This is a genomic window from Methermicoccus shengliensis DSM 18856, assembly GCF_000711905.1.
GTDB lineage: Archaea > Halobacteriota > Methanosarcinia > DSM-18856 > Methermicoccaceae > Methermicoccus > Methermicoccus shengliensis.
Genome location: NZ_JONQ01000012.1, coordinates 55,872 through 99,814 on the forward strand (window position 1 = coordinate 55,872; position 43,943 = coordinate 99,814).

General features: G+C 55.7%; 45 protein-coding genes, 2 tRNA genes and 1 pseudogene (1 of these 48 only partly in view). 16 read left to right on the forward strand and 32 right to left on the reverse strand.

The window, feature by feature from the left end; translation table 11 throughout:
• The 3 genes and pseudogenes from BP07_RS09145 to BP07_RS05020 all read left to right on the forward strand — a co-directional run.
• Positions 1 to 19: the end of an NTP transferase domain-containing protein gene (locus BP07_RS09145; RefSeq protein WP_042686504.1), read on the forward strand. The gene continues 1,322 nt to the left of window position 1, outside the view; 19 of the gene's 1,341 nt are visible here — the last part of the coding sequence; its start codon lies beyond the left edge, outside the window; it ends in the stop codon at positions 17 to 19.
• A 125-nt stretch (positions 20 to 144) separates the two neighbouring features.
• Positions 145 to 471 (forward strand): annotated as a pseudogene (locus BP07_RS05015) (IS607 family transposase); the annotation flags it as partial.
• Entirely contained in the window at positions 452 to 1,663 is a 1,212-nt protein-coding gene (locus tag BP07_RS05020) for an RNA-guided endonuclease InsQ/TnpB family protein (protein WP_211247057.1), read from the forward strand. The pseudogene BP07_RS05015 and the gene BP07_RS05020, both read left to right, overlap by 20 nt.
• Before the next feature lie 196 nt (positions 1,664 to 1,859).
• On the opposite strand, the gene BP07_RS05025 is transcribed toward BP07_RS05020, so the two are convergent.
• The 6 genes from BP07_RS05025 to BP07_RS05050 form a co-directional block, all read right to left on the reverse strand.
• Positions 1,860 to 1,944 (reverse strand) — tRNA-Leu (locus BP07_RS05025).
• 86 nt (positions 1,945 to 2,030) lie between these two features.
• Positions 2,031 to 2,807: a nickel pincer cofactor biosynthesis protein LarB gene (larB, locus tag BP07_RS05030; RefSeq protein WP_042686507.1), complete on the reverse strand. Its 777-nt coding sequence runs from the start codon at positions 2,805 to 2,807 to the stop codon at positions 2,031 to 2,033.
• Positions 2,808 to 2,924: 117 nt separating this feature from the next.
• Positions 2,925 to 3,009, reverse strand: a tRNA-Leu gene (locus tag BP07_RS05035).
• A gap of 194 nt (positions 3,010 to 3,203) precedes the next feature.
• On the reverse strand, positions 3,204 to 3,380 hold the full coding sequence (locus BP07_RS05040) for an MM0924 family protein (RefSeq protein WP_338045901.1): 177 nt from the start codon (positions 3,378 to 3,380) through the stop codon (positions 3,204 to 3,206).
• 151 nt (positions 3,381 to 3,531) lie between these two features.
• Positions 3,532 to 4,734, reverse strand: coding sequence for an Nre family DNA repair protein (locus BP07_RS05045; protein WP_042686512.1), 1,203 nt, complete (start codon positions 4,732 to 4,734; stop codon positions 3,532 to 3,534).
• Positions 4,735 to 4,752: 18 nt separating this feature from the next.
• Entirely contained in the window at positions 4,753 to 6,252 is a 1,500-nt protein-coding gene (locus tag BP07_RS05050) for an acetyl-CoA carboxylase biotin carboxylase subunit (protein ID WP_042686623.1), read from the reverse strand.
• Between the two features lie 239 nt (positions 6,253 to 6,491).
• On the opposite strand from BP07_RS05050, the gene BP07_RS05055 reads away from it, so the two are divergent.
• Complete coding sequence (locus BP07_RS05055; RefSeq protein ID WP_042686513.1) at positions 6,492 to 7,136, forward strand: endonuclease III domain-containing protein; 645 nt, start codon at positions 6,492 to 6,494, stop codon at positions 7,134 to 7,136.
• On the opposite strand, the gene BP07_RS05060 is transcribed toward BP07_RS05055, so the two are convergent.
• The 10 genes from BP07_RS05060 to nadA form a co-directional block, all read right to left on the reverse strand.
• The gene (locus tag BP07_RS05060) at positions 7,092 to 7,265 is read right to left on the reverse strand and encodes a preprotein translocase subunit Sec61beta (RefSeq protein ID WP_042686517.1); all 174 of its coding nucleotides are present in this window, start codon (positions 7,263 to 7,265) and stop codon (positions 7,092 to 7,094) included. The two genes, BP07_RS05055 and BP07_RS05060, sit on opposite strands and share 45 nt — an antisense overlap.
• 12 nt (positions 7,266 to 7,277) lie before the next feature.
• Positions 7,278 to 8,705 carry a CO dehydrogenase/CO-methylating acetyl-CoA synthase complex subunit beta gene (gene cdhC, locus BP07_RS05065; protein WP_042686519.1) on the reverse strand — a complete coding sequence of 476 codons (1,428 nt, stop codon included), beginning with the start codon at positions 8,703 to 8,705 and terminating at the stop codon, positions 7,278 to 7,280.
• Between the two features lie 32 nt (positions 8,706 to 8,737).
• Entirely contained in the window at positions 8,738 to 9,274 is a 537-nt protein-coding gene (gene cdhB / locus BP07_RS05070; RefSeq protein WP_042686521.1) for a CO dehydrogenase/acetyl-CoA synthase complex subunit epsilon, read from the reverse strand.
• 1 nt (position 9,275) lies between these two features.
• Positions 9,276 to 11,663 (reverse strand): CO dehydrogenase/acetyl-CoA synthase complex subunit alpha, encoded by a 2,388-nt coding sequence (gene cdhA, locus BP07_RS05075; RefSeq protein ID WP_042686524.1) that lies wholly within the window; start codon positions 11,661 to 11,663, stop codon positions 9,276 to 9,278.
• Between the two features lie 150 nt (positions 11,664 to 11,813).
• Positions 11,814 to 12,983, reverse strand: coding sequence for an aminotransferase class I/II-fold pyridoxal phosphate-dependent enzyme (locus BP07_RS05080; protein ID WP_042686527.1), 1,170 nt, complete (start codon positions 12,981 to 12,983; stop codon positions 11,814 to 11,816).
• Between the two features lie 7 nt (positions 12,984 to 12,990).
• Entirely contained in the window at positions 12,991 to 13,482 is a 492-nt protein-coding gene (locus tag BP07_RS05085; RefSeq protein WP_042686529.1) for an Lrp/AsnC family transcriptional regulator, read from the reverse strand.
• A 4-nt stretch (positions 13,483 to 13,486) separates the two neighbouring features.
• Positions 13,487 to 14,365 (reverse strand): coiled-coil protein, encoded by an 879-nt coding sequence (locus BP07_RS05090; RefSeq protein WP_245597054.1) that lies wholly within the window; start codon positions 14,363 to 14,365, stop codon positions 13,487 to 13,489.
• Positions 14,331 to 15,095, reverse strand: coding sequence for a phosphoserine phosphatase SerB (serB, locus tag BP07_RS05095; RefSeq protein WP_084174120.1), 765 nt, complete (start codon positions 15,093 to 15,095; stop codon positions 14,331 to 14,333). Before serB ends, BP07_RS05090 begins: the two co-directional genes overlap by 35 nt.
• Before the next feature lie 74 nt (positions 15,096 to 15,169).
• A complete protein-coding gene (locus BP07_RS05100) occupies positions 15,170 to 16,021 on the reverse strand; it encodes a geranylgeranylglycerol-phosphate geranylgeranyltransferase (protein ID WP_042686533.1) in 852 nt (283 codons plus the stop codon).
• Between the two features lie 10 nt (positions 16,022 to 16,031).
• Entirely contained in the window at positions 16,032 to 16,943 is a 912-nt protein-coding gene (gene nadA, locus BP07_RS05105; RefSeq protein WP_245597056.1) for a quinolinate synthase NadA, read from the reverse strand.
• 103 nt (positions 16,944 to 17,046) lie between these two features.
• Here nadA and BP07_RS05110 point away from each other — a divergent pair, with 103 nt between their 5' ends.
• Positions 17,047 to 19,269, forward strand: a complete 2,223-nt coding sequence (locus tag BP07_RS05110) for a CDC48 family AAA ATPase (protein ID WP_042686536.1) — start codon at positions 17,047 to 17,049, stop codon at positions 19,267 to 19,269.
• Between the two features lie 29 nt (positions 19,270 to 19,298).
• On the opposite strand, the gene BP07_RS05115 is transcribed toward BP07_RS05110, so the two are convergent.
• Genes BP07_RS05115 through BP07_RS05130 form a run of 4 tightly spaced genes read right to left on the reverse strand, consistent with a single transcriptional unit; the run spans position 19,299 to position 21,947 of the window.
• Positions 19,299 to 20,312, reverse strand: a complete 1,014-nt coding sequence (locus BP07_RS05115; RefSeq protein ID WP_042686538.1) for an S-methyl-5-thioribose-1-phosphate isomerase — start codon at positions 20,310 to 20,312, stop codon at positions 19,299 to 19,301.
• Entirely contained in the window at positions 20,309 to 21,226 is a 918-nt protein-coding gene (gene aglJ, locus BP07_RS05120; protein WP_042686540.1) for an S-layer glycoprotein N-glycosyltransferase AglJ, read from the reverse strand. Before aglJ ends, BP07_RS05115 begins: the two co-directional genes overlap by 4 nt.
• Before the next feature lie 6 nt (positions 21,227 to 21,232).
• The gene (locus BP07_RS08950) at positions 21,233 to 21,505 is read right to left on the reverse strand and encodes a PRC-barrel domain-containing protein (protein ID WP_042686544.1); all 273 of its coding nucleotides are present in this window, start codon (positions 21,503 to 21,505) and stop codon (positions 21,233 to 21,235) included.
• A 58-nt stretch (positions 21,506 to 21,563) separates the two neighbouring features.
• Positions 21,564 to 21,947 carry a carboxymuconolactone decarboxylase family protein gene (locus BP07_RS05130; RefSeq protein ID WP_245597057.1) on the reverse strand — a complete coding sequence of 128 codons (384 nt, stop codon included), beginning with the start codon at positions 21,945 to 21,947 and terminating at the stop codon, positions 21,564 to 21,566.
• A 95-nt stretch (positions 21,948 to 22,042) separates the two neighbouring features.
• Between BP07_RS05130 and BP07_RS05135 the strand changes: the two genes are divergently transcribed.
• Entirely contained in the window at positions 22,043 to 22,312 is a 270-nt protein-coding gene (locus BP07_RS05135) for a hypothetical protein (protein WP_157203094.1), read from the forward strand.
• A 3-nt stretch (positions 22,313 to 22,315) separates the two neighbouring features.
• Complete coding sequence (locus BP07_RS05140; protein WP_042686551.1) at positions 22,316 to 23,485, forward strand: TraB/GumN family protein; 1,170 nt, start codon at positions 22,316 to 22,318, stop codon at positions 23,483 to 23,485.
• Positions 23,486 to 23,507: 22 nt separating this feature from the next.
• Here BP07_RS05140 and serA read toward each other — a convergent pair whose 3' ends face one another.
• The 3 genes from serA to BP07_RS08805 form a co-directional block, all read right to left on the reverse strand.
• Positions 23,508 to 25,094, reverse strand: a complete 1,587-nt coding sequence (gene serA, locus BP07_RS05145) for a phosphoglycerate dehydrogenase (protein WP_042686555.1) — start codon at positions 25,092 to 25,094, stop codon at positions 23,508 to 23,510.
• Between the two features lie 2 nt (positions 25,095 to 25,096).
• Entirely contained in the window at positions 25,097 to 25,363 is a 267-nt protein-coding gene (locus tag BP07_RS05150) for a UPF0147 family protein (protein ID WP_042686558.1), read from the reverse strand.
• Positions 25,364 to 25,440: 77 nt separating this feature from the next.
• Positions 25,441 to 25,848 (reverse strand): Mov34/MPN/PAD-1 family protein, encoded by a 408-nt coding sequence (locus tag BP07_RS08805; protein ID WP_042686630.1) that lies wholly within the window; start codon positions 25,846 to 25,848, stop codon positions 25,441 to 25,443.
• Between the two features lie 52 nt (positions 25,849 to 25,900).
• Here BP07_RS08805 and mtxX point away from each other — a divergent pair, with 52 nt between their 5' ends.
• The gene (gene mtxX, locus BP07_RS05160; RefSeq protein ID WP_042686560.1) at positions 25,901 to 26,719 is read left to right on the forward strand and encodes a methanogenesis marker protein Mmp4/MtxX; all 819 of its coding nucleotides are present in this window, start codon (positions 25,901 to 25,903) and stop codon (positions 26,717 to 26,719) included.
• 44 nt (positions 26,720 to 26,763) lie between these two features.
• The gene (locus tag BP07_RS05165; protein WP_042686632.1) at positions 26,764 to 27,729 is read left to right on the forward strand and encodes a tyrosine--tRNA ligase; all 966 of its coding nucleotides are present in this window, start codon (positions 26,764 to 26,766) and stop codon (positions 27,727 to 27,729) included.
• A gap of 119 nt (positions 27,730 to 27,848) precedes the next feature.
• Here BP07_RS05165 and BP07_RS05170 read toward each other — a convergent pair whose 3' ends face one another.
• Both BP07_RS05170 and BP07_RS05175 read right to left on the reverse strand, forming a co-directional pair.
• Positions 27,849 to 28,211, reverse strand: coding sequence for a hypothetical protein (locus tag BP07_RS05170; protein ID WP_042686562.1), 363 nt, complete (start codon positions 28,209 to 28,211; stop codon positions 27,849 to 27,851).
• Entirely contained in the window at positions 28,211 to 29,128 is a 918-nt protein-coding gene (locus BP07_RS05175) for a ribonuclease Z (RefSeq protein WP_042686565.1), read from the reverse strand. Before BP07_RS05175 ends, BP07_RS05170 begins: the two co-directional genes overlap by 1 nt.
• A gap of 71 nt (positions 29,129 to 29,199) precedes the next feature.
• Here BP07_RS05175 and BP07_RS05180 point away from each other — a divergent pair, with 71 nt between their 5' ends.
• The 3 genes from BP07_RS05180 to BP07_RS05190 are packed head-to-tail and all read left to right on the forward strand — an operon-like array spanning position 29,200 to position 32,134.
• Entirely contained in the window at positions 29,200 to 29,718 is a 519-nt protein-coding gene (locus BP07_RS05180; RefSeq protein WP_042686567.1) for an ArsR family transcriptional regulator, read from the forward strand.
• A gap of 7 nt (positions 29,719 to 29,725) precedes the next feature.
• Positions 29,726 to 30,517, forward strand: coding sequence for a DUF7839 domain-containing protein (locus BP07_RS05185; RefSeq protein ID WP_042686570.1), 792 nt, complete (start codon positions 29,726 to 29,728; stop codon positions 30,515 to 30,517).
• Positions 30,518 to 30,562: 45 nt separating this feature from the next.
• On the forward strand, positions 30,563 to 32,134 hold the full coding sequence (locus tag BP07_RS05190) for a 2-isopropylmalate synthase (protein WP_428337355.1): 1,572 nt from the start codon (positions 30,563 to 30,565) through the stop codon (positions 32,132 to 32,134).
• Here BP07_RS05190 and BP07_RS05195 read toward each other — a convergent pair.
• Positions 32,131 to 32,862: a V4R domain-containing protein gene (locus BP07_RS05195; protein WP_169736247.1), complete on the reverse strand. Its 732-nt coding sequence runs from the start codon at positions 32,860 to 32,862 to the stop codon at positions 32,131 to 32,133. The two genes, BP07_RS05190 and BP07_RS05195, sit on opposite strands and share 4 nt — an antisense overlap.
• 132 nt (positions 32,863 to 32,994) lie before the next feature.
• On the opposite strand from BP07_RS05195, the gene BP07_RS05200 reads away from it, so the two are divergent.
• Together BP07_RS05200 and BP07_RS08385 are read left to right on the forward strand one after the other, a co-directional pair.
• Positions 32,995 to 33,657 (forward strand): nitrite/sulfite reductase domain-containing protein, encoded by a 663-nt coding sequence (locus BP07_RS05200; RefSeq protein ID WP_042686576.1) that lies wholly within the window; start codon positions 32,995 to 32,997, stop codon positions 33,655 to 33,657.
• 48 nt (positions 33,658 to 33,705) lie between these two features.
• Positions 33,706 to 34,587 carry a hypothetical protein gene (locus BP07_RS08385; RefSeq protein WP_157203096.1) on the forward strand — a complete coding sequence of 294 codons (882 nt, stop codon included), beginning with the start codon at positions 33,706 to 33,708 and terminating at the stop codon, positions 34,585 to 34,587.
• Here BP07_RS08385 and BP07_RS08390 read toward each other — a convergent pair.
• On the reverse strand, positions 34,563 to 35,894 hold the full coding sequence (locus BP07_RS08390; RefSeq protein WP_169736248.1) for a PGF-pre-PGF domain-containing protein: 1,332 nt from the start codon (positions 35,892 to 35,894) through the stop codon (positions 34,563 to 34,565). The genes BP07_RS08385 and BP07_RS08390 overlap by 25 nt on opposite strands.
• 80 nt (positions 35,895 to 35,974) lie before the next feature.
• On the opposite strand from BP07_RS08390, the gene mdh reads away from it, so the two are divergent.
• Positions 35,975 to 36,892: a malate dehydrogenase gene (mdh, locus tag BP07_RS05215; protein WP_157203097.1), complete on the forward strand. Its 918-nt coding sequence runs from the start codon at positions 35,975 to 35,977 to the stop codon at positions 36,890 to 36,892.
• Here mdh and BP07_RS05220 read toward each other — a convergent pair.
• The 5 genes from BP07_RS05220 to BP07_RS05240 form a co-directional block, all read right to left on the reverse strand.
• The gene (locus BP07_RS05220) at positions 36,878 to 37,771 is read right to left on the reverse strand and encodes an ADP-ribosylglycohydrolase family protein (protein WP_042686581.1); all 894 of its coding nucleotides are present in this window, start codon (positions 37,769 to 37,771) and stop codon (positions 36,878 to 36,880) included. The genes mdh and BP07_RS05220 overlap by 15 nt on opposite strands.
• Positions 37,772 to 37,847: 76 nt before the next feature.
• Positions 37,848 to 39,257, reverse strand: a complete 1,410-nt coding sequence (locus BP07_RS05225) for a DUF58 domain-containing protein (RefSeq protein ID WP_042686583.1) — start codon at positions 39,255 to 39,257, stop codon at positions 37,848 to 37,850.
• The gene (locus tag BP07_RS05230; RefSeq protein ID WP_052353270.1) at positions 39,248 to 40,225 is read right to left on the reverse strand and encodes an AAA family ATPase; all 978 of its coding nucleotides are present in this window, start codon (positions 40,223 to 40,225) and stop codon (positions 39,248 to 39,250) included. The genes BP07_RS05225 and BP07_RS05230 overlap by 10 nt, the downstream gene beginning before the upstream one ends.
• A gap of 12 nt (positions 40,226 to 40,237) precedes the next feature.
• Positions 40,238 to 41,125: a DUF4350 domain-containing protein gene (locus BP07_RS05235; protein WP_042686587.1), complete on the reverse strand. Its 888-nt coding sequence runs from the start codon at positions 41,123 to 41,125 to the stop codon at positions 40,238 to 40,240.
• The gene (locus BP07_RS05240) at positions 41,122 to 42,843 is read right to left on the reverse strand and encodes a DUF4129 domain-containing protein (RefSeq protein ID WP_084174123.1); all 1,722 of its coding nucleotides are present in this window, start codon (positions 42,841 to 42,843) and stop codon (positions 41,122 to 41,124) included. Before BP07_RS05240 ends, BP07_RS05235 begins: the two co-directional genes overlap by 4 nt.
• Before the next feature lie 255 nt (positions 42,844 to 43,098).
• Here BP07_RS05240 and BP07_RS05245 point away from each other — a divergent pair.
• Positions 43,099 to 43,943, forward strand: an 845-nt coding sequence (locus BP07_RS05245; RefSeq protein ID WP_211247058.1) for a cohesin domain-containing protein, incomplete at its 3' end; no start/stop codon positions are given.

Here is a 43,943-nt window from a genome sequence, read left to right on the forward strand (position 1 = left end):
GGGGCTGTTTCATAGATAGTTAAAATCGTAAAGTTTAGGTATTTTTGTTTCATAATTTGTTTTGGCGAAGTGTGGTATGCGGCTTTATCGTACAGGAGAAGCTTCACAACTCTTAGGCATCAGCAAACCCACACTCATAAGAACACGGACGTTTCTTCTGGCCTGAACGAGAACAGGAAAGGCTTAAAACAGCTTTTTAAACTCATCGAGAGCGGAGAGATAACCAAAGTTGTGATAACTTATCGAGACAGACTAACCTGCTTTGGCTTCCACTACCTCGAACAATACTTCAGCTCCCACAGCGTCGAGATTGAAGTTATCTTCGACGATGAAGAGAAAACGCCGGAAAAAGAACTTGTAGAAGACCTTTTAGCCATCGTAACTTCCTTCGCTGGAAAGCTCTACGGAATGCGTTCTCATAAGAAAAAACGCCTCATTGAGGCGATAAAGAATGCCCTCCGAGACGATTAAACTAACTGCAAAATTCAAACTGAAAAACCTCCCCGAAGGGTTAGATGAACTCTTCTCTACCTGCCGGGAGATTGTGAACTACCTCATAACTTACGCTTTCGAGAACAAGGTTACAAGCTTTTACCGGCTTAAAAAAGAGACTTACAAGAGCCTTAGAAGAGAATATCCAGAACTGCCGAGCCACTACGTTTACACTGCCTGCCAAATGGCTACGACCATTTTCAAGAGCTACCGCAAGAGAGAGCGGAAGGGAAAAGCCAGCGGTAAACCCGTTTTTAAGAAAGAAGTCATAATGCTGGATGACCACCTCTTCAGGCTCGACCTTGAGGCTGGAATGGTGAAACTCTCAACGCCAAAAGGCAGAATTGCGTTAGAATTCTACCCGGCGAAATACCACGAGCGGTTCAAGGACTGGAAGGTCGGCCAAGCGTGGTTAGTAAAAACATCAAAGGGAATTTTCATCAACGTTGTTTTCTCGAAAGAAATCGAGTTGAGAGAACCAAAAGCCTTCATCGGAGTGGACTTGAACGAGAACAACGTTACGCTAAGCCTTCTGAACGGTGAATTCGTGCAGATAATTACCCACGAGAAGGAGATTAGAACGGGCTACTTCGTGAAGAGGCGGAAGATTCAGAAAAAGCTCAAGGCTGGTAAAAAGAGGAAAAGACTGTTGGAAAAGTATGGCGAGCGGGAGAGGAATAAACTTAATGAGTTGTACCACAAGCTGGCTAACAAGATTGTTGAAATGGCGGAGAAGTATGGCGGTATCGCTCTGGAGGACTTGAGCGAGATTAGAAGCTCGATAAGGTACTCTGCTGAGATGAACGGCAGACTTCACCGGTGGAGTTTTATGAAGCTTCAGTCAATCATTGAATACAAGGCTAAGTTGAAGGGTGTTAGTGTCGTTTTCGTTAATCCTGCTTTCACTTCGTCCCTATGCCCGATATGTGGGGTGAAGTTAAGCCCGAATGGGCATAGGGTTTTGAAATGTGAGTGTGGTTTTGAGGCTGATAGGGACGTTATCGGCTCTTGGAATATTCGTTTGAGAGCCTTGAGCTGGAAGGTTAGTCGTAACGAGATTTACACCCTTTACAAAAGTTACGGACAACCAGAACGGTCTCTGCAATGTTGCATAGTAATCAACAGTAAGCAACACCTCCCACGCGTGATGAGTGTCATCCAGCTTAACTAAGCTGGCACGTGAGTGGATTATGGGGGATGGCTGTGCCATCCCCCTTAATGCGCTATTTTGCCGGCTTTTGTAAAAAGCCGACGTGAGTGGATTAATGGGGTGTGGCTAAGCCACACCCCTTAATGCGCTATTTTGCCGGCTTTACTAAGCCATTGTGAATCACCACATCGAGCATCCCTCTCCAATTCAACAATAATGCGGGGGGTGAGATTTGAACTCACGAACTCCTACGAGACAAGGCCCTCAACCTTGCGCCTTTGACCTGGCTGGGCAACCCCCGCACAACCGGACACCGCACAGCACAACCCATATCCTCAATGAATATAAGGATTCTCATGGCTCGTTTGTGTGGTATGTACTCACCCCATCAGTCATCGCTCTCATTGCGTCTCCTGTATGCCAGGCTGTTTATCATGTGGGCCATCACCCCAGCTCCAAAGCCGTTGTCTATGTTCACCACGCTCACTCCTGGCACACAGCAGTTGAGCATCGCCAGCAATGTGGAGAAGCCCCCAAGGTTTGCCCCGTAGCCCACGCTGGTGGGCACGGCAATCACGGGACACGATGTGAGGCCAGCCACCACTGTGACCAGCGCACCCTCCATGCCTGCAACCGCTATTATGACGTTGGAGCGCCCCAAAAGGTCGATGTGGGGTATCAGCCTGTGGAGCCCCGCAACGCCCACATCGTATACTCTCTCAACCCTGTTGCCCAGCAGCTCGGCAATCACTGCAGCCTCCTCTGCCACCCCGATGTCTGAGGTCCCACCTGTGACGATGGTTATGCCCTCTCTTCTCTCGGTGGCAACTCTTCTCACTGAAGCCGCTATTCTCGCCTGCTCGTAGTACTGGGCGTCGGGAAGCTCCTCTCTGATGACATCGAACAGCTCCCTTTCCACATGGGTGAACACGATGTTGCCCTCGGCATCAGATAGAGCCCTTGCGATGCCTCTTACCTGCTCTTTCGTCTTTCCCCTGCAGAATATTACCTCTTCCATCCCTCTCCTAAGGGACCTGTGGGTATCGAGCTTGGCGAACCCCAGGTCCAGATATGGAAGGTGCCTCAGCAGGTTCAGTACATCCTCGTCGGCGATCTCACCCCTCTTGAACATCCCAAGGATGCTCTTTAGCCTTGCCTCGTCCATGGGCACTACTCTCCACAGCTTCGTACCTCTCTTAACGCCTCCATGACTACTTAAGGAGGCATGTTGAGTTGCCCTTCTTGGTGTAGCCTTTCTCGCATCTCATTTGGATGTTGCGTATGCGGGGGGTGAGATTTGAACTCACGAACTCCTACGAGACAAGGCCCTCAACCTTGCGCCTTTGACCTGGCTGGGCAACCCCCGCACAAAAGGGAAACAGTGCGAATTCCCGTGGTCAACACATATAAGCTTTTTTGTGTGGTGCTTGTGTGGTGCTTGTGTGGTGCTTGTGTGGCGCACTCATTGGAGCACACCATCACCCAGCCAAGAATTGCTGGTGAAGTGAAGGGTCACCCATGGAAAATAATAAAAAAGGGCAATCACTTCTTAAGAGGGCAATCACTTCTCCCACATGGCTATTATCTTGTTAACCGCGACGTGGGTGTACTTTCCATCCTTTTCGAGGGTGAGCACACCGTCTGCACATGCAGCCACCTTGCCACTGAACACATCCTGTGTCCCGCAGTACACGTCCACTTCCTTCTGGTAGTAGTGCTTCACAATGAACGATTGCACATCTATCACCTCCAATCAGAAATGTGCCTCCATTATTTATAAACTTTTTTAAAAATCTTTATAATCTATCTAAACTAAACTTTAGTCAGAAATTAGATTATAGAGTAAGCTTGTTTTACTACAAATATTAAACTAAAAAAGCATGGGGTTGCTAATACTCGAAGACGCTTCTCTGGGTGAGGGTATTCATCACCCGCATATCTCTTCTGAGCCATCTCTCCCTTGGGGTTCTGAGCCTGCGTGCCATGCTGGCGATTGCCTCCTCGAAGCTCTCAAACCGCTCTGGGGGTCTTAGGAGTGCCTCACGTACTGTCTTCTTGATGACCCATGAGCCAAGAGGTGCCCAGTATGAGGGGTACACCTCCCTCACCACGAACACGGCAGCCTGCCTTTTCAGCTGGGAGAGGTGCTCGAGCACGCTGATGCGGGCTGCATAATATCCCCCTCCAAGCGGGGAGTATCCCCTCTTCTTTGTACCCTCTCCGTCCCAGATAATATCTCCCTCAGGCGACCACAGCGTGTTTTTCATCCATATCTCCACGAGCTCGTACATGTAGGGCTTGGGAAGCAGCAGCACTTCGAAGTGGTTGCCAAACCTCTCGGCGGAGTGCACCATGTACTCCTCCACGGGTGCATAGTACCGCACCCTCTGTATGAGTTCCTTTGCCAGCATGTCATCAGTGGCGGTGATTGCCCATCTGGTGGGCACGAGCCTTCTCTTCCTTCCCAGAAGCCCAGCGGAGAGTATGCGGGTGATGTACTCCTGAGGGATGCCTGCATCGAATAGCTCCATGGCGGCACAGGTGGCGGTGGCGTCCGTGTCCCCCACGAGCGCCTCCACCTTCGCGGGAACGTTGGGGTTGTCCACCACCTCCAGCCTAGTCAGGGTGCCCGATGGTCCCATGGGCATGAGCACGCTGTCAAACCTCAGCTCCACCCTTGGCGGCTTTTCGAGCTGGACCTCAGAGTCCACTGGCGTGCTTGAGAGGGCACACTCGCGGGCCGCATCCATCAGACGGGAGTGCCTGCCCTCCATCACATGGGTTCTTGTTCTGGAGCGCACCATGGACGCCCTGTAGCCCACCACCTCGTCCATTCCCATGCGCATCCACGCATCTGGGTCATCGTACAGGTGTGCTTCATCCCCATGCACATTTGGGGGCAGCAGGGGGCCTGCAAGCACCGTGGGATATCCCGTGTGTCCCACAAAGAAGGAGGGAGGTGTGGAACCGTACAGCGTTGAGGAGAGCCGCCCCTCTATTTTTTTGGCATGGGCAAATCTTGCGAGTATGGGGCACACTGCCCTGCCACATAGCCCCTTGCCCTTGCACTGAACACAGCGACTCACACCCATCAATCGAGTATATGGCTTTTATCGTTGTCCCCTGTTTTGCCGCTCACCTGCGATTAGGCTATGGGAGTAGGCGGCAACGGCAGTGGTGATGGCCGCGAGCTTCTTGTCCTCAAGCCCGAAGGCAGAGGCGAGACTGTCTCCCTTCTCCTTCTCGGCCCGTATGATCTCCTTCACCTCTGGGACGAAGTCCCACTGCTCTATGAAGTGGGTGTTGTAGTCGCCAGAGCGGAACCGCTCGTTCCTCATCACGGCCTTATGGAATGGGATGTTGGTGAGCACGCCCACGATGACATACTCGTACAGCGCCCTCTCCATTCGGCTGATTGCCTCCTCTCTCGTTCTGCCCCACACGCTGAGCTTGGATATCATGGAGTCGTAGTAGGGCGGTATCTCATAGCCCATGTGTACACCGCTCTCCACCCTCACCCCGGGACCTCCGGGCGAGCGGTACCTTCTGATCTTGGAGGGGGTGGGTCTAAAGTCGTTGAGCGGGTCCTCGGCGTTTATTCTGCACTCTATCGCATGTCCATGGATGTGCACGTCCTCCTGTGAGAAGCTGATGGGCTCACCCGCCGCTATTTTGAACTGCTCTTTTACTATGTCTATCCCCGTCGTCATCTCAGTGATGGGGTGCTCCACCTGTATGCGGGTGTTCATTTCGAGGAAGTAGAAGTTGCCCCGTGAGTATACGAACTCCACCGTTCCGGCGTTGTGGTAGTTTATTCTCCGTGCCACCTTCTTTGCCACCCTGCCCATCTCCTCCCTCAGCTCTGGGGTCATCAGGGGCGAGGGTGTCTCCTCGATGAGCTTCTGATGGCGCCTCTGGATGGAGCACTCTCTCTCGTTCAGGTGCACGATGTTGCCCTTGAGGTCGCCCAGCACCTGAAACTCTATGTGCCTTGGCTCGAGCAGATACTTCTCCATGAATATGGTGGCATCTCCAAATGCAGACATTGCCACGCTTTTTGCCCTCTCGAAGGCGCCCTCTATCTCGGATGAGTCCTTTACGATCTGCATTCCCATTCCCCCACCACCAGCGGACGCCTTGAGGATCACGGGATAACCTATCTCCTCTGCCACCTGCCTTGCGTGTTGTGCACTCTCGAGGGGCTCATCGAACCCGGGAATCACAGGTATCCCCGCTCGCTTCATGATGTTCTTTGAGCCAATCTTGCTGCCCATCTGCTCTATCGAGTGGCTCGATGGCCCTATGAAAACGATACCCTCCTGTTCACACGCCCTTGCGAATGCGGCGTTCTCTGCAAGAAACCCATATCCGGGATGTATTGCCTCACATTCGGCCTTTCTTGCCACATCGAGAATCCTCTCGATGTTCAGGTAGCTCTTGGTGGGCGGCGATTCGCCTATCGGATATGCCTCGTCGGCATACTTGGCAAACAGGGCGTTTCTGTCAGCATCGGAGTATACGGCTACAGACCGTACTCCGAGTTCCCTGCATGCCCTCATAATCCTTATGGCAATTTCTCCCCTGTTGGCAACGAGCACTTTGTTGAACATCATTCTGCTTTTAGTGCATGAGATTTTAAGCTTTTGTGGGCACTTGCCTTCACTCACAGGGCTCGAGCCCTCTGGCGTAGCAGGGTGGTGGAACGTGCTGTATCGTGAAGGCCAAGTGTGGCATGTGTCCGGAGAATAGTGCCTTCTGTGCCCAGTCCACCCATTATTGTCGATGCAGGGCTTCGACCTCCCATACACCTCACAACCCTTTTTAAGCTGGAACGTCTGAACGGCTCCCGATGAGCGTGTACTCCCTGTATGTGATGCTGGAGGAGATGTTTGGTCCCCAGGGATGGTGGCCAGCTGAGACGCCCTTCGAGGTAATGGTGGGAGCGGTTCTCACCCAGCAGACGAGATGGGAGAATGTGGAGAGGGCAATCGGGTGCTTAAAGGCGAGGGGGCTATTGAGCCCCGCTGCACTCTCAAATGCGGACGATGGGACGATAAGGGAGTGTATAAGGTGCACGGGCTTTTACAACCAGAAGACAAAGCGCCTTAAAGCCCTTGCCAAGTTCGTGGTTGACGTGGGTGAGCAGCGGCTGTATGCGATGTCAGGGGAGCAACTCAGGAATATGTTGCTCGGCGTGGAGGGCGTGGGGTACGAGACTGCGGACAGCATCGTGCTCTACGCAGCCGAAAAGCCCGTGTTCGTAATAGATGCATACACCAGGCGGATGCTCTCGTGCATGGGTGTGAGGGGCACCTACCATGAGCTACAGCGTCTGTTCGAGGCAAACCTTCCAAGAGATGTGGAGCTGTACAAGGAGTTTCATGCCCTCATCGTGGCATTCGGAAAGCAGTGGTGTAATAAAAAGAGGTGTGGGGAGTGCCCCATCCCCTCATGGCCAAAGCCCGAACTGAAAGTCGAGGGCGAGCACCCCTAACCCCGTGGCAATGCCGATTGCCAGCACAGTCTTGGGGTCTATCTTGAGCCTCGTCTCCTCTGCCTCCATATAGCGCATGAGGCCTGCAGAGGATATCAGCCCGGCACCGCTCTGCTTCTTTTTTGCCATTCGTATGCCTCCTCAATCTCTCTTTTTCTCCTCTTTTAGCTCCACCTTGCCTATCTTGATGACGGCGTTCTTGAAGGTTATCTTTATCCTCCCACCAGAGCTGCCCTGTGGCACCACGGGGGCAAAGCCCGAGGGAAGCTGCATTGGTGTCATTGACACCTGCATGCCTCCCTGTGGAGCTGGCTGCACTGCCTCCTCAGAGGGCCCCTCGGAGACCTCCTCCTCTGGCTTTTCCCACCTCTCAACAACGGGGTGGTTGTGCTCCATGAGGTATTGCTTTAGCGATTCGAGGTCTGAGACCTCCTCTTCCGTGGGTATGGCATCCCTGATGTCCTCCGGGATGTCATCGTACACCTTGTCCTTCAGTCTCTTGGTGAGCCACACGGTGCGCTTCCATCCTCCATCTGCCTGTATGAACTTGGGTGAGCGGAGGTAGTTGATGCCAATGCCGAGGAAGCCCACAACCTGCTTTCCACCGCCAGTCTGACCAGCCATCGTGGAGAAGGGCAGGCCATTGGGTGCAATGCCATCGAAGTCCCTGTCCACCCAGCCTATGCCATCCACCTCTGGCATGTAGAATCCCACCACCTCGAAGCATCCACAGGAGGTGTGGGGGTACTCGAAGAAGGAGTGCAGCTTTATGCGGCTGTACTCCCCCCCAGATAGCTCCACTGCCTTCTCGTTCACTCCCGTGTACTCTCCACCCACCTCGTCGATGCACTCTCCCTTGGGAATGGGGAACTGGGGACCCTCTGGGTCCACCTTGGCAGCAGCCCTGCCATCGAACCAGTTGATGGCGCCGCACAGCGATATCCTGTCGGGCGTGATCACACACACGTTGGTGGGGGCAAAGGACTGGCACAGGGTGCACCCATAGAACACGTCCACATCCTCGTCGTGCAGGTTGCGGGTGCGCTCGTCCCTTGCCTGATACACCTCCATCGCCCTGTCCAGCTCCTCCCTCACCTTTTCCTCGTCGGTGATGTAGATGGCTTCAATCTTCTCTATGAAGGGAAGCTCGCTCTTGAACAGCATCATGGTTGCCTTGGCAATCTGCTCCAGCGAGGAAAGCCCCCGCTTGATCATGTCCTTGTGGATGCGGACCCAGATGTCGTACCTCTGGTTGAGGTGCATGTAGCCCTGAATGTAGTTCTGGAAGTCGTGGTTTCGCCTCTCCACGATTGCCTCGAGGTCTGTCTCCACCTGCTCTCCCGCTATGCGGTATATCATTGCGTATGGATATCTTCCACCCTCCTCCATGTCCTTGATGTCTGGACCCACGAGGGTGAACTTGCCATCCTCGATTTCGTCCATCTGGGCTACACGCACCAGCTCAAAGCCTATGCTCTTTGGTCCCGCAAGCTCCACGAACATGTCGTCCTTGCGCACCCTCTCTCCCTCGAACATCGGGGAGATTTCGAACGGAAACTCGTCAGACATTGCAAACCCCTCCACACATACGTTGATAACTCTTACTCCATTGCCTCTATAACTGCATCCAGTGCTCTCTCGAAGTCCTCCTCGGACAGGTTGCCGAACGTGAGGTCCGCTGCTGGATAGTAGTATCTGTCAATGCACACCACCTTCACATCTGAGAAGTTGGCAAGCCCCCTGATGAGGGGCGAGGCGTGGTAGTAGATGTGCCCCACGAACACGCACACATCATATCTGCCGTTGCCATCGAGCCCACTCCATACCTCGTCCGTGAGGTAGCCACAGAGGGCGTGAAGGTTCACGTACGTGGCATTAACACCCCGCTCGAGCAGGGGTCTGAGAGAGCTGCCCGTGGCCGCCACCCCTGCCATCTTGGATGCAATCTTTGCCACCCTGTCATACTGGGCATCCGTCAGGTTGGAGCCCACCACCAGCAGGGGCCGAGCAGCCTTCGAGAGTGTCTTGGCAATTACCTGTGGGGGCACCGCCTTTGCGGCCTTCACAGTGCCCGTGTCGGCCTTGTCAAAGGGAACGGCACGCCTCGTGGTGTCCAATTTTGCCTTCGCCTCTGCCATCTCACTCACCTCTCTTGCTCTTTACCAGCCTTGGCACAATGGTGGGCTGGCACGACACGTCCATCTTCTTCGCGGGCCCCTCTATGATTTTCTTCTTCTCCCAGTCTATCCTCCATCCATGCTCCTCCTCGAGCACTTTGAGCAGCCTGTCCTTCATGGCGAGGGGAAGGTCTGCCTCGCTTCTGACAAAGAGGTGCCAGTCGTCTGGCAGCTTTCCCAGGTACTTCTCAGAGAGCTCGATGTAGTGGGTGAGCTTGATCATCCTTCCGAGGTTGTTGTCGGATGGTCGGATGCACAGCTTGGCAATGAGCGGCAGCATCTCCTCCTTGGTGTCGGCGGTGAGCATCAGGTGCTCTGGCGCTGGCTCACACCACAGGGCCTCTCCGTTTCTGGCATCGTATATCTGCCACTCCTCCTTTCTGTGGGGATGGCCTATGAAGGCACGGCGGTACTTCACCCCATGCGGACCCACAATAACGGGGATGCCCAGCCTCACGCACCCCAGCCCTATGGACTGAGCCTTCTGGGAGTATGCACCCCATGCCACGCCCACGGCTCCCACTCGGTTGAGGATGTAGTCCGCAATCTCCTCATAGTTGCCCCTCGCCTGCTTCTTCGCGAATATCGTGGCGACCTTCATCAGGGCGGCTGTGATTGAGGAGTTGGACACGCACGAGCCCGTGTTCAGCAGGTTGCCCTTGATGAAGCGGGCAGGGTACCGCTCGTAGAGGCTCTTGCCCTCATCGTCCTTGAATCTGGCAATCTCCATCGCGGAGCACCCACTCACAATCACGATGTACGAGCGCTGGAGAAGCTCCTCTGCCACCTCATACAACTCCCTTGCGCCCCTTGGGAAGTTGGGGCATCCCACAATGGCGACCGCCCCGGGCGTCACGCCGAGCACGAGGTTCCTTCCCTCCTCCCGAATCTCTGGGTCGCTTATCTGCCCCCTTCCAGCCCGCATCACGCTCTTGTCCTCGTAGATTTTCTTTCTGGCGGCCTTCTGAAGAACGTCCAGGATGCGTATGTCCTTGGGGCACTCGTGCTCGCATCTGCCACAGCCCACGCACTCGTCCCAGAGCTGCTCCAGCATGCTCAGGTCTCCATTCTTGGCGAGGGCGAATGCCTCTGGGAGGGAAAGCCCCTGCGGGCACTGTATCTGGCATGCCCCACAGCCCACGCACTCCTCCACCATGCACTTCAGCTCCTCGTCCGTTGGGATGGCGGTGTATCCCTTCTCCCTGCGGATGGGGGCAATCTCGAGGGCGGTCTTTGCAACCAGCTCTCCGAGCTTGTCGAAGTCCAGCATGATTACGCCCTTTTCCCTTCCAGACACGAGATCGTCCACGATGTCGTCCACTGGGTCATCCGTGCGGTTGGGAAGCCCGTAGAGCACCTTGGCGTTTGTGGAAATCACGGGGATGTGGAGCTTGCTCGCCTCGTCAACCATATCGGTTCTTATGCACTGCTCGTCCACCACAATCACGTCTGGTATGCCCGTTCGAATGTACTTGAGCTGCTGGGAGAGCGAGCCCACTATCTTGCGCTTTGGGTCACACCTCGTCATGTCGATGGCGGTGCAGCACACGCCCCCCATCTCCACCTTGTCGGTCAGGTCGTGAGAATCGAGGTAGTCCATGATGTGCCACACGCCAGCCACATTGTGCCCCACCACCATTATCACGGGCTTTGTCGTGTCTATCACGCCCATACCAATCTCCACGAGTGGGGCGTTCTCATCGGCCTTTGGCATGTTGAGGGCTGCAACCTGTGCCACGTCCGCGACCTCCATCCCCACGTGGTCGAGCATCCCGGCGTGCAGAGCCTTTGACTCGAAGTCGAGATACGAGCCCTCCTGTCCCGTGTGCACCGTGGCGAGAAGCTGGGTCAGCTGCTCCTCCACATAGTCCAGTGCCTCCTCGAGGTCTCCGAGCGTCCTTGGCTTGATGCCAAGCACCACGCTGATGTTTGGGGTCTTGAGCTCGCTTGGCCCCACCTCTATCTCGAAGTCCCTGCCGTAGCGCTCGATGAGGTAGTGCAGGATGTGGCGACCATGGGCAGCATGTGCGGCAGCGCCCATGAGGGCGGTGAACAGCAGCAGCCTTGCCTGCTGGGTTCGAAGGTCAATGCCGCATGCCCCCTCCTTCCCCTTAGAGAGGTCGCATGGGCCATATGTACAGAAAGAGCATGTCTCATCGGTCGGGCTGTACACTGGTTTGTATCTCTTGAGTAGCCTCATGTCCCACTCCCTGAGGTCTTGCACCTCTGGCTTCATGGTGGGACCTTCTGGCTCCCATTCTTCCTCCTCTCCCTCAGAGACGTCTCCGATGTCTCCGATGTATATCTTTACGTTTTCCAGCCCCTTTATCTCGAACACGCCTTCATCCATCGCAAATCACCTTTCCCTCTTCTCGGCTGCCCGCTGCCCACGACTTGTGGCGGACCATCACGATATATCATTATAGAAGAGGTGCATCTTGAGGGTGCCTTATTCTTAATAAACTTTTTTCTTCCCACAATGAATCGTCTAAAAATTTGCTCAATGCCTGCTGCACTCCTCCACGAACCGCTCCATTCTCTCGGCGGCCACCTTCAGATGCTCCAGAGAGGTGGCGTATGAGCACCTAACGTGCCCTCTTCCGCTTGGGCCAAACACGTCGCCGGGAACCACCACCACATGCTCCTGCTGGAGCAGACGCTCTGTGAATTCCTCTGCCGACAAGCCCGTGTTCTCAACAGAGGGGAACAGGTAGAACGCTCCCTTTGCCTCAAAGCACGGCAGTCCAATCTTGTTGAGCCTTGCGAGCATGAACCTTCTTCGCCTGTCGTACTCTCTTCTCATCGATGATACGGCATCCTGTCCATTCTCGATGGCCTCCATTGCCCCTATCTGAGCTGTGATGGGTGCGCACAGCATGGTGTACTGGTGCACGGTCATCATCGCCTCGATGATATCTGGGGGCGCAAGGGCATACCCTATCCGCAAACCCGTCATGGCATGGGACTTGGAAAAGCCGTTGAGCACAACGGTGCGCTCTCGCATCCCATCGAGCTGGGCTAAGCATGTGTGCGTCCCCTCATAGGTCAGCTCACAGTACACCTCGTCGGACACCACCAGCAGGTCGTGCTCTATCGCTGCGTCTGCCACCTCCTTAAGTGCCCTCTTGGTGAGCACGGCGCCCGTTGGGTTATTTGGGTAGTTTAACACCAGCAACTTGGTTTTCTGGGTTATCTTGGAGCAAATGTCCTCGTACGTGGGCACAAAGCCCCCTTCCTGCGAGGTGGACACGTACACGGGCACCCCCCCGGCAAAGCTGACGGTGGGCACGTACGACACGTAGCAGGGCTCTACAATGAGCACCTCATCCCCCGGGTCGATGAGAGAGCGCATGGCGATGTCGAGCCCCTCACTCACCCCCGTGGTTATGAGCACTTCCTTCTCGGGTGAGTAGTCGAGCCCGTATCTCGAGCGGTAGTGCTGGGATATGCGCTCCCTCAGCTCAAGAAGACCATAGTTGGATGTGTAGGAGGTGCGTCCAGTCTCGAGGGAGTATATGCACGCCTCTCTTATGTGCCACGGGGTGCAAAAGTCAGGCTCGCCCACTCCAAGGGATATTATGTCCTCAACCGAGCTTGCCAGATCGAAGAACCTGCGAATACCGCTTTTGGGAACTGCCCTCACTCTTTTTGAGATGCGAGATGCACTCATGCTCACCTCATAGCGAGAGCACGAGCCTTGAGCGCTCGGGCTCCTCGACCATGAGCACTCCATCCTCCTTGTAGCTCTTCAGCACGAAGTGGGTGGCAGTGCTCGTGATCTGGGGTAGAGTGGCTATCTTATCCGCGACGAAGAAGGCCACCTCCTTCATTGACTTTCCCCGCACGGTCAGCGAGAGGTCGTGGTCTCCCGAGACCAGCCTCACCGATGACACCTCATCGAAGTTTGCAAGCCGCTTGGCTATCTCATCATATCCCCTCTCCCTGTCGAGAACGACCTTCAGCTCGATGATGGCATACACGAACCCATTGTCCACCTTGCCCCAGTCGATGGCGGTCTTGTACCTGCGGATAACACCATCGGCCTCGAGCTTGGCAAGCATTGCCCTCACCTCATCAGGGCTCGCACCAGTGAGCTCTGAAAGCTCCTCTGGCGTGAGCTTGGAGTTGCGCTCGAGGGCTTCGAGCATGCTCAGTACCCATTCCTCCATTTCCTCACCTCTTGGAGAGCAGGCCAGACCTCTGGAGGATCATCAGCTTTTCGGTGTCCAGCTTCTCGCCAGCTATGAACTGCTTGTATATCTTTTCTGCCTCGTTCACGAGCTTTAAGTCGCGCCTTGCCCTTCTGCCACTCTTCCTTTCCAGCCCTATCATTCTATCGAGCTCTCTGAGCTCTTTCTGGATACGAATGCACAGCTCATGGGCTTTGTCTGCAGCCTCTTGGGCCTCCACGAACTTCTTGTGGGCCACATCGGACTGTTTTCTGACTTCGTCTGCCTGCTTGAACAGCGCAATCATCTTGTCGTGGTAGTCCTGTGCGAGGTCTGCCTGCTCGATGAGCAGCCTGTGGTAGTTCGAGGCCTCTTCCCTGAGGGCGTTTGCCTCTTCCATGAGGCTCTTGAGCTCTGGGTTCTCCTCCATCTCCCTCTTCTTCTTGGAGCACTCTTTTCTGAGGGCTTTAATCCTCTCCACCAGTTCTCTCTCCTTGGATATGGAGAGCACCTCTGTCTGCTGGCGAAACTCCAGAGCCTCTATCTCTTTCTTGAGTTCGGAAAGCGAGGGTCCCTCACTCAGGCGAAGCTTCTTTCGCATCTTCTCTACTCTTTTGAGCAGCTCGTTCGCCTTGGCATTGCATTTATCCCTCTTTGCCTTATACTCACTCACGAGGGCGTTGTGTTCGTCCCTCTTTGCCTTCAGGGCCTGTGCCTGCTCCACCAGCTCTCTCGTCTTCGCATTCAGCTCGTTCCTGCGTGCTGCAAGCTCACTGGCCAGTGCGTTCAGCTCGTTTCTCTTCTCACGGTATTCCTCCAGCTTAGTCTCGAGCTCAGCTCTTCTCTCCTCAATCTCCTTCAGCATTCCTTGGGATTCCTCCATCCCCAACCGTAGGTTGGCGGTTGATATTTGTGGGTGAGCCATCCTCGGCGCACAGCCTTGTGAGTATGGGTATCACCTTTCCAAGGTCCTTTCCCTCCACGACCGTGTGGGCATGCCTTTTGACCACTGGCTTGGCGTTGAATGCGATTGTATATCCAGCCTCTCTAAAGAGGCACAGGTCGTTTGCTCCATCCCCGATTACGATGCACTGCTTGAGAGATATCCCAAGCTCATCGCACAGCTCTCGCAACGCCTCCAGCTTTGCATCCTGCGTGGTCAGAGGCCCCCTAACCTCGCCGGTGAGCACGCCGTCTCTGACGACCAGCTCGTTGGAGATTATGTGGTCCATGTGCAGCATGGCACCTATCTCATTGGTGGCGAGTGTGAACCCACACGACACCATCGTGGTTATGAGCCCCAGCGACTTGGCATGGTGCACGAGCTCTCTTGCACCCTTCATGAACTCCATAGACCTCACAGCCTCGAGGGCGCTCTCGAGGGAGAGCCCCTTCAGCATGGACACTCTTCTCGTGAGAGCCTCGTGGTAGTCCATTTCCCCCCTCATTGCTCTCTCGGTGATCTGCTCCACGAGCTCTCCCACGCCAGCGGCCTTCGCCAGCTCGTTGATGGTCTCGGCATCGATGAGCGTTGAGTCCATATCGAATACTATCATGGCAAACTGTGATTGCCTTTGTGCTTGGGTGGGCTCGCAGGTGCGTGTTTCGGTCATGAAAATCACTTTTTCATCTCTAAAATGGGCTCAGCTCACACCTCCACCAACATGCACAAATAAAACCTTTTCGCCTACCCGATGGAGCCCGCCATGAACGCCACGAGGGCAAGCATCATCGAGAGCTTCACGCCCTTCGAAGCACTCGATGGCTTGCCCCTGATGAGGTGCAGGGCGGATACCAAAAATCCAGCATCTGCGCCAGCGACCACCCACAGGTACCTCTCCCCCAGCCCCCCAAATCCCTCGAGCATGGGAAGGGGCGAGAGGGCAACTCCCAGCACGATGCACGCGAGTGCGATGCCCACTGCCCACTTTTTTCCCACAAGGATGGGAAGTGTGCTGGCACCGAGCGCCTCGTCTCCTTGTATATCTTCAACGTCCTTTATCAGCTCTCTGGCGAGTGTGGCCAAGAACGCCAGCAGCACGAGCACGACCACATCTCCCAATGTACTCTGCCCCAGCATTGCGGCACCATAGAGGAATGTGGAGGCGGTGAGGTATGCAACGGTGAGGTTGCCATACAGTGCTGTGCGCTTCAGCCTCCTTGCATACTCCACGAGCAGCACCGAGTTAAAAAGGGCGAGCGCAAAGCATCCCAAAAACCCCACCTCCACTGAGATGTACAGGCTTGCCGCAATCCCCATGAGGAACAGTGTAAGTGAGGTCAGAATGGCTCCTCTCATGGCAATCTTCCCCGAGGGCAAGGGTCTTGTGGGCCTGTTGATTTTGTCTATCTCAACGTCATACACATCGTTGATGGCATTTCCAGCTCCAGTGATGAGGAACACGGCTCCCATGCCAGAGAGCACCAAGTGAGGCGCTGGCCACCACCCGCTCGGCAGTGCCACCAGCACCCCTATCAGGCTGGCAAGTGCTGCCATTGCGCAGTTGTGTACCCGCAAAAGCTCGATATATGCCCTCATGGCTCACGGCTCACAGCTCGAGCATCCTCTCAAGGGCGCGCCTCGCGCCCTTTTGCACACTCTTTTCCACCTTTATTCTGTGCTCTCCCGACTCGAGTGCCCTTATTATGGACTCGAGGGTTGTCATCTTCATGTTCGGGCACACGGCGTACTCACTTGCGGGATAGAAGCGCTTTTGGGGACATCTTTTCTTTAGCCCATGGAGCAGCCCAACCTCAGTGCCCACGATGAACTCACGAGCCTCGGACTGCTCTGCATACCTTATCATCCCGCTGGTGGACGTGACCACGTCTGCCACATCGCACACCTCTGGTCTGCACTCTGGGTGCACCATCACGAGGGCATCGGGATGCTCTTGCTTGGCAAAAAGCACATCTGCCAGCATGATTTGGTGGTGAGTGGGGCAATAGCCATTCCACGGGATTATGTGCTTTTTGGTGTGCCGCTGTGTCCACAGTGCCAGATTTCTGTCTGGCACGAACAGCACCTCGTCATGGTCGAGGCTGTTCACAACTTGAATCGAGTTGGCGGATGTGCAGCATATGTCTGCCTCTGCCTTCACCTCGGCAAGGGTGTTCACGTATGCCACCACTGCACAGTCTTCGAGCTTTTGCTTCGCGGCCCTCACCTGCTCGGCGGTCGCCATCATGGCCATTGGACATTCAGCGTCCCTCTCTGGAAGCACCACCACCTTGTCTGGATTGAGCACTGCGGCACTCTCTGCCATGAAGTCCACACCACAGAACACAATCCACTCACACTCCAGCTCTGTGGCAGTGCGTGCAAGCCCGAGGGAGTCGCCCACGTAGTCGGCTATGTCCTGCACCTCTCCCCTCTGGTAGTTGTGGGCGAGTATTACTGCATCCCTCGCCTTTTTCAGGCTCTCTATCTTTTCTGTCAGTTTGGTCATGGGCTCTGACATGCTATACATCCTCGCCAGCTCGTGAATGTAATAAGCAGAACAGCTATATATGTAGATTGTGAAAATGAGTGTGAATGGGAAGCGAAGAAAAAAGAGGTGGCATATGTCTGAGATAACACTAAAGGTCGCCAAGGCATATCCGGCAGATACTGGCAGGGGGATAGCCAGACTGGACCCCTCGAGTCTGCTCAAGCTGCAGATATCACCTGGCGACGTGATACAGATTACAGGCAAAAAAACAACGGTGGCCAAAGTGTGGAGGGCAGACAGGCAGGACTGGGGACAGGACATCATTCGAATCGATGGGTTCACCCGACAGAATGCGGGCGCTGGCATAGGTGAGCGGGTCAAGGTAGTGCCAATCGAGCCGAGGATTGCCAACACAGTGATGCTCGCTCCCGTGGAGGTAATGGACACCTCGCCCTCTGAGATGCCCGAGACGTTCATCAAGAGGCAGCTTCTGAAAAGGCCAGTGATGACTGGTGATGTGGTTCCAATCATCAGCGGAGCCCGCCCCTTCATGGGCAGACAGTCCACCAGCCAGATGCTACCACTGGTGGTGGTGGACACTGACCCTGCTGGACCTGTGATGGTGGACGAGTTCACGAAAATCGTGGTGAGGGACAAGCCAGCCACAGGCATGGAAGCTCTGAAGGGCACTGGCATCACGTATGAGGACATCGGTGGGCTAAAGGAGGAGGTGCAGCGAGTAAGGGAGATGATAGAGCTCCCGCTCAAGCACCCAGAGCTGTTCGAGCGGCTCGGCATAGAGCCTCCAAAGGGCGTGCTGCTGTACGGTCCCTCTGGCACCGGCAAGACCCTGATAGCCAAGGCGGTCGCCAACGAGGCGGGTGCCAGCTTCTTCTCCATCGCAGGCCCTGAGATTATGAGCAAGTACTATGGCGAGAGCGAGCAGAGGCTCAGGGACATCTTCGAGGAGGCTGAGGAGAACGCTCCCTCCATTATCTTCATCGATGAGCTGGACTCCATCGCCCCAAAGCGTGAGGAGGTCACGGGCGAGGTGGAGCGGCGCGTGGTGGCGCAGCTGCTCACCGAAATGGACGGGCTCGAGGAGAGGGGTCAGGTGGTGGTCATAGGAGCCACGAACCGCATCGATGCGATAGACCCTGCCCTGAGAAGGGGTGGTAGGTTCGACAGAGAGATTGAGATTGGCGTGCCAGATGCCGATGCTCGCTTCGAGATATTCCAGATTCACACGAGGGGGATGCCCCTCGAGGAGGATGTGGACCTAAGAAAGCTTGCAGACCGCACCCATGGGTTTGTGGGGGCGGACATCGCTGCCCTGTGCAGGGAGTCGGCTATGAAGGCACTTCGAAGATACCTTCCTGACATAAACCTCGATGAGCCCATTCCAGAGGAGCTTCTCGAGAGCATGAGAATCACGAAGGATGACTTCGAGGCTGCCCTGCGGGAGATTGAACCCTCTGCGATGAGGGAGGTGTTCCTCGAGGTGCCCAAGGTGACGTGGGACATGGTGGGTGCGCTCGAGAGGGCCAAGCAGGATATTCGTGAGGCGGTGGAGTGGCCTCTGAAGTACCCAGAGAAGTTCAAGGAGAGGGGACTCACACCACCGAGGGGAATACTGCTGTATGGCCCGCCGGGCACCGGAAAGACGCTGCTCGCCAAGGCGGTGGCAACTGAGAGCGAGAGCAACTTCATATGTGTTCGAGGACCAGAGTTGCTCTCCAAGTGGGTGGGGGAGAGTGAGAAAGCCATTCGGGAGATATTCAAGAAGGCGCGGCAGGTTGCCCCTTCCATCGTGTTCTTCGATGAGCTGGACGCCATCGCGCCCATGAGGGGTGCGGACTTTGGGGACTCTCACGTGACCGAGAGGGTGATTTCCCAGCTGCTCACAGAGCTCGATGGCCTGGAGGGCCTCAAGGGCGTCGTGGTCATCGGAGCCACCAACCGTCCAGACATCATCGACCCAGCCCTCGTGAGGTCTGGAAGATTTGACAGGCTCGTGTTCGTGGGACCGCCAGATAGGAGGGGCAGAAAAGAGATATTCCAGATTCACACGAGGGGAATGCCCCTCGCCGAGGATGTGGACTTCGACCACCTCGCAGACCTCACCGAAGGGTATGTGGGGTCTGACATCGAGCTGGTGTGCCGTGAGGCGGCCATGGAGTCCCTGAGGGAGGACTTCGACGATGGGAAGGTGAGGCTGGCTCACTTTCTGGAGGCGCTCAAGAGGGTGAGGCCCACCATAGACGAGTCCCTCATGGATTACTATGCGAGGGTGGCCGAGCGGTTCAAAGGCGGGATGAAAAAGGAGGAGCCAAGGTCGTACATTGGCTACAGGTGAGCCCACACCATCTACACCGCCCACACCATCTACACCACGTCCTCCATCCTCAGGGGAGGATGGAGGACCCCCCTCTCTGTGATGATCGCCGAGACGTTCTCCATGGGGGTAGCGTCAAATGCGGGATTGTACACCTTTGCCCCTTGGGGAGCGAGCATCTTTTTCCCACAGTAGATAATCTCCTCGGCACCCCTTAGCTCCACCTCAATGTCCTGCTCTCCCGACTCCCAGTCGAATGTGGAGAGCGGGGCTGCGACATAAAAGGGAATGTTGTGCGCCTTGGCACACACCGAGTGCATGTATGTGCCAATCTTGTTGAACACGGCATCCTTCGTGATTCTGTCCGCGCCCACCAGCACCTTGGTGATTCTGCCACTTCTCATCAGGGAGCATGCAGCGCTATCGCATATCAGCATCACCTCGATGCCATCTCTCATGAGCTCCCATGTGGTGAGCCTGCTGCCCTGGTGCAGTGGACGGGTCTCGCATGCCACCACCTGTACAGCCTTCCCCTGCTCCCTCACCGCCCACCTGATTATACCCAGAGCAGTGCCCCAGTCCACACATGCCAGCGCCCCAGCATTGCAGTGGGTGAGCACCACATCTCCATCCTCGAGAAGCTCGGCACCATTCCTTCCGATACGGCGGTTTATCTCCACATCCTCCTCTGCAATTGCCTCTGCCTCGCACACCGCCGCCGTCCTCATATCCTCCACATTCGATGCCCTGCTGATCTTCTCGAGCATCCGGTCTATCGCCCAGAAGAGGTTCTTTGCCGTGGGTCTCGTGCGTTTTAGCTGCTGTGCAGCCCCCTGCACATCATCGAGCATTTCCTCGGTACTCTTGGCACGGGAGGATGTGCATGCCAGTGCTATTCCGTATGCACCAGCAGCTCCAAGAGCTGGTGCTCCCCTCACCCGCAGCATTCGGATAGCCTCACAAAGCTCTGGGAGCGTGGAAATCCTCTTTATCTCGAGCTTTTCTGGCAGTAGCGTCTGGTCAATCAGAGCGATGTGCCCATCTTCCCACCAGATTGTTCTCATGAACCCCTCCTCTGGCGCTTAAATTCTGATATGAGCTCTCGGTGGAGCACCACCATGAGGTTTCCCAGCAGTCCAAAGATGAGCACCTGTACTCCAGCCAGGATGAACATCACTGTGAGGATTGTGAGGGGCACGTGCTCTATGCCGCGCACCCAATCGTACACCACATATATCCCGAGCCCAAACCCCACGAGCATCAGCACGAACCCCATGAGCCCAAAGTAAAACATGGGGTTGTGACCTATCGCAAGCCTGTACATTGTCATCGCAATCCTCGAGCCATCTCGAAGTGGGTTGAGTTTGGTGTGGGATTTGGCGGGTCTTGGTCGGTAGGTGATGGGTACCACCACCATCTTCTGTCCTTTCTTTACACATTCCACAGCCATCTCGGCCTCTATCCCAAACCCATACTCTCCGAGCCTAAGCTCCAAGATGGAGGATGTGGTAAACGCCCTGTACCCACTGAGGATGTCCACGAGGTCTTCTCCATACATGGCTGCAAACAGCCGGTTGAGCAGCAGATTACCAATGCGGTTCAGTCTCGTGAACGCTCCTTTCTGTGCCAGCGTGAATCTCTCACCTATCACATGGTCATAGCCCCTCTCGAGGGGGTCGAGCAGCCTGTTCACCTCAGCGGGGTCATACGTGCCATCACCATCGATGAGCACAATATAGCGTTGGGTTATGTGCTCAAAGGCATAGCGCAAAGCATCGCCCTTGCCCTTGCCAGGCTGCACGACCACCTTGGCTCCAGCCTGCTGGGCAAGCTCGACAGTGCGGTCGGTGCTGTGCCCATCCACCACCATAATGTGGGAAAACCCCTGGGCTCTGAAGCTCTGGACGACATCTCCTATCGTGTGCTCCTCGTTTAGTGAGGGGATGAGAATGCACACCTCGTCCTTGGGTATGCTCATGCCAGCCTAAATCTCCTCCACCACCGAGGAGCCCCGTATCCTCTGCTTGTCCACCACTATGTAGTCCCTTATTGACCTCACAGCAGAGGCTGGCACCACGAGGTACTCCCCGTCCTTCTTCACTCCCTGCAGCTCAATACTGGGGTCCGGCTTTACCAAGAACTCTGTGAGCACACCGGTCCTCTTGTCTATCATCACATTGATGAGCTTACCCAGCACCGAGCCGTCCACCCCCATCACAGTCTTACCAGGAAGCGTTGAACCAAACACCTTCACCATAGATGACCCCTCTTTTTGCGCTGCTGCACTGTGTTGACCATATATTCCAAGGGCAGCTTTATTCCTCGTACTCGCTGAAGAGTTTGGCAATGCCGTTCTTGGCAATGGAGAACGTGGGCACTCCGCCAGTGACCATGCACACCTCAAGGGTCTCGAGAATCTCCTCCTTGGTGGCGCCATAGTTCATGGCTACCTTTGCCTGAGGGTATATGCACTCCTCACACATTCTCGTGGCCACACATGCCAGTGCTATCAGTCGCTTGGTCTTCTTGTCCAGTGCCCCGTCCTCAAGCAGCACCCTGTCCATGCGCTCTATAAGCTCCAGCATCTCTGGATTGTGTTCATATATTGCCTTGAGAGTGTGTGGAATGTAGTCGCCCATCTTTTTTCCCATCCTCTCTAATGCTTCCCTGTGCTCATCGCCCATTGTATCACCATTCACAGGTGAGGGCTTATGATATTTTAAAATATGGTTGCTCCCATGATGTGGTTGCTCCCATGAACCATGGAGAGGCATTAATATGAGGAGGCTCGCACGTGGTAGGTGAAGGAGTGCTTACCGTGAAGTGCAGAGTGGTTAGCGTTCATGAGCGCAGAGAGTGGCAGGGGGTGGTGATGGAGGAACTGCAGACCAGGAGCAGGGTGTACTTTCCACGGGTGCCCAAGGAGTACTCACTCGAGGTGGGGGATGTGCTCAGGGTCAGGATGGAGAAGTTGCCACCAGAACTGCTCGATATGGGAGAGAGGACGATGAAGGTGGTGCTTCTCGATGATGAGGACAACGTGCTCGACTGGACGATGCTATAGGGGATGTCTGAGTTGCCCACGAGGCTGTTAGTCTCTGGCTCTGAAATCGTGATAGTGGGCACTGCCCACATCAGAGAAAAGAGCGTGGAGGAAGTTAGGAACGTAATAGACAGCGAATGTCCCGACGTGGTGGCATTGGAGCTTGACCCCCAGAGGCTGGAGGCGCTTCTGGGAGGGGAGAGGGACATTCCATTGAGAGAAGTGCTGAGGAAGGGCAATGTCATGCTCGTGCTCGTGGAACTCGTGCTCGCTCACTTTCAGCGCAGGCTGGGCGAGCAGCTTGGCGTGAAGCCGGGCTCAGAGATGCTCGAAGCATACCATGCCTCACGCGAGAGGGGGGCAAGGGTGGTGCTGATTGATAGGGATGTGGGCATCACCCTGAGAAGGTTTTTGGACAGACTATCGCTGCTCGAGAAGGTGAAGATTCTCGCATCCCTTGTGCTCTCCTTTGCGCACAGAGAGGAGATAGACATAGAGAGCATCACAGAGAGGGACATGGTGGACTACCTGATGCGCGAGCTAAAGGCCATCTCTCCATCTGCATACGAGGTGTTCGTGGCAGAGAGGGACGCCCTCATGGCACACGCACTGCTCTCGCTTGCACACTCTGGGCACACCAAAGTGGTGGCGGTGGTGGGAGCTGGACACGTGGAGGGGATATGTCGCTATATTGCCCATCCCGAGACCCTTCCAGAGGTATCCCGCCTGCTCGGCGTTGGAAAAAAGAGGTTTCCCGTCGCGAAGGTGATTGCCGTTGGGCTGGCCTCTCTGGTGATTGGGGCAATCGTCTATCTTGCCCTCAGCGTGTCATTGGAGCTGGCGCTTTGGGCGTTTGTGTACTGGTTCATAATCAACGGCAGCTTGAGTGCTCTGGGTGCGGCCGTTGCGAGAGGACACCCTCTCTCGGTGCTCACGGCATTCTGTGTTGCGTGGTTCACCTCCCTCAACCCGTTTTTGGCTGCGGGGTGGTTCGCAGGGCTCGTGGAGTTGTGGAAACGCAGCCCCACGACCGCTGACATCAAGGCCATAGTGAGTGCCCACTCCTTTTCCGAGGTGCTAAACAACAGGGCGTTCAGGGTGCTGGCTGTGGCAGCTCTCGCCAACCTCGGAAGCACCGCTGGAACGTTCATAGGAGCGTGGATGTTGCTGAGGATGGCGGGCATACCCCCTTAGGAGCCACACCACCGGCTTAGGGCTACATCACCACCAGCCGCACATCTATCACGCCGTCTATCCCCTTTATCTGCTCTATCGCACCCTGTGGCACCTCGGTGTCCACGCTGAGCACCATTATGGACTCCCCACCTTTGGTGAGCCTGCCCACCTGCATACCGGCGATGTTGATGTTCATCTCACCCAGCACCATACAGCATGGCCCTATGATGTTGGGCTTGTCGATATGTTTTATCACGAGTATGAAACCCTCTGGCACTATATCTATGGGATAGGAGTCTATCTTCAGCAGTCTTGGCTGTCCCCTGTGCACGGCTCCACCCACGGTGAGCACGCTGCCATCGGAATGCAGCCTGAGGGATACCTCACATCCCCCCTCGCCATCCTCATCCTTCTGGCTCGTGGCGATTTCGACCTTTCGCTCCCTCATGAGGAACTCTGCGTTCACATAGTTCACCCTTGCGCCCACCACGGGCTCGAGCAGTCCCTTGAGGGCTGCCAGCTTTACCACACTGGCCTCTCTCTTTGCAAGCTCGCCGCCCATGTATATCTCCACGCTCTCGTAGTGCCCTGCGAGCTGGGACGTGAACTTACCCAGCCTCTCGGCAAGCTCAAGGCAGGGTCTGAGCTGGGGAAGCACCTCCGGGCGTATCGGGGGCATATTGATGGCGTTGCGCACTGGCTTGCCATCGAGAAAGTCTGCAATCTCTCGTGCCACACCCACTGCCACATTTATCTGTGCCTCTTGCGTGGATGCTCCAAGATGGGGTGTTAGCACAACATTATCGAGTGTGAGCAGGGGATTTCCCTCGGGCGGCTCATGCTCGAACACATCGAGGGCAGCCCCGGCTATTCGCCCCTCTTTGAGAGCCTCGTACAGCGCCTGCTCGTTGATGATGCCGCCCCTCGCACAGTTGATTACCCTTGCCTTGCTCTTCATTCTGGAGAACTGCTCGCGGTCTATGAGGTTGCGGGTGTCCTTTGTGAGGGGCGTGTGTACCGAGATGAAGTCTGAGTTCTCGATGAGTTCGTCGAGTGATGTGAGCACCACCCCAATCTCGTCTGCCCTCTCCTTGGAGATATATGGGTCGTAGCCCAGCACGGTCATCTCGAGCCCTATGCATCGCTTGGCAACTTCCGCCCCTATTCTCCCCAGTCCTATGATACCTATCGTTTTTCCACGCACCTCAGTACCCATGAATGCCTTGCGCTTCCACTCGCCCTGCCTTAGGGATGCGTGGGCCTGGGGGATGTTGCGGGCAAGGGAGAGCATCATGGCAATCGTATGCTCTGCTGCCGAGATGGTGTTTCCCTCTGGGGCGTTTACCACGAGGATTCCCCTTCGGGTGGCGGCATGCACGTCGATGTTGTCCACGCCAACCCCTGCCCTGCCTATGATCTTGAGTTTCGTGGCGGCCTCGATTACCTTCTGCGTCACCCTGGTCCCACTCCTCACCACCAGAGCATCGTACTTTCCGATGATGTCGCACAGCTCATCCTCTGAGAGCCCTGTGCGCACGTCCACATCGAGCCCTCTCTCCTTTAGCTCATCGATGCCCTGCTGGGCGAGCGGGTCACTCACGAGCACTTTATAGGTCGAATCCTGCATCTTCACTCCACCGGAATGGTCTCGAGCTGGCTTGCTATGTTCCATATGAGGGTTCTGGTGTGCATCGGGATGTTGGGGTCATTGGTTATATCATCGAGAATTGATATTCCGCTCGCTGCTCTCACTGCCGGAGACTCGCTCCTGTTGAGCAGGATGCCTTTGACCTCGTCCGCACTCCTTCTGATATTCCTTGGAACCGAGTCGTCGTTGATTATTCTTTCAAGTACTTCTACACACTGTCTGATGGTCTCTTCGGGGTCGTGTGTCATATCCATCCCTCCTAAAAACAGGACACCGTTAGCACAGAGCAAACCTATTTTTGTGTACCATATGCAAACTCACTATATTAAGCTTGTGTCCTTACCACCTCCAGCTCCCTTGGATTTCCAGCCCTGTCATAGCACCTCCAGCTGTCGGGCGTGTACGGGAAGCCCACTATTATGTGCACACTTCCAGTCCTCGAAAAGAGAGCAAGGTCCTCCTCTGAGGGGGTGGTGTCTGGCACCGGGTGGCTGTGCACACTTCCAGCATATCCTATGTTGGGAAGCATGTACAGCTGGAGCACGGCGCTCATCTCGGAAGAGATGGTGCCAGGGAGCAGTATGCACTCGGTAATCACACCCTCTCTTGCGGAAAGCAAGCCAGCGAACTCCCTCGGGTGGGTGGAACGGGAAGCCTCGAGGATGAACTGGAGCGCCTCCTCCTCGATTGCCCATATACGCTCTTTTTGCTTCTTCTTTCTCCAAAATGCCATCACGTGTTCTTCGAGCACGGGGTTTAAGTATGTTCTCTTCGGTGTGTGTCACATGGGCGAGCTAAAAGAGCGCATCGAAGAGCTGGCAGAGCCATCCATCTCAGTGGCAGTGGGGCTCTTGGAGCCCTGTGAGAGCCATGTAGAGAGCATCGCGAGGGCAAGAATGTGGGCTGAGCCCCTCGTGGTGTGCCCTCCTCAGCTGGCGGGTTTTGTGAAGGAGGCTGGGCTCGAAGTCTCCCCAGCGGAAAGCCCCCACGAGCACCTCGTCCAGCTGCTCGTGGAGGAGGATGTGGATGCGGCGGTGAGGGGTAACCTCCCTGCAAGGGACACCCTATCTGCTCTGAAGGATGCCCTCTCGTTGGAGCAAATTCACAGGTCAGCGCTGCTGGGCTGCGGGGAGGGGGAGTTCGCGCTCGCTCCTGTGGGTATAGACGAGGGTGAGAGCGCACATGATAGGGTCCGACTTGCGGTATCGAGTGCAGAGCTTCTAAGACTGCTCGGCATTGCACCCAGCATCGGCGTGCTCTCTGGTGGCAGGCTCGAGGATAGAGGAAGGAGCGTGCGGGTGGATGCGACGCTCGATGAGGGCGAGCTCGTGGCAAGTGAGCTCTGTGGTATGGGCTACAGGGCAGAGCACTGCGGCATACTGATTGAGAGGGCAGTGCGCACCCACAACGTGCTGATTGCTCCAGATGGTGTGTGCGGCAACCTGATATTCCGCACCCTCGTGCTGCTCGACGGAGGCGTGCCCCATGGTGCTCCAGTGCTCGATATTGATGTGGTGTTCGTGGACACCTCGAGGGCCAACCGCAGCTATGAGAGGCAGATGGCGCTGGCGAGCGCGCTCGCGGCCGTAAGAAAAGGCTTTTAAGAGTGCTGCGTGTGGCGTGTGGTATGGGCACACGGGGGCACGGCATGGAACACTCTGCGAGGATGGCACTTGCGGCAAGGAATGCGGTGGAGGTCATAACCCGTGAGGAGCTTGGTGAGCTTCTCAGGACAGAGCAGCATCCACGGGTGTATGCTGGCTATGAGCCCAGCGGAAAGATTCATCTGGGGCACGTGCTCACGATAAACAAGCTAATCGACCTAAAAAATGCTGGCTTTGAGGTCATCGTGCTGCTGGCAGACCTGCACGCCTATCTCAACGAGAAGGGCTCGCTCGATGAGGTAAGGCAGATGGCTGACATGAACAGGGCATGCTTTGAGGCGCTGGGGCTCGAGGATGCCACATACAAGTATGGCTCTGACTATCAGCTCGAAAGGGAGTATGTGCTCGATGTGCTCAAGCTTGCCCGCAATACCACCCTTGCCCGTGCCAGGCGCAGCATGGACGAGGTATCGAGAAGCGCGAAGAACCCGCAGGTCTCCCAGATGATATATCCCCTGATGCAGGCAGTGGACATCGCAAGGCTGGGTGTGGACGTGGCGGTGGGCGGAATAGACCAGCGAAAGATTCACATGCTTGCGAGGGAGGGGCTTGTGAAGCTGGGCTACCGTGCTCCGGTGTGCATCCACACACCCATCCTCCTGGGTCTGGATGGGGAGAAGATGTCCTCCTCAAAGGGCAACTACATCTCTGTGGACGACACCGAGGAACAGGTCAACGCCAAGCTCAAAAAGGCGTTCTGCCCAGAGGGCGTGGTGGAGAACAACCCCGTGCTGGAGGTGTTTCGCTATCACATATTTCCGAGGTTCTCCTCCGTGCTCATAGAGAGGCCAGAGAAGTTTGGAGGGGATGTGGAGTTCGAGAGTTTCGAGGCACTGGAGCAGGCGTTTGCAGAGCGCAGCCTTCATCCAGCAGATCTCAAGGGGGCGGCGGCATCTTATGTGAACGAGATACTGGAGCCCGTGCGAGAGCGGCTCGAGGAGTATGTATAGCGAACTCGTACAGGTATGGAGGGGAGCTGATGTCTCATCATGAATAAAAGAAAGAGGCGCCCATCTTGAGTTGTGCTGTTGAGACTTGATGCTTTAGAAAACACGTTATGGGTTCACGTTTACCCCTTCACGTCCATTCTTTTGAGCAGGTAGAAGAATATGGGTTCGCCCCGCCCGACGGGTCTCCAAAGCTCGATGTCCACCAGCCTCTCCCCTACTTCAGAGACGAGCTCGTCATAGGTTGCGGCCTCCACCTTGACCACCTCCACCACGAAGGGCTCCACCTCCTTTGTTCTGCGGTTGAGCACGCGATAGACGCCCTTGTTGAAGTATAGGTGGGAGATGTAGGTGCACTCCTCGTTCTTCTTGAGCTCGCCTATGCGGTATGGGTCGAGCTCAAGGATGCTGCCCACCCTGTTCGGGGTGAGCCTTCGAACGGCCTCTTCTATGCGGGTCAAGGTCTTCCCCTCGGCACAGAGCATCACTCTGGGTAGGGCACATCTATGCTCATGAGGTCGAAAGCCACATCTGTGTGGGCAAACACCTTGCGAGCCTCATCGAGAAGTGGCTGGACATCATCCGAGTACCTCGCACTGATGTGGGTGAGTATCAGCCTCTTGGCATTTACCCTTTTTGCCATCTCGGCAGCCTCTGTTGCAGTGGAGTGCATCACCTCTTTTGCGAGCTGGGCATGCTCCAAGCCAAACGTGGAATCATGGATGAGCACGTCCGCATTCTTTGCAGCCTCGCAAAGCTCATCACAGGGGCGCGTGTCCCCCGTGTACACAACCTTTCTTCCCCTTCTCGGCGCGCCCACAACCTCTGATGGATGGATTGTTCTTCCCTGCCACTCGATTGCCTCGCCCCTGTGCAGGCGGGAGTACAGGGGTCCGGGAGGTATGCCCAGAACGTGCTCTGCCTTGTATCTGTCGAACCTGCCCCTTCTCTCGTCCTCCACGAGGGCATATCCAATCGAGGGGACGTTGTGCAATGTTCTGAACACCCTCATGGTATAGCCCCTGAGCCTTACCTCATCTCCTGGTGCAAGCTCATGAGTGCACACCTCAAACTTCGATTTGAAAAAGCCCATGAGCTCGAACATCTGCTTGAACCTGTGCATTCCCCTTGGGCCATACACGTGCAGTGGCTCGGTGCGTCCGAGGAAGGAGAGGGTCTGTATGAGCCCGGGAATTCCGAGAATGTGGTCTGCGTGGAAGTGGGTGATGAAGATGGACGTCAACTTTCCGAACCCCGTCTTGGCTCTCATCATCTGTTGCTGGGCGCCCTCCCCGCAGTCCAGCAGGAGCATTTCGTGCTCTGTGTTCACCGTGATGGCCGAGGGGTTTCTTCCGGGAGTGGGCATCGACCCCGCAGTGCCAAGGAACGTTATTCTGAGCAACTTTTTAACCTCCGCACGATGAGAAACGTTTTAATTTATAAAGAATGTACGATGGGTGAGGGAGTACCCCAATGGGAGGACGCACTAAGGTCATTGATGATGCATCAGAGCTCGTGCCTCTGCTCAGAACGTTTGGTTCTGCCACCCATAAGAAGGTCTTCAATTCCCTGCTTACTGGGTGGCACACGGCAGAGGAGCTGTCAGAGCTGACGGAGGAACCTGTGGAGGTGGTCGAGCGAAGCCTGATGATGCTGAGAAGATGTGGGCTTGTGGACTCTCAGTGGAGGATGGTGCCCGGCGCACCAAAGCCTGTGAAGGAGTACACGTGCATATATACCAAAGCGTACATGAACCTCAGATGCTCGATGGATGAGCTCGCCGAGCTGATTCAGCTCACGTTTGCCTCTGATGGCGAGCTTCAGGACGACATGGAGAGACTCACAGCCGAAATAGAGTCTGGAAACAAGTCGCTCGTCAACCTTTCACGGGTAATGGAGAAAAGCCCCATGTATATAAAGGGGCTTGCAAGGCGCACAGACGGGCTCATGGTGAAGGGACAGAGGATAGATAAGAGAGTGATAAAGGAGTAGTGGACCCATGGTTGAGATACTGCAGAGCAAAAAGGAGAGCACCAAGTTTCAGATTCTCGTGGAGATTGCTGCAAACCAGCCCAATGTCAGACAGAGGGAGATTGCAGAGAAGATTGGAGTGACGCCACAGGCAGTGTCGGAATACATCAAGGAGCTGGTGGAGGAGGGGCTGGTGCTCACGGACGGCAGGGTGAGATACAGCGTGACCAAGGAGGGTGTTGAGTGGATTCAGGAATCTGCATACGCCCTCAAGCGCTATGCCCTTCACGTTATAGAGGACGTGATAAGCCATGCCGCTGTGTGGAGCGCCCTCGCAGAGACCGACCTCTCCAAAGGAGAGAAAGTATCGCTCTACATGCGCGATGGGCTGCTCATTGCCAAGCCCTATGATGAGGGCATTCCGGCCTCTGGAGAGGCGTTCTCGGATGCAAAGGCCGGTGAGGATGTGGGCGTGACTTCTCTGAAGGGTATGATAGAGCTCACCGTCAAGCCAGTGGTTGTGTGCAGAGTTCCAAGGGTGGAGCACGGGGGCTCGAGAAGAATAGACCTCGAAAGGCTCAGGACTATGGCAGAGAGGGCGGACTTTGTGTGTGTGATGGGTGTGGAGGCATTGGTGTCCCTCAGAAAGGTGGGTGTTGAGCCCGACGTGATGTTTGGTGCCAAGGAGGCTGCGGTGGAGGCAGCCTATCATGGTGAGGCGGTGCTCGTGGTCGCCCTGACCAACGAGGTGCCCACTCTGCTCACAAAGCTGGAGAGTGAGGGGCTCAAGTACGAGCTGGTGGACATCCTCGTGGAGTAGCTCCATGTGATAGATATAAATAGTAAGAGCTGGGTTGTTTCTTGATTGGCTTCTCAAAAAACATCAAAGGAGGAGATTACATTCTCTGCTGAGGTATATGGTGCTGAGCCCGAGTTTGTGGGAAGAGAAGTATCCGTTTTTGACACAACGCTGAGGGACGGTGAGCAGACGCCGGGGGTCTCCCTGACCATTGGCGAGAAGTTCATCATCGCCCGCCAGCTGGAGAAGCTGGGCGTGGATGTCATTGAGGCTGGCTTTCCAAGGTCGTCCCCTGGCGAAAAGCAGACAGTGAAGAAGATTGCCAATGCAGGACTCGACCCTCAGGTGTGTGGGCTTGCGAGGGTGCTAAAGCCAGACATCGATGCGTGTGTGGATGCAGATGTTGACATGGTGCACATATTCGTGTCCACTTCCGACATCCAGCGCCTCTACACTATCAAGAAGTCGAGGGAGGAGGTGCTCGAGATGGCGGTGGATGCGGTGCACTATGTCAAGGAGCATGGGCTAAGGTGCATGTTCTCTGCGATGGACGCCACCCGCACCGATCTCGAGTATCTGGTGAAGGTGTACACGGCCGTCGAGGAGGCTGGAGCCGACATCATCAACGTGCCAGACACCGTGGGAATAATGACGCCAGCTCGCATGCGAAGGCTCATTGAGGCAATTGTAGAGAGGGTGAGCATTCCCGTGGATGTGCACTGCCACAATGACTTTGGGCTCGCCGTGGCCAACACCCTCGCCGCATTTGAGGCTGGCGCCTCTGAGGTGCAGGTCACGATAAACGGGCTGGGGGAGCGGGGTGGAAATGCCGACCTCGCAGAGACCGTGATGTCGCTGCACTGCCTCTATGGGGCAAAGACCAACATCCGTACACAGTTTCTCGTGGAGACCGCAAGGCTGGTGGAGAGGCACACAGGAATTCCGATATGCCCGACGAGGCCTGTGGTTGGAGACAATGCCTTTGCACACGAGTCTGGCATCCACACTGCGGGCGTGATCGAGCGCTCGGACACCTTTGAGCCGGGGGTGATGACTCCCGAGATGGTGGGGCATGTGCGGCGCATTGTCGTTGGCAAGCACGCTGGCAGGCATGCGGTGAACAAGGCGCTTGTGGAGGCTGGATACTTCCCAGATGACTCGCAGCTCACCGAGATCATGTCTCGGATAAAGGAGCTTGGGGACAAGGGCAAGCGCATCACGGATGCCGACCTGTTCGCCATTGCTGACTCCGTGATTGGTGCTGGTGAGGAAGAGGAGAGGGTAGTGGACCTCAAAGAGGTTACCGTGATGACTGGCAACCTCATAACTCCCACTGCAGTGGTAAAGGCTGTGGTCGGTGGCATAGAGCGCACCAAGTCTGACACGGGGGTCGGACCCGTGGATGCCGCCGTGAAGGCTGTGCAGAGCATGATAGGCGAGGAGACGAACATCAAAATCCACGACTTTAGGATAGAAGCCATCACGGGCGGGTCTGATGCCCTCGCCGATGTCATCATAGGCGTGGAGGATGAGAATGGGCACATCGTGAGCGCCAGAGCCGCACGCGAGGACATCGTCATGGCATCGGTGGATGCCCTCGTGAGCGCCCTGAACAGGCTGCTCAAGAAGCAGGCCTAACGAATCTCGAACCTGCAGTGGGTGTACCCGGTGCCAAAGCACTCCGTCTCCACCACCCTCACCTTCCTATTTGTCCTCGTGAGTATCGCCGCCTCGAGCATGCCCTCCTCGAGGGCACACAGCGTCTTTCCAATCTCGGGCATCCCCCCACAGTCGAAGCAGTCCTCCACCACGAGCACGAGGGGGTCCACCTCCTCGATGCGCATCCTTCCCAGCTCGTGCACCTTCCAGAACCGCGAAGCCTCCAGGAGCAAAGAGTCAACATCACTCGCAGAGAACGCCTGCTTTGCAATCTCTGTGCCCACCAGCCCCCCGACATCCCGCAGCAGGGGGTCTATGTTGATGCCCGTGGACTCTATTCCGTACCTTACGGCCTTGAGCATTATCCTCAGGAAAGAGGGGGTGTCCTGTAGTGACTCCTTCACCCGCTCTCTTATAGTACATCTGAACTGTTTTTCTGGAAATGCAGACGTGCCTATGGGCTTTGCCGTGAGATAGAACACCTTCACCCTGCCATCTTTTGGATGGGGTCTGCACGCCACCAGCCCCTCCTCCACCAGGTCCCGCATGTGCACCGACAGCGTGGACTGGGCTCGCCCCGTGAGCCGCCTTAGCTGCGTGAGCGTGAGCTCACCATTCTGCAGCCTTCTGAGGATGTCCCGCTTCGTGGGGTTGGAAAACTGTCTCACACCATCGCTGGTGGCATATATGTCGAACTGAACACTCATCACATAATACTCTCGCTTCACCTTTATAATTCCTTCGAAAAGGTTCGTTTTGTCCCTATATATCGTATACATACGAAACATTTTTATGCTTGGAGCCCAAGGACATATGGGCGTTTGCCCGGAAGTGGTACAATGGCAGAGGAAGAGTTTATGGAGACAAGGTCCATCAGGCAGAGGGATGGCACATACGCAATCGTGCCCCGCATCCCAGGAGGCATAGCCACGCCAGAGCTGTTGAGAAAGATAGCCGATGTGGCAGAGAAGTACGGATGTGCGGCCATCAAGCTCACGGGAGCCCAGCGGATGGCCCTCGTGGGGCTCAAGGAGGAGGACGTGGACAGGGCATGGGATGACCTTGGAATAAAGCCAGCAGCAGCGGACAGGCTGTGTGTGAGGAGCGTCAAGCTCTGTCCCGGTGATACGTTCTGCAAGTTCGGGCTGCAGGACTCGGTGGGGCTCGGGCTTGCACTGGACGAGCGCTACCATGGGCTGGAGCTGCCATCCAAGTTCAAGATTGGCGTCTCGGGATGTCCCAACTCGTGTGCCGAGGCAATTGTGAAGGACTTGGGCTTCATAGGAACCAAGAATGGCTTTACGTGCTATGTAGGGGGCACTGCGGGAAGAAAGCCGAGGCTCGGAGAGGTGCTCGTGGAGGGGCTGGACAAGGGACAGGCCCTCGAGCTTGCAGACAGGGTGATACGCCACTACAAGGAAAACGCCAAAAAGGGTCAGAGGCTTGGAGCGTACATAGACTCCATAGGTGGAATCGAGGAGTTCAGGAGGCTCGTCCTCTGAACTCTTTTTTGATAACGCTCAAATATCACCATCCCGAATGAGTGGGTAATGGCTACACCGTTTTTGGAGCTGGAGAAGGAAGTTCAGAAGCTGGCAGAGGAAAATGCCCTGCTCAGGCAGAAATATGCGAGGGAAAAACGAGGCGAGTTTCACAGAAGTGGGCTTGCGCTGATAGTTTTTGGGGCTTTCGTGCTGGTGGTGGGCACACTTGGGTACACTGGCACTACCCTCTCCAGTCTATTCGTGCTCTCTGGCGTGGGGACGGTGTTTGTGGGCGTGCTCACAGTATTTCTCACGCCAGAGAGGTTTGTTAGAAGCGAGGTGATGCACAGGGGACTGCTCTCATCTCTGAGGGCGATGGATGGTATACTCAGGGATTTGGGGTTGAGCTCCAGTGCCCTTTACCTTCCATCCACATACAAGGGCAGACCTCTCCTCGTGATTCCCGTATCTGAGAAGCACTTCGACCTCCAAGGTTGGCTCAAGCGCCCCTCGGAAGGAGTGTTTGTGGTGGGCAAAAGTGCCGAAAGCTGCGGGCTTGCGTTTGAGCCCCTGGGCGCATCGCTACTGTCCCTCATAAAAGATGAGCTTCATCCCTCCTTCTCCGATGAAGCCGAGACCATCTCCCAGCTCATGGAAGAGGTGTACACCCATGGGCTCGAGCTGTGCGATGCAGTGGAGCTGGAGAGGCTCGATGGTCTCATAAGGGTGAGATTCACCTCCCCCCTGTTTTTGGAGTTCTGTGTGGAGGTTAGCAGGGATGCACCCCTGCTGTGCACCGGCGTTGGATGTCCCTACTGCTCCCTTGCCCTGCTCCTCGTGTGTGAGTCAATGGAAACACCCCTCAAGAAGAGGGGGTGCACCGTGCATCCAGAGGAGCAGGCCATCTATGTAGAGGCCGAGCTTTATCCCCTTCTGAGGAGCCCATAGGCACACATTATGACAGCTGTCAGGCCAAGGAGACCAACGGTGGGCATGCTCGGTGTTGCGGAGCCCCCCGTGCTCTGGGATGTTGGGTTTGGATTGACCTCATTGGTGGGGAGTGTCTCTTGTGAGGTAGCCGTTTCATTTGTGTGTGTTTGTGCGACTATTGCAAAAACAGAAAAGCCTGGGGAGGATGCTGTGTAATGGGTATACGCCTCATCCTGACCCACGAGGGTTGTGTTCAGGCTGTTCCACTGTCCGTTTGCATAGCGGTAGAGAGCCACACTGGACGCATTGACGCTGTTGTTCTCGAGCCACGAGTTTTCCACCCTGAAGTTTATCAGGATGTTCTTGATTCTGTTGTATTGTGTGTCTACAAAGAATCTGAAGCTCTTGTACGTCATTCCCGGGGCTGGCTTGTCCACAAGGGTGGAGGTGTTCTTTAGCTCCTGTACCTTTACCATGAGCTCGTCGGAGTATCCCAGCGAGTCGAACTCGATGCTTCGTATGTCCAGCTTAGGGTCGGAAAACTCATGAGTTATGTGCTCGTCCTTCACCACGGCAAGTATGTAATCGACCACCTGAATCTCGATATTTTCCGGTGGCACATACACGTCAGTGGGGTTGGGTCCGCTGGTGTAAATGCCTTCGCTGGACGAAGAGCCCCCTCCAGAGGGCGACGGGCTGGGCGTGGGCGTGGGCGAGGAGGGGTTGAACTCGGATTCGGATAGCATGAGCGTCCTTCTAACGCCTCCAACGTTCACATCGAAAAGCCCGGCAGGCACCGGGGCAGAGTTGTAGGAGTATGAGAAGCTACCAGAGGCGTCTGCCCGTATCTCTGTCCACGCCTCCACCTTCAGCCTCACGGTGCTCGCACCCTCTATGGCATCTCCGAATATCCTGATGTTGTACTTGCCAGAGGGCACGCCACCCTGTGATATCGTTTGCGTGCTGCCCTCCTCTTGGCTCGTGAGCGTGTAGGGGAATGGAAGGAAGCTCAGTGAGGCGGACACGCTGAGCCGCCTGCATCCCTCGGCGACCACAGTAAACCGATTGGGGGATGGTATCTCCACGCCGTTTAGCCGATAGTCGAACGTGCCCCCACTCACGGGCACATCCATCTGGAAGGTGATGGTGATGGGGATATCCTCGTTGGGATTGGCTTTGCCCTGCATCACGACCACGTCCCCTTGTGTGGGATTTTCTGGAGTTATGGTCAACGTGCTCTCATTGACCGCCGCACCCGCAGGCAAGGCGAGCGCAATCATCATGAGCACTGCCAGCACACCCATCCTCAGCATCGCATCGCCCATGGGCATACCAGTGCTCTCATGGTTTAAATCCTTTGCACCAAGCTTATATTGTCATCTGCCAACAGCTGTGTGGTGAGGCTGTGGATACAGTAGCTGTGATAGGTGCGGGTATGGTGGGCAGCACAACTGCCCAGAGGATTGCCGAAAGGGAGCTTGCAGACGTGATTTTGGTGGACATCGTGGAGGGAATGCCGCAGGGCAAGGCCCTCGACCTGAGGCAGGCGGCACCCATTCTGGGCTATGATGTGGATGTGGTGGGCACCAATGACTATGCAGACATCGAGGAGGCAAGCCTCGTGATAATCACGGCAGGGGTGCCCAGAAAGCCCGGGATGAGCAGAGAGGAGCTCGTGTCTGTGAACTCGGGCATCGTGAGGGACGTATGTGAAAAAATCGCAGAACATGCCCCAGACGCGCTGGTGATGGTGGTCACCAACCCCTTGGATGTTATGGTGTATGCTGCCAACCAGTACCTTGGCTTTGGAAGGCACAGGGTGTTTGGCATGGGAGGTGAGCTGGATGCTGCGAGGTTTGCGTACTTTGTTGCCGAGAGGGTTGGTTGCTCGTACTCCGATGTCAGTGCGATGGTGGTGGGGGGACATGGAGCAAAGATGGTACCCCTTCCAAGATACACCACTGTTCGGGGAATCCCCCTCTCTCGGCTGCTCGACTCCAAAGACATCGAGGAGCTTGTAAGGCGCACGATAGAGGGAGGTGCCGAAATCGTATCGCTCCTGAAGACGGGCAGCGCCTACTATGCTCCATCGGCCGCCATCACTCACATGGCAGAGGCAATCATCATGGATAGGGGAAGCGTGGTGTGCTCCTCTGTGATGCTCGATGGAGAGTATGGCGTGAAGGGCTCGTGCACTGGCGTTCCAGTGGTGCTTGGTGCATGTGGAATAGAGGAGATAATAGAGCTTGAGCTGGAGGATGAGGAGCTATCTAAGGTGCAGGAGGCGGCAGCCGAGGTAGTCCGCCTTTCAGCCTCGGTGTGAGCCTCTGAACCTCACCACCCTACGAGAGAGGAGCTCGATGTCAGCGGGCAGGGCTGAGCTGAGACTTCTCATCCAGTCCTCGGGAATGGCACGCACCCCCTCTCTTGTACCAATCACACACCCCACCATGGATGCAATGGTGTCGGCATCACCTCCGCCCCTTGCGGCAAGCATCACGCTCTCGGCAAAGCCAAGCCCTCGTGCTATCAGGTGCATCGCACATGGCACTGCCTCAGTGCTCTCAATTCCCGTGCCAAAGGTGCGCTGAACATCGATATATGGGGCACTTTTAGATGACCTAATTGCCCTTTTGAGATGGGGCACGAGGCTCTTGCCACTCCTGCCACACCTGCCATACTCTGCTCCCCTTTTTGCCCCCCACAGTGCCCACCTTATGGGGCTCTCATCCACGGTGCACGCCCACACTGCACATGCCACAGCACATGCCGCCGAGATTGCTATGCTCTCTCCATGGGTGGTGAGGCTGGAGAGGGCGGTTGCATTGACAACCCTCTCTGGCTCCTCAAAGAGCAGCCCCATTGGACCTGCCCGCATGGCTGCACCATCGGTGCTGCCCTTCTCTGGCACAAAGCCCCCTCTTTTTGCATATTCCTGCAGGCTGGCTTTTGTGGTGGGACCCATTCTGGGCACCGAGAGCGAGAGCATCCGCCTTGCTATTGTATGTCTGTCCACATAGCCGAGCTCGAGCACGGCATCGAGCGTGGCAATCGCAAGCTGGGTGTCATCTGTTGTTCTTAAAGGGGTGGACCTCGATGGACTTCTCCTTGCTTCCTCTGGACTCAAGCCCTCGAAGGGCTCTCCGAGTGCATCCCCCACGGCCAGTCCCCACAGGCATCCCCTTACTCTCTCGTGGAGCATGTATTGTGCTGAGCGCCCACACTATATGTGCTTTCATGTCCCTTCAGCGACATCGTGGACGCCATGGTTATGTGCCCTAATCCACTATTGAGGATAGCTGAGCCAGCTCCCCCATGCTCTCTATTTCGAATATTCTTATGTCTGGGATGCAGCCAAGAATTCTCAGCTTCTCTTTAAAGAGCTGGTACTCTTCCATCTGTCCAGAAAGCTTCGGAGAGAGTGCGGCCAGCACTATCTCAAAGCCATTGTATCTGGCCAGCCTCAGACTCTCAAAGAGAGGGGTGGTCTCCAGCATGAGGCTCGTTATCACCACCACCTTTGTTTGGAGCTTTCCTCTTTTCACAATATCCGTCATTGCCTGATACAGCTCGAGGCTGCTCACATCCTTCCATGCCATGATGCTCTCCACAAACGGCTGAATCCTCTCGAAAAAGCACGCCACTTCGGGGTCGTGCAGGGCAGAGCTGAGCACGAACTTCCTGAGCATCGACAGCTCATCAGTGGTAATGAGTGGAGAGGGCGTTTTTCCTCCGGGCGTTTTTCCTCCAGCCTCTCCGTTTATGTGGGAAAGTTCTCTTGTTATCTGCAGCTCCTGATGCTTACCAGCACCCGTGGGGATGAGCTGTGTGGGCTTGCTCTCCTTGAACGTGAGCATCGCCATTGGGATGCCCCTTGCGGCACACAGCCCATACACGATGGCCGCCGCCTCGATTGCAGCCTCGAGCACCGCCCCACTGCCAGTTTCCATGCTCTTTGAGATATCGAGCATCAGCACGAGCTGAGCTTCGGGAATTCTCTCTGGCTGCTTTACCATGGGTCTCTGTATCTTGGCGGTGAGCTTCCAGTCTATCCACCTCAGGCTATCGCCAGGAGAGAACCTTCGCACCTCTCCCACACCTGGAGCCCACCTTTTCGTGCCAGAGGAAGCGGTTGGAGAGCGTGCTCTTCGTCTCCTTATGCCACCCATGCCCTCAGAGCGTGTGAGTTCTCCACCCATCTTAACGTATACTTCCACAGCCTCCTCCACCCTCCAGCGCTTACGCCATACGAACAAGCCGAGAGCATCATCGAGTTCACACGTGAGGGTGCCCACTGCCCACCTCCCCCTCTTTTGCCCCCTGAGGGTGTACGAGATTTCAACGTCCTTCCCCTCTCCAATGGTAACCCGCTGCACAGGGGGGCTCTGGGGCTTTAGCCCTGCCGAGGGGCTTAATGTTATGAGTGCATTTGTGCATCTACCCGTGCCATGTACCACGAACCTCACAGTGGTGCTCGAGTGTTGTACGAGAACGTTTTTTTCGAGCGTGTGCCTCACATCCACTGTGAGCCCACGAGCCCTCAACCACAGGTGCATTCCCTCGACACCCAATACCAATGCTCCAAGCAGGCTGGTGAGTGCCATGAGCGCGCTCTCGGAGATTATCGAGAGAAGTCCCACCTCGACCAACAGCACGAGGATTAGCCTTCCCCTCTCGCTCAGCTCCATGGGATGCTCACCGTGCTGAGAACATCACGGATGACATCCTCGACCTTTACCTTGGCAAGCTCGGCCTCTGGTGTGAGGATGATGCGGTGGTTTAGCACATGGGGCGCCAGATACTTCACGTCGTCTGGAATCACGTAGCTTCTTCCAAGCATTGCCGCCCTTGCTTTTGAGGTGATGAGGAGGTTAATCGAGCCCCGTGGGCTTGCCCCGAGCAGCACGTCCTCGTGGTTTCGGGTGCACATCACGATATCGCGAATGTACTGCATCACCTTCTCCTCCACGTGCACCCTCCTCACGATGTCTATGCAGCGCAGCACCTCCTCTGGATGGGACACCCTCTTGCACACTCCTTCCTGCATTCCGTTGCTGAGCTGCTCGTTCTTGAGCCTCAGCACCCCCAGCTCCTCCTCATCCTCTGGCAGCTCGAGTGCGAGCTTGAAGGTGAACCTGTCTATCTGGGCCTCTGGAAGGGAATATGTTCCCTCCAGCTCGATGGGGTTTTCTGTGGCAATCATCATAAAGGGTCTTGGAAGGCTTCGAGACACACCCTCCACTGTGATGGTCTTTTCCTCCATGGCCTCCAGCATCGCCGACTGGGTCTTGGGGGCAGCCCTGTTGATCTCGTCTGCCAGCACGATGTTGGCAAAAATAGGGCTTTCGTAGTACTTGAACTCCTGTTTCTTCTGGTCGTACACATATATGCCCGTGATGTCAGAGGGCTGAAGGTCTGGAGTGAACTGGATGCGGTGAAACTCGCACCCAGTGGCATGGGCGAACATCTTGGCTATCGTGGTCTTTGCCACGCCGGGAACGCCCTCCATCAGTATGTTTCCCTCGGAGAGCAGGCTGATGAGCATGAGCTCTATTATCTCATACTTGCCCACGATGACTCTTCTAAGCTCTGAAAGTATGCGCCGAGCCACGTTTTGCACGAGCTCCACACCGCATAGCTCATTTCCCTCCAGCATGCTACCCCACCCTCACCGCTTTATATATCTCTTCGCCACATCGTATATATCATTTCTCTTGAATACACACACCGTGCCCACGAGGCACATCACCAGCAGCAAAAGCTGGAGCATGGGCGAACTCATTATGGCCCTTCTGAGCACCACCATCGGTGGGTTGGGCTGCTCACACTGGTCGAATGCAACGATGCTCCTGTTTCCCACCACAACCTCAAAGAACTCTGAGTTGTTCGCCATTGGGAGCATGGCGTTGATGAACACAGAGGGGTCGGCAATGCACACCACCTCTCCTCTACCCACATCTTCGATTGCCACGATGGGCACCCTTCCTCTGTGCTCCAAGAGTGCCATCTCGTAGTCGTGCTCTATGTCTGCAAATGCAAAGCTGCCCGTGTACGCGAGCACCTCCCCACTCTTCACCAGAAGAGAGGTGGGATAGTTGAGCACGATGTGCATCGATGAGTTGCCCTCCACAACCTCGGCCACTGGCAGCGAGACATTTATCCAGTAGCTCGAGTAGTCGAATATGGGCTCTCCAGTGAATCTCGTGCTCGCTCCCACTATGGAGAGCACATCATTCCCCCTGCCATAGTCCTCACACACCACCAGCCTTCCCCCATTCTCCACGAAGCTGGAGAGTGCTTTGGAGTGCTCTACAGAGAGGGCATTGGGGCTTGCCAGCACCAGCGTGGTCGAGGGGGGCACAAGGCTCTCAATTTCCCCCGGCGAGAGAATCACGTGTGCCTCGTGCCGTGCGCTAGCCAGAGAGAGCGCCTTGGAGTATCCATTCCATCCATGGTTGTACGCACTGAAGTCCTCTGAGTTGGTGGAAAAGGCACCCACACCAAGCATCAGCACTGCGAGCACAAGGGCTATTATCCCCACCTGCCCCGTCCTCATGATAAGCTCTCCACTATCCTCTTTACCAGCTCAAGCGCCCTTTTTGCCTGCTCACGGGTAGGCGGGTTGCCGCTGAACTCGCAGAGCTCATAGAGCATGGCGAGCTCCCCAAACGGGCCATCTTGCTCGGTATCGTCCAGCTTCTCCAGAAACTCCCTGTGGGTGAGGGTGGGATCATCCTCAATGCCCGCTCTCTCTGCGATGAACCTTCTTGCCACGAGGTATCCCTCTCTCACGGCCTTTGCAGGGCTTTGCTCTGCCATCATCTCTATCGCTCTGATATCCTCTTCTAATCTTTTCATTCCCTCTTCCTCGCTCGCCTCTTCCACCTCTTCCACTTGTGTTGGTTCCTCCTCATGGGGCTCTCTTTTTGGGGGCTCTGGAGCCCTGGGAGCTCTTCTCATCCAGAAGTCCACCACTCGCTCTCTCTTTATCCACAGGAGGGTGAGACTCACCAGCACCATAGCAATGCCCAGAAATGAGTAAAGAGGCGGGGTGGGTGTTGTGGAGGAGGTGGGTGTTGTGGATGGAATGAGTTTGGGCGTAAGCTCAAACTGTCCAGTGGCATTGGAGGGTAAAAACGCCAGTGGGCCAGGCTCGAAGCTCGCATCCACAGTGTGCCTGCCTCTTTCCATCTTCGAGCTGTCCACATTCAGGCTGAAGGTGCCATCCTCGTTTGTGCTCACAACATACACGAACCTGTCCACCACAATCTTCACGCCAAGCCCACGCAAGGGAATCCCAGCACACGTGAGCCTTCCACTTATGTTAACCATCGATACCATCGGAGCTACATGCAGCGTGAGCTCGGTGGGCTTTGGAAGCACGTGGAGTGGCTTTCGTGCATGTGCGGGTGCGGCGGGCACGCTCGATGGAATGTAGGACACATGCACATCGGTCGTCCCCCTTTCGAGATACTGGGTGAGGATTAGCTCCTCTTCATAGAACCCGCCTGCCTTGGTATGAAGGATGTAGGTGTGGTTTTGGAGGGTCATGCTCACGCTCTCGTTCTGGATGCCCGTATCATTCAGACGGTAGTATAGCCTTCCGTGCACCTTCAGCACATCCCCAAACCCAGCCTGCTCTGGGGAGAGTGAGAGGCTTATGCTGGTGGGGTAAAACGCTTGATTTTCGAGTGTGCTCAGCTCCGCATGGAGCTGGCTTATCAGCTCGGTTAGCAACTCGATGTTCTTTTCGTGTGTGGACACCTCGATGTTGGGATAGTGGTAAAATTCAGGGGCATAGAGCATCTTTGAGCTCTCATTCAGCCTGTTGAGCACATCTATCGCCCTCATCACCTCGGCAACCGCTTTGGCTCTTCTGCCCTCGCGAATGTATTGCTCTGCCCTTTGATAGTGGCCAATTAGCCTTTGTGCATCCTGTGTGGAAAGGTTAACGAACTGCACAAGCTCGGATAACCTTGTTCTCAGACGGGGGTCGAGGGTGCCCATCACGAGGCTGTTTTGCTGATAGAATTCCATGAACTCCGTGTAGTGTCTCCTCATGCCCTCGACATCTCTTCCCCTCACGTCTTCGAGCAAAAATCCGAACCTTAGCAGCAGCCCATTGATGGCCTCATACTGGAAGGGGGCAAGCTCGGCTGTGCTCGACTTTTCGATTTCTGCTGGGTTAACGTGGTGCGGATACTCTTCGGCAAGTGTATGGGGCATACCCCCAACGAGCACGAGGGCCAGCATCAAGCACATCAGGACGCGCATCTATGCAGAGCATTGTGCTATTGAACATATACTTTTCTGGAGCTGCTGTGGCCTAGCTGTGGCTGGCTTGGCGGGGTGGCTGGAGATGCTTTACACGATGCTTTACACGGTACAGTGTGAAACCTTTAGAGGGGACAGTGTGAAACTTTATATATCGATACATTGATAAGCTACTTGAGCGATAAAAATCATGGTTTGGCACCAGCAGGAGAGGGGTAGAACATGAGTTGGAACATTACTTCACGAGTCTTATTGGTGATTCTCGTATTGGCCGTTGCGCTCGGCACGGCCTCATTAACACTTGGAGACGCACCAGACGCCTCCGTGTCTCTTGTGCCCTCCTATGTGGAGGCTAATCCCGGGGATGTGTTCATGATAAACGTCTCGGTGAACAGCACGGTGCCCGTGTATGCTGCGTCGTACACTGTGCTGTTCGACCCCATGGTGCTTGAGGTGGTTAATCAGACACAGGGCAGCTTTTTGACCTCTGACGGGAACAACTCGACCGTGCTCATCAACAGGTACTACAACACCAACGGCACGGTTGAGTATGGTGAGTTCAGGACTGGAACCACAACTGGCATAACTGGAAATGGCACCCTTGCCACCATATGGTTCCGCGTGAAGGATTCTGTCCCCCCAGGCTCCAGTGCCATCGTGTTCAAGCCAGATGAGACCATCCTTTCAGATACCAACCCCTCTCCAATAAACACGGCGCTGTACAACTGCACGGTAAATGTGGGCGCAGCGCCACACAGTGTGGTGGTATTCATCAGAGTGGAGTCCAACACCACCACACTCTTCAACGGCACCATCACCGTCCCACCGAACTGCACCGTGGTGGACACCTCGGGTGTTCCCCACTTCATAGACCACCCAACCGCCCTCGGTGCGCTCGTGGAGGCAGCAAACCGCTCGGGCTTCACGTACAACATATCCTCCTCTGCCTATGGACTCTACGTCACGGACATCAACGGCGACTCGTGGGTGCAGTACAGGGTGAACTATACCTCCCCATGGGACTCTGTTGACCAGTACAGCCTCACCGGTGGGGAGTACGTGCTGTTTGCCACCGGCCAGTACTATCCGTTCTATCCGCT

Excerpts from the sequence above, each read along its gene's own strand:
- BP07_RS05020 (WP_211247057.1), top strand. The coding sequence starts at position 452 with ATGCCCTCCGAGACGATTAAACTAACTGCAAAATTCAAACTGAAAAAC.
- larB (WP_042686507.1), bottom strand. The coding sequence starts at position 2,807 with ATGGACGAGGCAAGGCTAAAGAGCATCCTTGGGATGTTCAAGAGGGGT.
- BP07_RS05045 (WP_042686512.1), bottom strand. The coding sequence starts at position 4,734 with ATGGGTGTGAGTCGCTGTGTTCAGTGCAAGGGCAAGGGGCTATGTGGC.
- BP07_RS05050 (WP_042686623.1), bottom strand. The coding sequence starts at position 6,252 with ATGTTCAACAAAGTGCTCGTTGCCAACAGGGGAGAAATTGCCATAAGG.
- BP07_RS05055 (WP_042686513.1), top strand. The coding sequence starts at position 6,492 with ATGAGCGTGTACTCCCTGTATGTGATGCTGGAGGAGATGTTTGGTCCC.
- BP07_RS05060 (WP_042686517.1), bottom strand. The coding sequence starts at position 7,265 with ATGGCAAAAAAGAAGCAGAGCGGTGCCGGGCTGATATCCTCTGCAGGC.
- cdhC (WP_042686519.1), bottom strand. The coding sequence starts at position 8,705 with ATGTCTGACGAGTTTCCGTTCGAAATCTCCCCGATGTTCGAGGGAGAG.
- cdhB (WP_042686521.1), bottom strand. The coding sequence starts at position 9,274 with ATGGCAGAGGCGAAGGCAAAATTGGACACCACGAGGCGTGCCGTTCCC.
- cdhA (WP_042686524.1), bottom strand. The coding sequence starts at position 11,663 with ATGGATGAAGGCGTGTTCGAGATAAAGGGGCTGGAAAACGTAAAGATA.
- BP07_RS05080 (WP_042686527.1), bottom strand. The coding sequence starts at position 12,983 with ATGAGTGCATCTCGCATCTCAAAAAGAGTGAGGGCAGTTCCCAAAAGC.
- BP07_RS05085 (WP_042686529.1), bottom strand. The coding sequence starts at position 13,482 with ATGGAGGAATGGGTACTGAGCATGCTCGAAGCCCTCGAGCGCAACTCC.
- BP07_RS05090 (WP_245597054.1), bottom strand. The coding sequence starts at position 14,365 with ATGGAGGAATCCCAAGGAATGCTGAAGGAGATTGAGGAGAGAAGAGCT.
- serB (WP_084174120.1), bottom strand. The coding sequence starts at position 15,095 with ATGACCGAAACACGCACCTGCGAGCCCACCCAAGCACAAAGGCAATCA.
- BP07_RS05100 (WP_042686533.1), bottom strand. The coding sequence starts at position 16,021 with ATGAGGGCATATATCGAGCTTTTGCGGGTACACAACTGCGCAATGGCA.
- nadA (WP_245597056.1), bottom strand. The coding sequence starts at position 16,943 with ATGTCAGAGCCCATGACCAAACTGACAGAAAAGATAGAGAGCCTGAAA.
- BP07_RS05110 (WP_042686536.1), top strand. The coding sequence starts at position 17,047 with ATGTCTGAGATAACACTAAAGGTCGCCAAGGCATATCCGGCAGATACT.
- BP07_RS05115 (WP_042686538.1), bottom strand. The coding sequence starts at position 20,312 with ATGAGAACAATCTGGTGGGAAGATGGGCACATCGCTCTGATTGACCAG.
- aglJ (WP_042686540.1), bottom strand. The coding sequence starts at position 21,226 with ATGAGCATACCCAAGGACGAGGTGTGCATTCTCATCCCCTCACTAAAC.
- BP07_RS08950 (WP_042686544.1), bottom strand. The coding sequence starts at position 21,505 with ATGGTGAAGGTGTTTGGTTCAACGCTTCCTGGTAAGACTGTGATGGGG.
- BP07_RS05140 (WP_042686551.1), top strand. The coding sequence starts at position 22,316 with ATGTCTGAGTTGCCCACGAGGCTGTTAGTCTCTGGCTCTGAAATCGTG.
- serA (WP_042686555.1), bottom strand. The coding sequence starts at position 25,094 with ATGCAGGATTCGACCTATAAAGTGCTCGTGAGTGACCCGCTCGCCCAG.
- BP07_RS05150 (WP_042686558.1), bottom strand. The coding sequence starts at position 25,363 with ATGACACACGACCCCGAAGAGACCATCAGACAGTGTGTAGAAGTACTT.
- BP07_RS08805 (WP_042686630.1), bottom strand. The coding sequence starts at position 25,848 with ATGGCATTTTGGAGAAAGAAGAAGCAAAAAGAGCGTATATGGGCAATC.
- mtxX (WP_042686560.1), top strand. The coding sequence starts at position 25,901 with ATGGGCGAGCTAAAAGAGCGCATCGAAGAGCTGGCAGAGCCATCCATC.
- BP07_RS05165 (WP_042686632.1), top strand. The coding sequence starts at position 26,764 with ATGGAACACTCTGCGAGGATGGCACTTGCGGCAAGGAATGCGGTGGAG.
- BP07_RS05170 (WP_042686562.1), bottom strand. The coding sequence starts at position 28,211 with ATGCTCTGTGCCGAGGGGAAGACCTTGACCCGCATAGAAGAGGCCGTT.
- BP07_RS05180 (WP_042686567.1), top strand. The coding sequence starts at position 29,200 with ATGGGAGGACGCACTAAGGTCATTGATGATGCATCAGAGCTCGTGCCT.
- BP07_RS05185 (WP_042686570.1), top strand. The coding sequence starts at position 29,726 with ATGGTTGAGATACTGCAGAGCAAAAAGGAGAGCACCAAGTTTCAGATT.
- BP07_RS05195 (WP_169736247.1), bottom strand. The coding sequence starts at position 32,862 with ATGAGTGTTCAGTTCGACATATATGCCACCAGCGATGGTGTGAGACAG.
- BP07_RS05200 (WP_042686576.1), top strand. The coding sequence starts at position 32,995 with ATGGCAGAGGAAGAGTTTATGGAGACAAGGTCCATCAGGCAGAGGGAT.
- BP07_RS08385 (WP_157203096.1), top strand. The coding sequence starts at position 33,706 with ATGGCTACACCGTTTTTGGAGCTGGAGAAGGAAGTTCAGAAGCTGGCA.
- BP07_RS08390 (WP_169736248.1), bottom strand. The coding sequence starts at position 35,894 with ATGGGCGATGCGATGCTGAGGATGGGTGTGCTGGCAGTGCTCATGATG.
- BP07_RS05220 (WP_042686581.1), bottom strand. The coding sequence starts at position 37,771 with ATGCTCCACGAGAGAGTAAGGGGATGCCTGTGGGGACTGGCCGTGGGG.
- BP07_RS05225 (WP_042686583.1), bottom strand. The coding sequence starts at position 39,257 with ATGGAGCTGAGCGAGAGGGGAAGGCTAATCCTCGTGCTGTTGGTCGAG.
- BP07_RS05230 (WP_052353270.1), bottom strand. The coding sequence starts at position 40,225 with ATGCTGGAGGGAAATGAGCTATGCGGTGTGGAGCTCGTGCAAAACGTG.
- BP07_RS05235 (WP_042686587.1), bottom strand. The coding sequence starts at position 41,125 with ATGAGGACGGGGCAGGTGGGGATAATAGCCCTTGTGCTCGCAGTGCTG.
- BP07_RS05240 (WP_084174123.1), bottom strand. The coding sequence starts at position 42,843 with ATGCGCGTCCTGATGTGCTTGATGCTGGCCCTCGTGCTCGTTGGGGGT.